Source organism: Streptomyces sp. NPDC031466 (assembly GCF_055581265.1).
This window is the reverse complement of the sequence record NZ_JBVIJT010000014.1, coordinates 1-57671: the sequence shown is the minus strand read 5'-3', so window position 1 is coordinate 57671 and position 57671 is coordinate 1. Positions and strand designations below refer to the sequence as shown.

Here is a 57671-nt window from a genome sequence, read left to right as displayed (position 1 = left end):
CTACAGGACGCATCAGGCGATGTGGCGGAAGAGACCGATCAAGTGGCGGAAGCCCACGTCCCGCCGAAGAAGCGCACCGGTCGCAAGCCCGCCGCCACCGACGACGAACTCCGCGCCATCGCCCGCACCACCCCGCTCGGACGCGATGGACGCGCGTCAAGCCGCCACATCGAGACGGCTGTCCGCGCCCGCGGCATCTCCATCGGCAGGGACCGCCGGGACGAGATCAACCGGCAGGTCCAGGCAGAACTCGACAGCGGCAGAGCGGACGCCGCGTGAGCCCCGTCCGAAGTCACGCTGCTCACCCGCGCATCCGTCGCGGGTCGAGCTGACGTTCGTACGCCCCATCCCCACAGCACCGAAGCCGTTCCAGCCCGACCAACAGGAGACACGCTCTTGCACGACGCCCCCGCAACCACGAGTCCCCACGACCACCAGCAGGCGGCCCCTACCCAAGCCCGAGACGGAGCAAGTTATCCATTTGGACACTCCACCATCGGCCAAGTGTCCAAAGGACTCACCGCCCCAGGGGGACGGAGCCTCGTCCGGCGCCGGGGGACGCCTGACGAGGAGGCCGCGACCGCGGGACGGACACAGCCGGGGGGAAGAGCAACAGTCTCCGGGCGAAGCCACGTACACCTCCGCTACCCCTCCAGAGCCCCGTATACGACGCCGTACCCACAAGCACGGCCAGCGCTCCAAAGTGTGCAGCGTCCGTGTGAACGACGACGAGCACGCGCTCGTCGCGACCGCCGCGAAGGCCGTCGGCGTCACCGTCGCCGGCTTCTTCGCCAAAGCCGCCCTCAGGGCGGCCCTCGACCCGCACACCAGCGCCGCGGCCATCGCCGGACGTCGTGAGACGGTCACCGAGCTGTTCTCTGCCCGCAGGCACCTCGGTCAGATCGGCCACAACCTGAACCAGCTGACCCGTGCCGTGCACTCCGGCGGCCAACCAACCGACACCCAAATCGACGCGTGCTCGTTGCGGTCCGCCGAGCATCCGCCCGCGTCCAGGACGCCACCGACCGACTTCTCGAAGACAGCTAGACCTGCCTCACCATGGTCCCCGAGATCCACCGTCTGGCGTGTTGTCCCAATGGGCGCGGTCGGTCCGCGTCAGCGCTCCAGGACGACGCCGAGGTGTTCTTGCACCGGCTCGAACAGGGGGTACGGGACGTACTCGGAGATGTCGGCGCGGGCCACCCGGGCAAGTTCAGCCAGCTCGTCGGTGTCCGCAACGTGCGCGTGGCCGCCAGCCACCTCGCAGGCGGTGTACGACATCAAGCGGCCGGTGTCAGGGTGAACCCGTTCCCCCAGCAGCTTCAGCGCCTTCACGGCGAGGCCGGTCTCCTCCAGCGTCTCGCGTACGGCGGCCTCCTCCCGGGCTTCGCCCGGCTCGACCGCACCGGCGGGGAACTGCCAGGAGAGCCGCCCCTCGCTGATCCGGGGCCGCACCATCAGAACGCGGCCCTCATGCACCACGACGGCCGCTGCGATGGCCGGGTCGCCCCTCAGCGTTCTGCTGCTCCACGTTGCTCCTCCAGATCGGGTGGGCTGGCTGCCCCGAAGGGCGATGCCGACACGTTCACTGCGACTCCGCCCTGGCATGGAGGAACGGGGCCAGCAGATAGACCGCTTCCTCCCACGGGAAGCGGTCGGCCCCGCCACCGGACTTCGGACGGTGGGGCTCATAGCTGCCGGTCAGCACGCCCATATCCCGGAGCTCGTCGATGCTGCGCCGGTAGGCCCGGTGGGCGGCGAGCGCGGTGTTCACGTAGGGCAGCAGGACCGTGGGGACGCCCATGCCGGGGGCTTCGCAGAGGATGCCGAGGGCCAGGTTGTCGGCGAAGCCCGCGGCCCACTTGTTGACCGTGTTGAATGTGGCCGGCGCGACCGCGATGGCGTCCGCCCGCGGGTACGTCCGTGCCTCGCCGGGCGAGCGCCAGGCGGACCGGACCGGGTACCCGGTCTGCTCTTCGATCGCCCGGGCATCGAGGAACTCGAGGCCCTGCGGAGTGGCGATGACCCCCGCCTCCCAGCCCCGTTCCTGCGCTGCGGTAATGAGTCTGCCGACGTCGCCAGCGATACCGGCGGCGCACACGATGACGTACAGGAAGGGCTTGGGCTGCGGCTCGGTCACGCGGGTACTCCCAGTCGGCGGCTGAAGTGGTGGAGCTCCGGCAGCGTACGTCGGCGGTCCCGTGCGGCCATGTCGGCGACCAGCTCCCGGACTGCGGGACGGCGTACGTCCTGGGCGGCGCAGGTCTCGGCGATCCGCAGGGCCTGGTAGCCGTCGGCCAGGCGACCCTGCTGGGCGTAGGCGCGGGCTGCCTCGATCCAGAGTGCGGCACGGCGCTCGGGGACCGGGATGTCGCGGTGCATGAGCGGGCGGGCCGCGTCGAGGGCAATGCCCGCGTCGCCGAAGGAAACCGCCGCGCTGATCCGGTGAAGGGTGACGTTCGTCGGGCTGAAGATGGCCCAGGCGTCCGGCCGGTCCAGGGCGACGTACCGGGCCACCTCCTCCGCTTCGGCGAGGAACTCCCCGGTGGCTGCACGGTCGTCTGCGCGGCTCGCGGCCGTGGCTCCGCGCAGCAGGAGCAGCCCGAGGACAGCGAGGTGGTGCGGGGAGCGGCGGTCGTACGAGCCAGTGAGCTGCGAAGCGGTGTGCCGGATCAGTGTGACGGCCTGAACCGCGTGCTTCTCGCGGACGAGGACGTGCGCATGGAGCCGGACACTGGCGGCGAGGACGAGGGGATCGCCGAAGCGTTCGGCCTCCGCCACGGCGCGGCCGACGGCCAGCCAGGCCGTTCCTGCATCCCCCTGCTTGAGGAAGAGACTGGCCGAGGTCTGGTAGGCCGTGGCGAGGAAGCGGGACACTTCCTCGGGCCTCGACGAGCTGCCGAGAGCATGGCGAAGGTCCGTGATCAGCCCAGGAAGCGTGCGCTCCAGCTCCGCGTAGTCGCACGTGGTCAGCAGCCTGCGGATGGCGGTGGCACGTAGGCGAAGCTGCTCCGTGGAGGCCGACTCTGTCGTCGGGGCGGCGAGCACGCCGGGCAGAAGGGCCTGGACCAGCGCAGGGTGCGCGGCGGGCACGGGTGCGGCCAGCGCGGTGACGCCGGCGGCGAGAAAGGTACGGCGGCGCATGTCGTCTGTCTCCGGATCGGGGGACTCGGCTTCCCGGGCGGCCTCAGCGAACCCGAGGTGGGCCGGCGGGATCCGCAGTACCCGGGCGACTTCGCGGAGGACCCGCATGTCGTCGGTTCCGCGTCCACCCTCCAGGCGGCTGATCTTCGACTGGTGATAACCCAGTTCGGCGGCCACGTCCGCTTGTGAGCGGCTCTGTAAGACCCTTGCCCGGCGGATCAGCACACCGATGCGGTGTGCCTCGCCCTGTGTGTCGGCCATCTGCGCCACGGCCCCTTCTGCCGAGACCGATCCTGCCTGCTCAACCGAGCCTATCGGTAGGGAAGTTGCCCGCCATGCAGGAGCTGCATGAACGATGCGCGACCTGCGTGCTCCGTCGCGGGCCGCCCCCTCGGCCCGCTTGCCTGGTGGAACCGCACCTATCCAGGAGGCCGCCCATGGAAGTGCACGAGGTCACCCTGCCGGTGACGGGTACACCGGAAGGCGCCGCCCGCGCGCGGCGCAGGCTGATGGACGAGGTCAATGGCTGGCGCCGGAGCGCGGTCACCGACGACCTACACGGAGCGGAGACGGTGGCGGGCGAGCTCCTGGCCAACGCCGTCCGGCACGGAGGCGTCGGGACCGCATCCATCACTGCTCGCCTGCGCGGCGACCGGCTGCGCTTCGAGGTCCGCGACCAGAGCTCGGCCGTCCCTCGGAAGCGCGCCGTCCGCCCGGACGCCGAGCACGGCAGAGGTCTGTTGATCATTGCCACCCTCGCCGACGAGCACGGCGTCGAACAGGGCTCCTCAGGCAAGTCCTGCTGGGCCGAGTTCGATCTCGCCGCCCGCCCGAACCACCCCACGGCCTCCGCCCTCCCCAATCCTCCCGACCAAAGGAGTTGATCGTGGCACTCAACCGCGCTTCGGCCTCGAACGCCGAAGTGATCGCCGTACGCCCTGGCAACGCGCTCACCGGCTCCGTCACCGTCGACGGCTCCAAAAATGCCGCCCTTCCCCTGCTGGCGACCGCGGCGGCCGTACGTCGGAACGTCCAGCTGGAGAACGTTCCGGCCAGCGCCGACGTCCAGGCGATGACGACCCTCCTCCAGGGGACCGGCTGGCACGTGGTGCAGGCGGTCGGGCGGCCGGGCACCCTGCTCGTCATGGCACCCGAGCGCCCGCCTGCCGTTCCCGACCTGAGCCGCGCCTCGACCATTCGGGCCTCGTACTACCTGGTGCCAGCCCTCCTCACCTTACGGGGCAGCGCCCGGCTTCCCTGGCCCGGCGGCTGCCGGGTCGGGCAGCGCGGGATGGAACTGCACTTCGAGGTGTACGAGGCGTTCGGGGACCACGTCACCGTCCAAGACGCCGGGTACGCGGTCGAGGCCAGCGGGCAGGGCAGCGACGGCACGGTCTCGCACGCGCTGCCCTTCCGGTCGCGCGGCGCGACGATCGGCGCCGTGCTGCGGGCGGTCGTCGCCGACCGGGCGTTGCGCCTGGGACGCCCGAACCTCTCGCCGGAGGTCCTGGCCGTGCTCGACGCGTTGCGCTCGGTGGGTTGGCAGGCCAAGGTGAATGACCGGGTCCTCGCCCTCGATCCGGCATCCACGCCCACCGACGAAATTCCGGCCTGGCTCGTGCCGGGCGACAAGATCGAGGCGGGAACGCTCGCCTGTGCCGTCGCCGCCACCGGCGGCAAGGCCCGGATCGACGGCATCCACGGCCGGGACCTCGTGCCGTTCCAGGCGACGCTCCAGCGGCTGGGCGTCCCCACCTCGGTCCGGGGCGAAACGCTCCTCGTCGACGGCAGCAACACCAGCCCGACGGGCCGGACGCTGCGGGCCATCGCCACCCTCGCTCCCGGGGGCCTGGACGCGGACTTCGAGCCGCCGCTGATAGCTCTGGCCCTGGGCCGGCCCGGCACCCACCTGTTCGCCGACTCGATCAACCCCGGCCGCCACGGCAACCTCCTGCCCCAGCTGGCGAGGCTCGGAGCCGACATCGAGGAGATCTCACCCACCGAGTGCCGCCTGACCGGTCCCCAGCGCCTCACCGGAGCCGGTGTCGAAGCGACGGACATCCGCACCGGCTCCGCCCTCATGGTGGCGGCCCTGACCGCCCGCGGGATCACGACCCTCGGCGGAGTCGCCCAGCTGCGCCGGGGCCACGCCGACCTGCCCGGCAAGCTCCTCCAGCTCGGCGCCGACATCTGCGAGGTCGCCCCATGACCGCGAGCCGAACGGTCCAACGGATCCTGGCCACCACGGACGTCCACTCCGCCCTCGGCGCCGGCGCTTCCTTCCTCGGCCACCTCCACGAGGCACGGTTGAACAGCCTGCTCGTGGACTGCGGCGACTTCTTCGAAGGCACCGGCTACTACCGACTCGGCCAGGGAGAGCTCGAACGGGACGTCCTGCTCGGCCTGTACGACGTCATCGTCCCCGGAAACCACGGCTGGGCGCACTACTTCGAGCCCGCCCTCCACAAGCGGACCGTCTGCGCGAACGCAGTCGACGACTCGACCGGCAACCCTCTGTTCCGGCGGCTGCACGTCGTGGAGATCGGAGGCCGACGTACAGCCGTCACCGGGGTGATCGGGCTCCAGGCGTTCGACTCGATCCCGGTCGCCCAACGGCTGGGACAGCGGGCCGTCGAGCCGGTGAAGGCCCTGCGCGAGCTGATGCTGGCGCACCACCACGAGGTCGGATCCTGGGTGCTCCTCAGCCACTCGGGCTTCGAGGAGGACCTCGGGCTCGCCGAGGCCTGTCCCTTCCTGGACGTGATCTTCTCGGGCCACTGCCACAGCGACCACACGGGCCCCACCCACATCGGCAGCACCCTCATCCTCAAGGGCCGCGAGCTCGGCATCGGCTACGCCGTTGCGACGTACACCCCCGGCCGCTGGGTCGGCCGGACCGCCCTCTTCTCCGACAGGGCGAACACCACCGCATCTGTCCTGCCGCCCGAGCTGGCCTCCGTACGGGACCGGATTACGGCACTCGACGCCCAGCTGACCGAGCCGCTGGGACGGATCGCGGAACCGTACCGGAACGAACAGCTCGATCGCCGGGCCCTGGCCCAAGAACTGGCCGACCGGCTCCGGAGCGGCCTCGGCAGGGACGCTGTCGTCCTGAACGAGACCGCCCTCCGGACCACGGTCCTGGGCGAAATCCTGACCACTGGCGATCTGCTGGCCATCGAGCCGTTCGCTAACTCCCTGGTCGAGGCCCGCATCCCACCGGCCCACCGCTACGACACCGAAGCCCTCCTCAGCCACCTCACTGAGCGGGGCGGAACGCTCGTCACCTCTCCCGACCCGCTTCCGGCTGGGCTGACGAACATGCTGACCACCGACTACCTGGCCGACAGCTGCCTGGGCGGCCGGACCCGCCCCGTCGGCCTGAGCCTGGGCTCGGCGATCCGGAGGACCCTCACGAACGGAGACAACCAATGATCCTGACCGGTCCCGAGATCATCTCCGCCTCGCGCGACGGGCGGCTGCGCATCGCCCCCTTCTCCTCGTCCCAGGTCAACCCGAACAGCTACAACGTCCGCCTCGGGCCCACCCTGCTGACCTACACGGACGACGTCCTCGACCCCCAGCACCCCAACCCAACCCACCGCGTCCAAGTCGGCGAGGACGGCCACACCCTGCAGCCGGGCGAGCTATACCTCGGACACACCATGGAGGAAGTGGGCTCGGACCGCTTCGTCCCGCTGCTCTTCGGTCGCTCCTCCGTGGGCCGGCTCGGACTCTTCGTCGAGATCACCGCGCCCATCGGTGACATCGGCTTCCACGGGCAGTGGACGCTGATGCTCACCCCCACCCGCCCCGTCCGCGTCTACGCCGGAATGAAGATCGGGCAGATCATGTTCTTCGTCTCCGAGGGCGCCATCGACCTGTACTCGGGCAAGTACCAGGCCTCCGCGGGGCCGCAGCCCTCCGCCTACTGGCGCGACCTCGACCCCTCGGCGGTGACGTCGTGATCCTGACCGGACCGGCCATCGCGGCCGCCCGCGACGCGGGCCACATCACCATCGACCCGTACGACCCTGACCGCCTCTCCCCCAACGCCTACGACTGGCGCCTCGGTAGCACCCTCCGCGTCTGCCAGGGCGTTTTGGACGCTGCCACCCCCACCGCCTTCCGCGAAGTCACCCTCCCCGCCGACGGTTTCGTCCTCGAACCCGCCAACCTCTACCTGGGCCACACCCTGGAGCGGACCGGATCCGAGACCTACGCCCAGCTACTCAACGGCGACCGGACCACCGGCTGCCTCGGCATCTGGGTCCACGTCTCCGCGCCCCTCGGCCACCAGGGCCACGCCATCCGCTGGACCCTGGAGATCAGGGCCACCCGCCCCGTGCGCGTCTGGCCCGGCATGACGTTCGGCAAGCTCGTCTTCCTCCGCACCCACGGCACGCCGGCCAGCTACCAGCGGCACGGCCTCAAGTACCGCACCAGCGAAGGCATCGAGACCTCGCGCCTCTATGAGGAGAACCCCGGAGGCCACGGGTGAACCGTCTCGTCGCCACCGCGCTCGACCTCACCTACCCGAGCCCCGGCGGGAGCGTCGAGCTCTTCCTCGACCTCTACACCGGCGAGCGGCCCGCCGTCCCCGCCCGCGCCTTCATGCTCGCCCCCGACGGGCCCCGCCCCCGGACGCCCGTCGGCCTCGACCTCCTCCACGCCACCGGGAAGTGCATCGGCGGCGACCGCTTCAACCGGTACGTCACCCACCTCCGTCACGCCCTCACGGCCGCCGTCGACCCGCAACAGATCAGCGTGCTGCACCTCCACCACCTGGCCTTCGGCGCCACCCCGGCTCTTTTGCGCGCCTTCCCCCGCCACCCCCGCATCGCGTTCGTCCACGGCACCGACCTCCTGTACGCCGAGAACCACAGCACCCAGCTCCGCGTCCTGCGCGAGGCGGCGAACGCAGCCGACGCGATCGTCGTCCCCACCAACGCCATGGCCGACCGGCTGCTCAAGCTCGCCCCCAAGACCGACAGGCACAAGATCGAGAAGATCCCGTGGGGCGTCCCCGACAAGCTCTTGACCGCTCCCCCGCCCCGACCCGCACGACGCCGCACCAGTCACCTGCGCGTCCTCTTCGCAGGCCGCGTCAGCTCCGAGAAGGGCCTCGAACCCCTCCTCCAAGCCGTCGCCGCTAGGCCCTCCATCGAACTGAGCGTCGCCGCACCCCGGTCCCAGTTCCAGGACCTCGTACCGGTCATCCGCCAGCACGGTGTTCACGTCCGCTACCTCGGCTGGTTCCGCCGGCAGCAGCTGTGGAAGGTCTTCGCCGACCACGATGTCCTGGCCGTACCCTCCACCACCCTGGAGGCCATGGGCCTCGTCGCCCTCGAAGCCCAGGCCTGCGGCCTCCCCGTCCTCTACCAACCCGTCCCCGGCCTCACCGAGGCGCTCGCCGGCACCGGCATGGCCACCGACTTCACCACCCCGGCCACTGCGGCCCACGACCTCAACCGCCTCCGCACCACACCGGGCCTGCTCGAACTGCTCCGCGCGGCCGGCCGCACCAACGCCGCCCGCTTCCCCCTCAGCGCCACCGCTTCGGCCATCACCGAACTCGGCCGACGGCTCACCTGACACCACCCGTGGCGCAGTCGGGCCGGCCCCGGACACGTCACTAGGCTGGCCAGCGGACCACCCGCGGCCGTACGACGATCGGGAGACCATGACCACGCCCTCCACCGCCCGTATCGAAGACCTCCTCCAGACCGGCGTGCGCGAGGAGGTCTACCCCGGCGCGGTGTGGGCGGTCGGGGACGCCGACGGCATCCGCGCGAGTGGAGCCGTCGGCCTCCTCGACCCCGACCGGTCCGACGAGCCCATGCGGCTGGACACCGTCTTCGACGTAGCCAGCCTCACCAAGATCCTCGCCGTCTGGTCCACGATCGGCACGCTCGCCGAAGAGGGCAAACTCGACCTCCACACCCCTCTGGGCACCTTCTGGGACGAGGTCGCCGGCCACCCCCTGGCCCGGGCCACGGCCCACCATCTCCTGACCCACACCGCGGGCCTGCCCTTGCGCGCCAACCTTAAGAACCTCTACGGCACCGACCCCCAGGACATCCGCGACGGCGTCCTCCATGAAGCCCTCCACTGCCCACCGGGCGAGGCCGTCGAGTACACAGACCGGGCTGCCCTGATCCTCGGCTACCTCGCCGAACACCTCTCGGGCCAGCCCCTGGACCGGCTCGCCACCGACCGCGTCTGGCACCCCCTGGGCATGACGCACACCCGCTTCGGCCCTCTCGCCGCCGCCGAGGGGGCCCGCTGCGCCCCCACCGAGTACGACGAGACCACCGGCACCCACCTCAAGGGCACCGTCCACGACTTCTCCGCCCGCCTCCTCGGCGGCGTCTGTGGCATCGCCGGCACCTTCTCCGTCCTCGACGACCTCGCCGTCTTCCTCCGCCACATGCTCGCCCCCGCCCAGGCCGCCTTCGGCCCAACCTGGATCAAGGACTCCCTCTGCCTCCAGACAGGCGCCCTCACCCCCGCCCGCGGCCTCTTCTGGCATCCCGCCCCCGGCACCGACCCGGCCGAGGACGTCTGGGTCCACTACGGCTTCACCGGCACGGGCATGTGGCTCAGCCCCACCCAGGGCCGCTGGGCCGTCCTCCTCACCAACAAGCTGCGCTACAACCGCGACGGCGAACCCCTGACGCAGATCCGCAACGCCTTCCGTCTCGCCGCATTCACGATGGCTGTTCCGAGGCTCCGAGCCTGACTGCAACGGCGTGCGCATGGACGGCAGGTCGAGCAGTCCCGCCATAAGGCCGCAAGCTCCACGGCTCTCACCTGAGCGGCCATTGGGACGCAAAGCGGCTCGAGCGCGTTACCGCATCCGACCGGCCAGCAGTTGTGCGCAGCTTCCTTCTCCTGGGCGACCCACGCTGCAGTCAGCTATCGGGGAAACACCGGCTCGGAGGCCATAGGAAGGTCCTGCTGCGGCACCAGGTAGCCGATCGCCATCCACGTGGTGTCGCCGCTGAGTGTGCAGGGCCTACGCAGGCGTCAGCTCGCCGAGGGCCTCTTGTAGGGATTCGCTCCTGAGAGTGGTGGCCGCAACCAGCTTCTGCAGGTCCTCGCCGGTCAAGTACCTGTAGCTCTGAGGCGGATGGAACGGGCCGGAGGCCTTGAGAGCCGCAAGAGGAACCGGCACCTCGAAGGTAACCGGCTCCTCCAGTGAGAGCCCACTGGCCCGGTTCGCTCCGCTCATGTAGTCGTCGTACTCGCGACGGCTGATGCCGGTGCTCCTGCGACTGGCGGTCCAGACCTCACGCGGGCTGGCCACCTGCACCGAGGCGATCTTCGCCATGCCGACGATGGCCATGGTCGGCGCGGTCGCGTAGAGGAGTACGGGCGTCCCGGGAGGAGCAGCGACGCGTTGACGGCGTACCTCCACCGTCTTGGTGCCGGCCAGGATCGCCGACGCGAACCTCGGGTGGACGGACAACAGCATCGCGCGCTCCGGACCGCTCACGTCTTTCGGTGCCCCTCTTCGTAGACGGCCTGGAACAGGGCGTTGTCGATCTTCGACAGCGACATCAGCGACAACCCTAGCCCCAGCCCGTTCGCCAGCGCGGCCAATCGCGAATGCGTCACCTGTACGGGAAACAGCTCCGTGTCCGAGAACCTCAGGGCCATGACCCGGCCCGACGCATCGGCTGCCGCACGCACTTCGGAGCGACCATATACGCCCAGGTGTTCGAATCGCGAGAAGAGGGCATCGGGGTCGCCGATGACCACCTCATCGAGCCGCGAGCAACCGATCACCATCTTGCCCTGCTGGCCCGCGGACCCCTCGCTGACGTACCAAAGGATCCGAGCCGGGACGCTCTCCCCCCGATGGCCGGCTGACCGGTAGTACACGTGCTCGCGACTGATGCCGAGTACGTCGTCGCGCGGTACGAGCATGGCCGGAACGTCGAACAGCTCTGTGGACCAGCGCGGCTTGACGGGTGCGATGAAGGACGGCAGGGCCGAGTCGACCAGCTTCGCCGGCCACCACACCCTCTCGGCGATGCTCGCGATCTCCGCTGGCGCATGGGCGTCCAGGACAGGCGTCATGGCGCCGACCCGCCCCGCGATCTGCCTGGCGGCCCTGGAGACCGCCTCCGTCGACCCGCACACGTCTACGAGGAACGCGGTGAAGCCGTTCTCGTCCTCGATGAAGCCGTCGGGGCCGGCAGCGGCCACAGCCGCCCTCGAGGTGCCGGCGTCGGTGATCCGCACGACCTGGGCGCCCCGGTCCCGCCCGAGCCTCTTCAGAATGAAGAGCAACTGGCGGGCGAGCGTCTCTTCCAACGCGTGCAATGCGGTCCTCAGGAGCGGAACGTTCAGGGTCCGGCCGTCGAGCGCCCACGCGTAGAGGGCGACCGGGCGCCCTTCCCCGTCCCGGAGGAGTTCCCTGCACCACAACACGCCGTCCTGGGCAAGGCTGGTCAACCGCTCAGCCAAGCCGACTCCACCGTCACCACCGGCCTGGTCGAAGAAGGCGACGAGGCCTTCTTCGCTTCCGGGCTCGACCTCGGCGACGGAGAAGGCCGTTCCCATGAGGTCGGCGGGGCGGTACATCTGAGCCTGGCGGAGTTCGTCCACATGGAGCGTCACGGCCTCGGGCGACACCACCCTGACGCGCGCCACCTCCCAGGCGATGTCGGCCAGCGCCGCCAGGTCGGAATCTCGGGTCACCAGTACCTGCAGACCGGCGCAAGACGTCTCGGCCACGTAGCGCAGCCGCGCGCGCAGACCAGCATCGATCACGACACCGGTCCCTTCCTTGCCCACCGCTGCGGTCAACTCCTGTTGGCGGCTGGCCACCGCACTGGTGTCGGGCGCCAGGGAGCGGAGCCTGGACAGGCCGGCACGTTGGTGGTTCCGCTCCTCCCGGTCCTCCACCGCTTGGACATGAAGGAGGAGCTGTGGCGTGTAGGCGAGCTCGACCAGGTCTGCGAGCCATCCGGCCTCGAGGGCCCTCGACTCCTCGACCGCGCGATCTGCCCCCGTGCCTCGAAGCCCGGAGAAGACCGTGTGGTCTACGGTCACGACCAACAAGGCGTCGCTCTGCGCTTCGGTGAACAAGTCGTCGTGACCGTGGTCGAGCCACCAGGTGTCGAGGGTCTCCTTGTCACTACCCCGCCCGAGGCCCTCGCCCTTCGGTACGAAGCCCAGGCCGCTCCAGGTGTCGCTGAGCCCGTAGTCACGGCGGCACCTGGCCCTGATCCCGAGCCGGTGGCTTTGGCTGCGTCGCAGTTCTGCGATCAGGAGCCTCGCGATCCCCTTGCCCCGGTGCTCCTCCGGCACGCAAAGGTGCACGAGGCGAACGTGCTGGCTACGCTTGGGCAGTCCGAAGAGCGCGTAACCGACCAGCTCACCGTGGTCCAATGCAACGAGCAAACCACCGTCGTCGGCGTACTTCCGATAGGCGGGCGGCGTGAGCAGACCGAGCCGCTTCGTGTAGCGGTTGCCCAGGGCGATGGCCGCGCCGAGCATCTCCGACTGCTCTCCGGTCACCGGCAGCACTTCGATCACCGTGTTCCCCCTTCACTTCCGTGAGTACCGGATCGATCACTCCCAGCGCATAGTGTCGAACCATGAGGAAGCGGGCCACCGTTTGGTCAAATTCAGCTGCATTGGCTCGAAATGACAGACCGAGAGCAGCGGTGCTGCGGTCGCCACCCCGACCATGCACGGGAGCGCAGCCTGCAGGGTTACCGAATGAATGCTGAGCAGTTGTCCGGAGGTGGAGACCGAGGAACGTCGTAGGGATGTGCCGACGCCGCGGGACGCCAACGTCCGGAAGGTGATGGTTGCCCAACGCAAGCGGGACACGGTGCCGGAGCTCGCGCTGCGGCGTGCCCTTCATGCGTTGGGCTTCCGCTACCGCGTGGACCTACCGATCCCGGGAAAGCCACGTCGGCGTGCTGACGTCACCTTCACACGCTGGCGCACCGCGGTGTTCGTCCAGGGCTGCTTCTGGCACGCTTGCCCGACGCACCAGCACACTCCGAAGCACAACTCGGAATGGTGGCGCCGGAAGTTCGAAACCAACGTCCGCCGGGACGAGGAGACCGACGCGCACCTCGCGCTGCTGGGGTGGCTGTCGCTCCGCATCTGGGAGCACGAGAGCGTGGACGGCGCCGTTCGACGCGTGACGGCAGCCCTCGCCACTCGGGGCCATCCCCTCGCCCTGCGGCTGGACGCCCAGCACCTCGACACGTGACTCCGGGTTGGAACGCACCGCCACGGTCGACGGTGGCGTTACCCCTGTCAGGACGGCGGAACTCCCATTGAGGACCCCGGTGCGTCTGCCGCTGACGGGTGCACGTACCTGCCCTCGCTGAACGGGGTGAACCAGGTCCGAACGACATGGGCACCACCCCGAGGGTGGAGCCGACCGCACTCTCATCGGTGCCGTCCATCGAATCGTCGTACAGCCGCTCGTGGTCCATGTCCTCATAATCGTTGTCGGCGAAGGCCGCGGGGGTAGCCATAACGCCTTTGCCAAAGAGTCCGAACAACTCCAGGCGCGTGCTTGCTTGACGCGGCAGCAGTCTCAGGGCCAGCTCTTCGGGGATGCAACTCAGTTGCCCGGGGTTCCCGGCTGTGAAGCGGATGGTCATGACGATCACTGTGGCCAAGAAACGGCAGGCGAATCGGCTGTCGTACTGGAGAACGTACCGTTCGGGGGTCCTCCAGGTGCCACTGCGGGGCCGTCTCACTCCCGACGGCGCTCTCCTCCCCTTCCACGGTGGGCACGTCATCGAGCACTCGTCGATTAGGACGTCGGTGGCATCGATCTGCCGGCCTTCGACAACGGCATCGCGCAGATCGTCCGGCGGTCGGAGATAGAGTCGACGCCCCGGGTGAAACAGATCGAGGAGCGGCATGTGAACGAGAACTCGTCAGCACGCTCGGACGCGGGTGGTAGCGCCGGAGCTGGCGGATTTGACTTCCAGGACCGCGTCGCTGCATGGTTCGCCGTCGCCATCCTCGCCAGCGAGGCCGCAGCACCGGTGCAGGGCCTGTGGACCGGCGCGGTCGAGCAGGTCGCGTGCGAGACAGGCGAACCTGTCGACGACTGCAGGGTACACACCACGGATGGCGTCACCCTGGCGCTCCAAGCTAAACGATCAATCACCTTGGGCACTGCGGAATCCAGTGAACTAGCCAAGACCGTAAAACAGTTCGTCGCTCAGCACCTGCTACCTGAGCACGATGATGACCGGCTTGTCCTCGTGACGACCTCAGAGGCTTCCGGGGCAGTCAGGAATGACCTTGAACAGGTTCTGCAGCGACTGAGGAACAGCCCGGTCGGATCCGACATCGCCGCGCTCCAGCTCAACGCAAAACAGGTGACCGCGTACAAGACGTTCACTGCTCATGCGGCAAGCGAGTGGGATCAGCAGCGCGACACAGCGCCTTCTGCTTCTGAGCTTGAAGGCTTCCTGAGGCAGTGCTACGTGGACCTGCGAGTACAACTCCTTCTGGCCGACTCCATCGCCCTCCAGATCTACGTGGCCACCAAGCCAGGTGACTCCGGTGATGGCCAGCACGCAGAGGAGCAGGTCAAACTCGTCGACGAAGCCACGCCACTGATGCACCTGCTCATGGCGGTCCCCGTCGCAAAGGTCACCCACCACCTCGTCCAAATCTACGAGCACGTCCTGGACCAACGCCCTCAGCAGGGCCTCATCGGCGTACGGGACATCCTCACCACCACAGCAACCCAAAGTGGCTACACGGCAGATGCCCTCGCCGTCAGCACCTGCGTCAAGTTCGCGGAACGCATCCTCGCCGACCACCGGGCCATCCTGAGGATCCCTGAAAACCTGACTGCCCTCCGCGAAATCTGCGACGTTTTCATCGAGGCCGGATGGCCCCAAGCCCACCAACTGGTCTTCGGCATTGAACAAGCATTCCGCTGAATCAACCGCCATGGCTGCACTCACCGCCATACCAAGACAGCTGCTACTCGGGCTTGGTCCGGTTGCCATCGGGGGTGCGGGTCGCGATCTACCACCGAGCGAAGAGACGACATGCCCTGCCCTCTGCCACTGCCTTGCATTGCCTGTGACGGCAGGCGGCTCGAGCAGCGGCGGTCCTCCTTCAAACGCAGGCTCCGTTTGGGAGAATCTGGGGAGAACCGACCGCATCAATCAGGGAGCCCTGATCACGATCTCGACGCGGGCGAGGGATCGGGGCCCTTCCTCAGTCGTGTCCGCCTTGGGAGGCCGCTGGAGCATATGGGCCCACCAGCCGGTGGGGTGATCTTCGGGGCATCGTGCTCCTTGCCGCATGACGGTTCAGGACGTGCGGGTGCGGTCGTTCCACTGTCGGTGACGGCGGCCGTGCGGGCCGCTTGGATAGGTGCCGTGGTGACGCTGCCCAGGAGGGGGGCCCTGCCCCGCGGCGACGTGGTCTCCGTCTCGACGGCGCGCGGTTCCGGAACCGGACGCGTTTTAATGGACGTCCATGCGACCGATGATCTGGTTACAGATAGGGCTTCGGTGGGGGCAAGATGCATGATCTGATCTACTTGTCGGAACAGAAACTCAACGCGTGCCTCCTGGGAGGCACCGACCCCCGCTTCCCGCTCCTCAACGGTTCGCTCCAGGCGCCGATAGGACCCTTGACAGCCCAAATCAGCCTCGGAATTTCAGCGTCCAGTACGCAAGTCACCGAAACCGGCCTGGAGCGTGCTGTTGACCGCCTCGTCAAGCACCACGCTCCAAGCAGCCTGGACCTACCAAACCTGCGTCCGAACCAGTGGGTTCATCTCGATCTCGATCTGGCGCTCAGAACAGTGCACGAGGACAGCGGGACGGTTCCGGACGACGTGGTGCTGTTCGTGGGATCCTTCCCCTCGGCAGGTCCCGCAGCTGCCGACAATGGCGTGCTGCTGTGTGGATCGGTTCAGCATTTGCGCGTTCAGGCCGAATCTGCCGGGCGAATGGGTTCGGACACCTCGTGGCTGCACGAGATGATCGGTGAGATCGCGCGACGCGACGCACAGGGCATCGGCGTGATTCCCGAGTTCCTGACCGAGATTGTGCCCAACCGGCGGCCGGTCGACAGCATCGAGGCAGCCGCCTACGGCGTATACGCGTGGATGAGTCGCGAGTATCCGCCGCCCCGCCGGAACCGGATGCGTGGATACGCGAAGATCCTTATGGATGCAGGCCCGCCGCAGTTCGCCCACCGCCTGCTGGTCGCGACGCCCTTGTTCGTTGAGAACACCCCTCAGCGCCCCCCACGTCGGGGTTGGTGGCGGCGACAGGCCGCCGGGAGTCGAACCTTGTCGCCGTAGGACCCCTATAGGACTCCTAGGTCGCGACGAGCCTGGTCTCGAACCTCGCCCAAGATGCCGTGCATGTCGTTGACCGACTCCCACAGCCTTACTCGGACATCCTGCAGTTCCTCGCAGTCGCCACTGTGTGTCAGGGCACCTGTCGCTCGGTTAGTGAATCGCGCTGATGCGCCGGCGAACTTCCGAGTCAACGCCCGCACCTCACTACTCCAGTAGAGCTGCGCGCCGCTCGCGTACTCGGGCACGCCCAGCGCCTCCCAAGGCCACCGCCGTACGATCAACTCAGCTTTCGTGCGGATTGCTGTATCTGTCGCGTGGGCTCCTGCCCATACTTCGTCGATGGTCCGGTCCAGGTCATGCAACCAGCGACCCAGCGCTTCGTAGGCTCCTTCCACCCGCTCTTGGACGTAGCGCTCGCGTTCCACCTCCCTCTGCGCTTGGAGCTGCTGATCCGCGAAGCGCAAGTGAGCATCAACCTGATTGCGCATCACTTCAAGATCGCGATAGCGCCGCCGGATCGTATCGGCCGCCCCCAGTCGGTAGCCCAAATACACCAGGAAGGCCGCTGTAAGCAGCCCGATCAGCGCTTGGTTCGTCATAGGCGACATGGTCAAGAACCCACCCGTCTCTCCGCAAGACGCAACGGTTGCCGACGGCAACGGGAAGCCCAAGGGCACAGCGTGGACGTGGCCGCCTGAGGCGGCAGCCGTGCCTGGCCTTGCCGAACCATCGCCCCCCTCCGAAGGAGGAGTGCCGACTGATCACACGTGCACGATTGGAACGGAAACACTGGCGAAATTCCTGATGCCTGCATCCCCCGAATCACCTGTCATCGTGGTGATCGACGACGCGGGACGTCCCTACCAAGTGCGATGCGAGGCGTCTTCTGGAGAGCGTGGTACAGCACGGCTTCCAGGAAGGTACGGCCCTGGTCGTGGCCCTCCGTGAAGACGAGCTCCCGGTCGGCCTCGGCTGGCTTGGAGAAACCATGAACGTACATCGTGGCCTTCTGCTGTCCCCACAGGAGCGGAGCGCAGGCAATGTGATCGGCGTCAGAATCGGAGACTCCGTCATTGGCCGGCCCATCGCCCCCGGGCCGGGGCTGGCTGCACCTCGGGGACGGCGAGCTAACGGCTGTGGCCGTGCCAGGGTGACGCTGCGCCTTGGCCCACTCGGATGCACGTTCTCGGTAACCGAGCAGCCGCACCCAACCTCGAACACCCTCCATGCAAACAGCGGCCACCTGCTCTGCCCAGCTACCCCCACGTCGCCTAGCCTGTCATGGCGGGCAGATCGCGGTCCCGACCAGCGGCGATCCTCCCTCAGACACAGCCTCCGCTGGGGAGAATCTGGGGATAATGAAGCCCCATTGGGGAGCGGCTGGGGAGGGTCGGTCGTACAAACGGGCAGTACCGCGAAAGGGCCGGAAAGGCCGATCGTCGCAGGTCGGGGCACCGGCGCAGACGGTTTCCGCAGGTCAGCCCCGTGAGGGTGACGACTTCAAGAAGATCTCCTCGTGGGCGGCCATCCTCTTCGCCCCGACACTGGTCGGCACCATCTACGGCATGAACTTCGACCACATGCCGGAGCTTCACTGGGCGGCCGGCTACCCGTTCGCGGTGCTGCTGATGGCGGTGGTGTGCACGAGCCTGTACGTGATCTTCAAGCGGCGCGACTGGCTGTAACGAGCACACCTCCAGACACTGATCAACTTCGCCGCGCCAGGAACGGCTCACGCGCGCGAGGCCCCGTCGCGATGGCACAGAGGCTCAGGAGCCGCTGCCTGTCCCCGGGAAGTGCAGGTACAACGCCTCGAGGCCGATGTTCGCGCGCACCAGCCTGGCCCGGTGTTCGGTGCCCTCGGCGATCGCGTACTCCGGGATCCGGCAGTGCCACTCCTCGAAGAGGATCTGCATCTCCAGCCGCGCCAGATGCGCGCCCAGACAGCGGTGCACGCCGACGCCGAACGCGGTGTGCACGTTCTCCGGGCGGTGGAAGTCGAGGTCGTGGGGGTTCGGCCAGGTTGCCTCGTCCCGGTTGGCCGTCGTCAGGTGGGCGTTGACCAGGGTCCCGGCCGGCACCGGGCAGCCCGCCACCTCGACGTCCTCGGTGGTGACGCGGGGCAGGAACGGCGCGGGCGGGTCCAGGCGCAGCAGTTCCTCCACCGCCGCCGGCACGAGGGAGGGGTCGGCGACCAGTTCCTTGCGCCGCTCGGGAGCGGTGGCCAGGCGCTCCATGGCCATGCTCAGCGCGTCGGTGACGGTCTCCAGACCGGCCATGATGAGCATCACGCACAGACCCATGGCCTCCGCGTCGGACAGCCGGTCGTCGCCGTCAATGGCCAGGATCTCGCTGAGGATGTCGTCACCGGGCCGCGCGCGGCGGGTCTGGATCAGCTCCATCAGGTAACCGGCCGTGGCCACGGTCCGCTCCGTCGCCGTCACCCGCTCCTCGTCGGTGAGGGGGACCTCCCCCGCGGCGTCGGCGGTGAGCGCGAGGGCCGCCGTTTTGCAGGCGATGAACTGCTCGCGCTCCTCCAGGGGCAGACCCAGCAGGGTCAGCAGCGCCTGTGCCGGGAAGGGGTCGGCGACGTCCGCGACGAACTCGCAGCCACCGCGGGCCTTGACGCCCTCGATGAGGTCGACGGCCTGGGCCCGCAGCGACTCCTCCAGCGGCCGGATGCGGCGCGGGCTGAAGAACGGCTGCAGGATGCGGCGGTAGCGGGTCTGCTCGGGCGGGTCATAGCCCAGCGGGACGAGCGGGAAGCCGCTCTCCACACCGTCGAACACCATCTTGGCCGAGAACCGGTTCGGCTCCCTGAGCATCTCCTTGACGCCGGCGAGGCCGGTCACCGCGAGGCCGTCCGCCATGGGCGCGACCTCTCCCTTCTCGGCGAGGATCCGCCAGGCGTCGTCACGCCGCTCGGCCACCGGGAGGTCCTTCACCCGGCATACGGTGCCGGGGTCGACGCTGGTCATGGTCACTGATTCCTTTCGGTACGCACCTGTGGTCTGCTCGCTCACACACTGATCGGCATCCGGGCCGCCCCGCGCAGGCTGAGCAGGCCGTTCCACTCGACCTCGCCGTTCAGGGCCAGGCCGGGGAAGCGCTCCACCAGGCCGCCGATCGCCACCCGGCCCTCGATGCGGGCCAGCGCAGCGCCGAGGCAGTGGTGGATGCCGGCGCCGAGGGAGAGCTGTTTGCGGGCGTTCTCGCGGTCCAGGCGCAGCTCCTCCGCGTCAGCTCCGAAGAACTCCTCGTCGCGGTTGGCGCCGGCCAGGTTGGCGAGGATGAACGAGCCCGGCGGGATCTCGAACCCGCCGACGTGGTACGGCTCCAGGTTGATCCGGCGGCTGTTGTGCACCGGGGCGTCGTACCGCAGCATCTCCTCGACGGCGTTCTCGATCAGCTCCGGCTTGGCGCGCAGCAGTTCGAGCTGATCGGGGTTGCGCAGCAGGGCCAGCGTGCCGCCGGAGATGAGGTTCACGGTGGTCTCGTGGCCCGCGACGTAGAGCATGGTGACCTGGGCGACGAGTTCGTCGTGGCTGAGCACGTCACCGTCGTCCTCGACCGCGATGAGCTGGCTGAGCAGGTCGTCGCCGGGGTTGTCGCGCTTCCAGGCGACGGCCTCGCCGACCAGGTCGAACAGCTCGGCGTCGGCCGACTCGACGGCCCTCATGATCTCGGGGTCCGTGGTCGGTTCGACGGAGCGCATCAGTACGTTGGTGAGGTACCGCATGCGCTTCGTGTCGGTGGGCGGCATCCCGAGCATCCGGGATATCACGGTGAACGGCAGCGGGAACGCGAGCGCTTCGACCAGGTCACCGCCGCCGGCCGCGGCGATGCCGTCGAGCGCCTCGTCGACCAGGGCCTTGATCTGCGGCTCCATGGCGTAGATGGCGCGCGGCGTGAACGCCTTGGAGACCAGCTTGCGCAGCCGGGTGTGGTCCGGCGCGTCCCGGTCGAGCAGAGCGAGGCCCTTCAGGCGCGGCTCGTCCGTGACGCCCGCGTTCGTGTACGCGTCGCGGAACGGGCCGGGGGCGACGTGGCGCTGCTCGACGGAGAGACCGGAGCGCAGCAGCGCGTCCACGTCCGCGTAGCGCGACAGCATCCAGAAGCCGCCGGGGTGTTCGTGCACCGGGACCTCTCGGCGCAGCTCCGCGTAGTGCGGGTAGGGGTCGGCCATGAATTCCGGCGTGAACGGGTTGAAGATCAGGGGCTCGCTGTGCGGCACCGTGCTCATGGTGAACTCCTCTGCCGAGCGCGCAGGCGTCAGCATGTGTGTAGCGGTGAAAAAAGGGTTGTGCTGGTCGAGAGGTCCAGCGCGCGGGGGGAGGCGGTCCCGTTCGGCGCGGTGACACCGGTGGTGCCCTCCGGGACGGTTGCTGATCGTAGCTTTCCTTCCTCCGTCTCTCTAGATCTTTTGTGCCGGTCGCAGGGCCCGCAGCCGGGCCGTGACGTGGGCGGCGGCGCCGTCCATGAGGTGGTCGGCGACGGCCTCGACGGTGCGGGCCCGCCACGGTTGCAGGCTGGTCCCCGCGACCGCCTGGTTGAAGGCGCCCATCGCCGGTCCGCAGTGCACCAGGTAGTCCACGGTGGCCTGCCGGTCGCCCGTCACCGCGAGGCGGAGGCCGCGCCGGAAGTAGGCGCGGAACACTTCGGCCAGTTCCGCCTTGGGGTCGGGGCCCGCCGCCGTCGCCCCCGGGTCCTCGCCGCCCAGGTAGCGGTCGAAGACCTGCTTCCTTGTAGGGGCGTCGAGTTCGGCGAGGGAGGCGTGGCGGCGCCACAGGTCGTGCAGCCTGGACGCCCTGGCCGGGAAGAACTGGCCGCGCTTCAAGTAGCGCGCCTGGACGCCGTGTTCAAACAGCTCGCTCCAGGGCGCGGTGTCCACGTCGTACTCCTGGGCCTCCTGCAGCAGGTCCTTGACGGCGGCGCTGGTGGCCGCCTCCACCGAGCACTGGTTGACGGAGCCGGTCAGCACGAAGTCGGAGCCCATCAGGAAGGCCGCGGCGGCCGCCTCCGGGGTGCCGATGCCGCCCGCGCATCCCACGTGCACCCGGTGGCCCGGCAGGACCGCCTCGTCCCGGAGCCTCAGAACCGCCGGGAGCAGGGAGAGCGGGTTCGCCGTGCCGGCGAGCCAGCCGCCGTCCGCCTCGACGCACAGGTCGTCCGCCATGGGGCGCCGGGCCGCAGCGGCGGCCTCCTGCTGCGTCACCGATCCCTTGGCGAGCAGCGTCGCGACGTGCTGGTGCGGCGGCGGCGCGAGGAAGGCCGCGGCGAGGTCGGTCCTGGACACCTTCGCGAGGATCCGGCCGCCCTTGAGCCGGTAGCGGACCAGCTCCTCGGTGACGAAGGGGTAGCCGGACGCCTCGACCAGGCCGACACCGTGCCGCAGCAGCGCGTCGACGAGCGGGGCCTCCCGCTCCGGTGCCCGGTGGGGGTAGAGCAGGTTCACGCCGTGGCCGTGCGGGCCGAGGTCCTCGGCCAGTCCGTGCAACTGCCGCTCCACCTCGTCGTCCTGGAGCCCGCCGATGCCGAGAAAGCCGAGCAGGCCCGCCTTCGACGCCGCGCGCACCAGCTCCCGCCCGGACACCCCGCCGTACATCGACCCCACGACGTAGGAGCGCCGCAGCCCGTACCGCTCGCGGAAGCCGTGGGCGCCGAGCGATCCGGCGTCGATCCCCGCCGACTCGCCCTCGTCGGCGGGCGTCCCGGTCGCGGCCGGCGCCTGTGCCGTCGGCCGGTCGTCCTGCGGGGTCAGCGGTTCCGCGGCGTCCCTGATGCGCGTCACCAGCTTCGTCAGGACCCTGCCCGGCCCCAGCTCCGTGAACTCGAAGTCCCCGTACGCCATCAAGGTGCGCACCGTGTCGGTCCACCGGACCGACGAGGCGATCTGCGACACCAGGCGCTCCCTGACCGTGTCGGCCGTGTACGGCCGGGCATCGACGTTGGCGAGGACGGGGATCTTCGGCGGGTGCAGGGTGACCCCGTCGAGGAACCGGCCGAACTCCTCCGCCGCCGGGCGCATGTACCGCGAGTGCAGCGGGGCGCTGACGTGCAGCCGGACCGTGCGGGCACCGACGGCCTCGAAGGCGGGGCAGGCCGTGTCGATCAGCTCGCCGGGCCCAGAGACGACGAACTGGTCCATGGCGTTGTAGTTGGCCAGGTCGAGGCCACCGAGGTCCGATTCCGCGAGGACGCGCGTGACGGTCGCCTCGTCGACGCCGACGACCGCGGCCATCGCCCCGCCTCCCGCGGCGGCCATGAGCTCACCGCGCCGCCGCACCAGGCGAAGTCCGGTCGCGAAGTCGAAGACCCCCGCGGCGAACAGCGCCACGTATTCGCCGAGGCTGTGCCCGATCACGTGGTCCGGCGGTACCGGGTCGTCGGCGAGCCGCTCCAGATAGGACAGCGCGCCGACTACATAGAGGGCGGGCTGGGTGAACTCGGTGCGGCCGAGCCGTCGGTGCGGGTCACTGACGCACAGTTCCTCGATCGAGTAGCCGAGCACGTCGTCGGCGATCGCTGTCTGTTCGGGGAACCGAGCGAACAACTCCTTGCCCATGCCGCGGCGTTGAGATCCCTGGCCCGGGAATCCGTAGACCTTCATTCCCTGCACTTTCCGTGGTGTCGTCGGGGCGGCGTGCGTGCGGACCTCGGCCAGCAGGTCGGTGTCCTTGGCGAACTGGCTGAGCAGCGGCAGGGATCGGGCGCCCGTACCCGCCGGGAGCAGGGCGCGGACGAAGTTGTGGAGGCTGCCCGACGGACCGAGGTCCAGATAGAGGAAGTCCCCGCGGCTCCGCAGGCCGGCCATGGCGCGCTCGAAGTCGATCGTGCGCCGCGCGGCGTGCCAGAAGTGCTCCGGGGTGACGTCCTGCACAAGTCCCCCGGTCGCGCAGGAGACCCAGGGGACGCGCGGCCGTGCGAGCACCACGCCCTCGAAGCTGTCGCGGCACGCCCCGACGACCGGGTCGAGGAGCCGGGAGTGGAAGGCGTACTCGACGGGCAGCCGCAGGTGCAGCACGTCGGCCGCTCGCAAGGCCGCCTCGGCGGCAGCCAGTTCTGCCTCCCCGCCCGCGACCACGAAGTTGCCCGGGTAGTTGCGGGCCGCGACCTCGCAGGCGCCCAGCTCGGGCACCGTCTCCACGACCTCGGGCCCGGCCAGCACGGCGAGCATGCCGCCGCGGGGGCTGCCGACCATGATGCCGGCCTGCCGGACGAGCACGCGCAGGCAGTCGTCCGCGGACAGGCTGCCCGCGACGACGGCCGCCGCGTACTCGCCGAGGCTGGAGCCGAGCACGTAGTCGGGCTCGATGCCCTCGGCGCGCAGGGTCTCCGTGAGGGCCAGCTCGATCATGACGATGGCGGGGTGGGTGATCCGGGTGTCGTCGAGCGGGTGGTTCCTGGGCTTGGCGGGGTCGAAGACGCGGTCGACGACCGACTCACCCAGGTGCCCACGGACCACGGCGTCCAGGCGCAGCAGCGTGGTGCGGAAGACCTCGTTGGCGTCGAAGAGCTCCTTGCCCATGCCGTAGTACTGGGAGCCCTGGCCGGAGAACATGAACACCACGGGAAGCCGTGGCTCCGCGCTCTTGGGCGGCTCGCTCGCCAGTGGCTCGGTCGTCAGTCGCTCGGTCGTCAGTCGCTCGTTCATCGGTAGCTCTCCCAGAACAGGCCGCCGGCCGGGGCCGCGGGCTCGGCGGTGCCTCTGATGACGGTCCTCCGGTTCAGTTCGGGTTCGGGCAGCGGTCGCCTGGTCGGAAGCGGGGCCCCGGGCGCGGGGGCGAGCAGCAGGTGCGCGTTGGTCCCGCCGTCGGCGAAGCAGTTGAGCGCGGCGACGCCCGCGTCTTGGGGCCAGGGGCGGGACGCCCGGGGGAAGTACAGCGGAGAGGCGGCCACGTCGAAGTGGTCGAGCGGCTCCTGCCCGGAGCGGAACGGCACCTGCTCCCGGTGGTGCAGCATCAGCACCACCTTGATGAACGCCGCGATCCCCTCGGCCGTCAGCGGGTGGCCGATGTTCGGCTTGACCGAGCCGAGTGCCACGGGGCGCGTGGAACCGGCCCGGTAGACCGCCTGCACCGCCTTGAGTTCGAGCAGATCGGTGACGGTCGTGCCGGAGCCGTTGGCCTCCACCCAGCCGACGTCCTCGGTCCCCACGCCGCTCTGCGCGAGCGCCGTGGCCATGACCTCCTTCTGCGCCTGGAGGTTGGGGGTGGCCGGGCCCGCGGTCCTGCCGTCGTTGTTGATCGCGATGCCCTTGAGGACCGCGAGCACCCGGTCCCCGTCGGCCTGCGCCCGTGCCAGCGGCTTGAGCACGACGACGCCGACGCCCTCACCGAGGATCAGCCCGGCCGCCCTGCGGTCGAACAGGTGGAACTCCTTGCCCGGGTTGAGCAGTCCGCGTCGGCCGAACAGGTCGTACGGCTTGTCGTCGGCGAGCAGGCTGACGCCCGCGACAACGGCCGACTCGATGTCGCCCGCGCGCAGCGCCCGCGCGGCCATGTCCATCGCCACCAGGGCCGATGAGCAGGCGGTGTCGACGACCAGGCTCGGGCCGCGGAAGTCGAAGAACTGCGAGATGTTCGCGGCCAGGTAGTTCTGGCCGGTGATCACCACGGGGTTCTGCGCCCGCGCCAGTCGCGCCTCGTCCGGCATGTGCGCCGCACGCCCTCCGACGTAGACGCCGACCCGGCGGCCCTTCAGCTCCGCCGGGCGGTAACCGGCGTGGTGCACCGCGCTGTTCACCTCTTCGAGGAGCAGCAGCGCCTGCGGATCCATCGCGGCGACGTCGCCCTCCGACAGCAGGAAGGCCTCCGGGTCGAAGCGGAGTACGTCGGGCAGCAGTCCCGCGTGGTGGTCCACCGGCTTGCCGAAGCGCTCCCGCGGTACGGGACGCAGCGCCGAGCGGCCCTGGCGCAGCAGCTCCCAGTAGGCGTCGCCGGACGGGGCGTCGGGGAACCTGCAGGACAGGCCGACCACCGCTATGTCTGCCCCGGTGGACGCCGGTCGCGCGACGGCCGGGGCGGCCGCTTCGAGGACGACGGCTCGGGCGGCCGGTGCCTCGGGGGCCTGCGGTGCCGCGGGCGCCGGGGCGTCGGACGGGGCGGGGCCGAAGGCGGCGAGCAGGTCGTCCGGGTGCTCGTCGGCGAGGTAGGCGGCGAACTCGTCCGCGGTCGGGTGCTCGAACAGCGCGGACGGGTCGAGGGACACGTCGAGCTGCTTGCCGAGGGTCTGGACGAGCTGGGTGACCAGGATGGAGTCGATGCCGTAGTCGTGCACCGGCACGTTCCCGGCGAGCCGCGCCCGGTCGAAGCGCAGCTCCAGCGCGAGCCGGTCCAGGAGCCAGGAGGCCGCCGCGCCGGCCGCCTCCTTGAGCGCGCCGGGGGCCCCGGAGGGCGAGGCGTCGTACGCCACCGCGGCGTGCCCGGAGGCTGCGGCCGCAGCGGTGACGGGCTCCGGAGTGACAGGTTCCGGAGTCAGGCGGCGGTCGGTCAACCGCTCCGGGCGCCAGTCCGCGTCCGGCCGCACCACGGCGGGCACGACCACCCGCGCGCCGCTCGCCAACGCCCGGTCGAGCAGGCGCAGTCCCTGCTCGTCCGCGAGCGTCGCGAGACCGGACGACTGGTACGCGGCGCTGCGCGCCGGGCCCATGCCGGTGTCCTGCCAGCTCGGCCACGCCACGCTGACCAGCGGAAGCCCGTACGGGCGGGCTTCGGCGACCGTGTCCAGGTAGGCGTTGGCCATGGCGTAGTCGCTCTGCCCGACGGCGAGGGCGGGTACGGCCGCGGCGACGGAGGAGTACACGACGAACAGGCTCAGCGGTTCGCCGCGGAAGCACTCCACGAGCGTGTCGAGGCCGAAGACCTTGGGGCCGATCACGCGTTCGACGCCGCTCCATGGCTTGCGCACGAAGGCGGGGTTGTCGGTGTCCACCGCTCCGGCGCTGTGGATCACTCCGCCGATCGGGCCGAGCCGGCGCCGGACGTCCGCCACCGCCGCGGCAGTGGCCTCCTTGTCATCCAGCGGCACGGCGAGGACCTCGATCTCCACGCCCCGGTCGGCCAGTTCGGCCAGCGGGCGCAGCTTGCGGCCCAGCGCGTCGTCCGCCGCGATGTGCGCGACCCAGCGGTCTGGGGACGGCAGCGCCTCGCGGCCCGTGAGGACCAGCTTGCGGACGCCGTACCGCTCGACGAAGTGCCGCGCGGTCAGCAGGCCGAGCCCGCGCGTGCCCCCGGTCACCCACAGCACATGCCCGTCGGGGAAGCGCGCCGCGTGCTCCGGTGCGCCGGGCAGCTCGCGCAGCACCGCGCGGTGCCGCACGCCGTCGCGGTAGGCGATCTCGCCGGGCTCCGCCTCGCCGCCGATCTCGTCGGCAACTCTGCGGCACAGCGCGTCGTCCGTGCACACGCCCACGGCGACGTGACGCGAGGTCACGTGGCGGTACTCGCTCTGCAGCATGCGGTAGAGCCCGGTGCGGGCTGCGCCGCCGTGGACCGCCGCCCCCGTGTCGCGGGAGACCAGCAGGGCGACCAGTCCACCCCTGCTCCGGTCGACCGTGTGCTGCAGCCAGGCCAGCCAGGTGCGCAGCGCGGAACGGTCCATGGCCACACCGGATCCGCCGGACCCGTCGGGCTCTGTGCAGCCCGCCAGATCGATCACCCCGTCGAATCGGTCCCAGCGGGTGCCGGGGTCGGCGAGGTCGGCGGCGAGGCGCTCGGGGGTGAGCACCTCCGCCGCGGGCAGGGTGGCGGCCAGGCGGCCGGCGAGCGCCTCGGTGCCCGGCGCGGCGAGGACGGCGGTCGGCCCGACCCGGCCGGCGCGTGCCGGCAGTTGGGCAGGCACCCAGTGGGTGGCCAGCAGCACCCCTTCCTCGGCAGAGGCGGGGAAGGCGGCGGAGGCAAGGGAGGCATCGGTGGGCAAGGCAGCAAAGGCACCGGAGGTCATGGGTTCGGAAGCCAAGTGCTTCTCCAGCTCCGCCAGTTCGGCGTCCGCCGCGGCCAGCCAGACCCGCTCGCCCCCAAAGGGGTAACCGGGCAGCGGCACCCGCCGGGGCGGCACTCCCCCGTGCAGGACCTTCCAGTCGACCGGCCGGCCCGACGTCCAGGCGACCGCGCAGACGGCAGGATCGGTCGACGGGGCGCCGGCCGGAGCGGGCCTGCGCGGGTCGACCACTCCGGTCCAGCTGCCGACGGGCACCTCGCCCACGGCGAACTCGTCAAGGCGCGCGGCCAGTTCGACCAGGGTGTCGAAGCGGACGGCAAGGCGGTGTGCCATGGCCTCGCGGCCCGACTGGAGCGTCCACGCGACGTCCTGCGGGGTCGCTCCGGCACCCTCGGCGCGCAGATGCGCGGCGAGCCTGCGCGCCTGCTCCACGAGCCGGTCGCCCTCGCGGGCGGAGAGCACGGCGAGTTGGGTGTCTGCCGGGGTGGTCGACGTCCGCTGTGCCTCGGGGAACTCCTGCAGGATGACGTGCGCGTTGGTCCCGCCCGCCCCGAAGGAGCTCACGCCCGCGGTCCTCGGCCGCTCGGTCCCGTCGGCCAGCACGCGGCGCGGCCACGGCGCCAGTTCGCGCTGGACCTCGAACGGGGTCGCCGCGAAGTCGACGTTCGGGTTGAGGTCGTCCGCGTGCAGCGAGGGGGCCAGCTCACCGTGGCGCATCTGCAGCAGCACCTTGGTGACGGCCGCGATGCCGGCCGCCGACTCGGCGTGTCCGATGCCGGACTTGACCGAGCCGATCGGCAGCCGCTCCGGCATGTCGTCCTGGAAGGCCCGGAGCATGCCGTTGATCTCCACCGGGTCACCGAGCGCGGTGCCGGTGCCGTGCGCCTCCACGTAGTCCAGGTCCGCGGGGCGCATCCCCGCCCGGTCGAGCGCGGCCCGCACCAGGTCGCCCTGTGCCTTGGGGTTGGGGACGTTGAAGCCGCGACCCGTTCCGCCGTGGTTGACGGCGGACGCCTTGACCACCGCGAGGATGCGGTCGCCGTCGGCCACCGCGGCGTCGAGGCGCTTGAGGAGCACCGCGCCCGAGCCCTCGGCGGGGACGTATCCCGTGCCGCCGGTGCCGAAACTGCGGCAGCGGCCATCCTCGGCGAGGAAGCCACGCCAGGCCAGCTGCAGATACTTCGCCGGGTGGCTGGAGATGTTGACGCCGCCCGCGACCGCGACCTCGCAGTCACCGGAGCGGATGGCCTGGCAGGCCTGGTGGATGGTGACCAGGGCGGAGGAGCACATCGTGTCCACGGCGACGCTGGGCCCCGAGAAGTCGAAGAAGTACGACACCCGGTTGGCGACCGAGGCGAACGACGAGTGCGGGGGCAGCCCTTCGCCGCGCAGCGCGTCCTGGACCCCGTACAGCTGGTACTGGCCGTACATCATGCCGACGAACACACCGGTGCGGGAGGCCCGCAGCTGGTCGCGGGTGTAGCCGGCGTCCTCCATGAGGTGCCACACCGTCTCCAGGAACACCCGCTCCTGGGGGTCGGTGAGTTCGGCCTCGACCTGCGACATGCGGAAGAACAGCGGATCGAAGCGGTCGGCGCCCCGGACGAAGCCGCCCCACTTGCCGTACGTCTTGCCGGGGACCGACTTGTCCGGGTCGTAGAACCGGTCGTGGTTCCAGCGGTCGGCCGGTATCTCCTCGATGCTGTCGCGTCCCGCGCGCAGGTTGCGCCAGAACTCGTCCACGTCGTCGGCCTGCGGGTAGCGCCCCGCGACACCGATGATCGCGATGTCGTCGCCCGAGTCGGCGGCCGGGACGGTTTCCGGGGCCGCCGCCGTGTCGCTCACGGTGGCGGGGGCGAGGTCCTGGAGCCGCGCGGGCCCGGAGGTCTGGGCGGCGGGCGCGGTGAACGCCTCGGGGTGCGAGGTGGCCAGATGGTCCGCCAGTTCACCGACGGTCACGTACTCGAAGAGCAGGGTCTTCGAGAGCGGGCCGCAGTGCTCTTCCAGGCGCCGGGTCACGCTCAGCGTGATCAGGGAGTCCACACCGTAGTGGTCGAGGGGCTCCGTGACGGCGATCTCCGCCTCCGGGAGCTTCAGTTCCTCCGCCATGATCTGGAGCACCAGGCGCTCGGCGCGGGCGTACGTGTCCTCGCCCACCTGCTGCGACGCGGCGGTGTGGACCGCGGGTGCGGCCTGCGCCGGGGCCTGGCCCGGTGTGCCGTTCAGCTCGGCCAGCACCCGCGCCGGGTCGCCGGGCGCCAGCAGCAGACGCGGCGCCGTGCCCGCCAGGGCGCGGTCGAGCGCGTCGAGGGCCGGTCCTGTGCGCAGCGGGCGCATGCCCAGCTCCCTGGCCATGTACTCCGTGCCGGCCGCGTCGGCCCGCATGCCGCCGTCGGCCCAGACAGGCCAGGCGGCGGCGAGGGTGCGGCCGCGCCGCGCGCCCTCATGACGCTGCCGCTCGCGCTGCTCGGCGAAGTGGTCGAGGAAGGCGTTGGCGTAGGCGTAGTCGGTCTGACCGACATTCCCGAACGCGGCCGCCCCGGAGGAGAACGCCACGAAGTAGTCGAGGGGCTCGTGCCGCGTCGCCTCGTCGAGGAGCACCGTGCCGTGCACCTTGGCGGCGAGGACGGCCTCCGTGTCCGCCCGGTCCCTGCCGAGCAGCAGGCCGTCCCTGAGGACCCCGGCCGCGTGCAGCACGCCGCTCACCGAGCCGTGCAGGCGGCGGGCCTCGTCGATCAGGCTCCGCACCCCCGCGGCGTCGGCGACGTCGGCCCGCACCACGTGCGCGCCGACGGCCGCGATCCTCGCCAGGGCCTCGGAGCCGGGAGCGGTCCGGGAGGCGAGGACGATCCCGCCCGCGGTCTGCCCGGCGGCGCGGCGCGCGGCGGCGATGTGTTCGGCCACGAGCAGCCCGAGCGCGCCGGTGCCGCCGGTGATCACATGCGCTCCCGGCCCGGTGAACAGCGGGGAGCCGGCGGCCCCCAGGCCGACCTGGCGCCAGGCGCGCCGGTGCCGACCCGCCGCGTCGACGCGCACCTCTGCTTCGCCCGCGGCGCCGAGCTCGGCGCGCACCGCGTCGGCGAGGGAGCGGCCGTCCGCGACGGCCAGTACGCCGAAGTCGACCGCGGGCAGCTCCCTGCGCACCGAGCGCGCGAAGGCGGCCATCGCCGGGTGCGCCGGTGAGACGGCCGGGTCGCGGTGGACGTACAGGTAGCGCAGCGCGCCGCGGCGCTCCCGCTGCCATGCCTGGAGGAACGCCGTCGCCGCGTGGAAGCCGTGCTCCACCGCGCTGTCGGGCCCGGCGTCGGGCCCGGCCAGGTGCACCACGTGGACGGGGCCCGCGACCCGGGCGGCGGCGAGCGCCTCGTCGACGCCGAAGCCGGTGCCCAGGGCGACGCGCAGGGCGTCGGCGCCCGCGTCCGTCAGGGCGGTGAGCAGCGCGTGTCCCTCGGTGCCCGCGTCCAGCAGCAGTACGGTGGCGTCCGTCTCGCGCGGGATCCGCGGACCGGGCTCCCAGGCCGGTTCGTACGCGGAAACCGTGTCGGTCACCGACGCCGCGGCCGGGGCCGTGGTCCGCGCCATGCCCTGCGCGGGGACCTCCCGCAGGGTGAACGTGTCGATCGTGGCGAGGACTTCGCCGCTCCCGTCCACAAGCGCGATGTCGAAGGCGAGCGTTCCGGGTGCGGCGGGGTGGGCCGAGGGGGTGGCGTAGGCGTGGACCCGCTCCGGCAGTGCGGCGTACAGCCGGACGGCGCCCAGCGAGAACGGCAGGTAAGGGAGCGGTCGTGCGGGGTCGTCCGCGCCGGGCGCGAGCCTGCTCGCCGTCTGCAGGGCGGCGTCGAACAGCGACGGGTGGAAGACGTAGTTGTCCGCGTCCGCGCGGCGCGGTTCGGGAAGCCGCAGCGACGCCAGCGCCTCGCGCTCGCCCAGGGCGATGTGCTCGATCACCTGGAAGCTCGGGCCGTAGTCGAAGCCGAACCGGGAGTACAGCGCGTAGCACTCGGCGCCGTCGAGGACGCGCGGGGAGCGCGAGCGCGCCGCCGCCAGGTCGACGGGGGCGGGGCGCTCGCCCGCGGTGCTGAGCAGCAGGGTGCCCTGGGCGTGCGCGGGGGATCCGTCGCCCGCGGTGCGTATCTCGAAGGACGGTCCTGTGCGGTCGCCGGTGACCTCGACCGTGAGGCGGTGCTCACCGCCGTCGACGGGGAGGCGGACCGGGCTCGCCCAGACGAGGCCGTCGACCCCGCGGACGGGTGCCCCGAACGCCGACTCCCCCGCCAGGCGGGCCATTTCGAGGTAGGCGACACCCGCGAGGACGAGGTCACCGCCGACGACGTGGTCGCGCAGAAAGAACTCCCGGCCCGTGAGCGTCTTCGCGTACGCCGTGCCTCCGGACGCGGAGCCCGTGGCGTCGCGCGCGTCGAGCAGGGTCGGGTGCAGCCGGGCGGCGCGCTGCGGCTGTGCCGCCGCGGGGGCGGTTTCCGGGGTGGTGAACCAGTGCCTGGTGCGGGCGAACGGATACGTCGGCAGATGGACGCGGCGTCGTCGCGTTCCCTGGTGCAGGGCCGCCCAGTCGACCTCGGCTCCGGCGAGCCACGCGTCGGCGAGGGCGGTCAGGTCGCCGGTCGCGGTGGCCGGGGCCGGCCGCCGCTCGGCCTGTCCGCCGCGCACCGCGGACGGCCGCCCCGCGAGGTGCGCGGCCAGTTCGGCGCGGAGCGCGGCCGTTCCTCGCGCCACCACGGCGAGCCGGTGCGTCATCGCGTCGCGGCCCGTCTGCAGGGTGTACGCGAGGTCGCCCGCGGGCACGTCCTGGTCCGCCAGGTGGTCGGCGAGTCGCTCGGCGGTGTGCCGCAATGCCTCGGGGGTGCGGGCGGAGAGCACGTACAACTGCTCAACGGCCGCGGTGTCCTTGGCGCCGGTCTCCGGCATGTGGGGTTCCTCCAGGACGATGTGCGCGTTGGCCCCGCCGAAGCCGAAGGAGCTGACTCCGGCGCGGCGCGGCAGGCCGTTCCCCGCGCTGTCGCGGGGCTTGGGCCAGGGCCGTGCCGTGGTGGCGATCTCGAACGGGCCCCCGTCGAGTTCCAGATAGGGGTTCTGCTCCCGCAGGTGCAGTCCGGCGGGGACGGTGCCGTGCCGCAGCGCGAGGACGGCCTTGAACAGGCCCGCGATGCCGGCGGCGGCCTCCAGGTGACCGATGTTGGTCTTCACGGAGCCGATCACGCAGCCGGGCGCCGCGGTCGTGCCTCGCTCCGCGCGCAGCCTGCGGAAGGCGGTGCTCAGGCCCTGGGTCTCGATCGGGTCGCCGAGGGCGGTGCCGGTGCCGTGTGTCTCGATGTAGCCGACGGTCTCCGGCGCCACGTCGGCGGCGCGGTAGGCCTCGACGAGCAGATCGGCCTGGGCGTCCGGATTGGGGGCGGTGAGCGAGGTGGTGCGGCCGCCGTGGTTGGCGGCGACCGCCTTGATCACCGCGTGGACGGCGTCGCCGTCCAGGTCCGCGCGGTCGTCCGGCTTGAGCAGTACCACGCCGACGCCCTCGCCGCGCACGTAACCGTCGGCCCGGCTGTCGAAGGTCTTGCAGCGGCCGTCGGAGCTCAGCATCTCGCCCTGGTCGAGCACGTCGTACACCCGCGGTGAGAGGATCAGGTTGACCCCGCCCGCGATGGCCAGGTCGCAGGTGCCGGCACGGAGTGCGGCGACGGCCTGGTGGACGGCGGTCAGCGAGCCGGAGCAGGCCGTGTCCACGGCCATGCTGGGACCGCGCAGGTCGAGGAGGTACGACACCCGGTTCGGGATGACCGACAGGGCGCCGCCGGTCGCGGTGTGGGCCTGCGGGGCGACCCCGACATCGCGCTGCGCCTGGAGGTAGTCGGCGCCCGCGACGCCGATGAACACGCCGACCCGCTTGCCCGCGAGGTCGGAGGGACGGTAGCCGGCGTCCTCGACGGCCGACCACACCGCTTCGAGCAGCAGCCGCTGCTGGGGGTCCATCAGCTCCGCCTCGCGCGGGGAGATCCCGAAGAAGGCGGCGTCGAAGCGGTCCACGTCCGGCAGGAAGCCGCCCCAGCGCTTGCGGGCACCCGCCTCGCGCGGGCCCCAGCGGTCCTCGGGCACCTCGGTCACCAGGTCGTCCCCGGCGCTCAAGTGGTGCCAGAATTCCTTGAGGTCGGCCGATCCCGGCAGCCGCCCCGCCATGCCGATGACCGCGACGTCACCGCCGCGCGGGCGCTCGGCCGATGCCTCGGCCCCGGCCTCGGCCGGCCGCGCCTCGACGGCGGGAGCGACCGCGGCCACGGCGGACGCGAACCGTTGGGCCAGCTCGCCGGGATACTCCTGCCACAGGTGCTCGGCGAGCGCGGCCAGCGTGCCCCGGCGGTAGAACAGCGTCGGCTGGACCTCGATACCGTACGTCCTGCGCAGTTCGGCGCTGAGCGCGGTGAAGCTCACCGAGTTCATGCCCACCTCGCCGAGCGGGGTGTGCGGGCCGATCTCCTCAGGGCGCACCCCGGCCAGCCGGCCGACCGCCTCGGCCAGTTCGGCCGTCAGGGCCTGGACGCGCCCTTCCGCGCCGCCGCCGGCCGCGGCGGGCTCCGGACGCCCGGCGCCGCGGACGCCGAAGCGGGACCGCAGCTCGGCCAGGGGAAGGGCGGCCAGCGTGGTCCGGTCGACCTTTTCGTTGAGCGTGTGCGGGAAGCCGGTCACGCGGACCAGCACGTCCGGGACCATGTGGGCCGGCAGCCAGGCCGCCAGCTGCTCCCTGGTCGGCTCGGCGGTCCCGTCGGAAAGGACGTAGCAGGCGAGCAGCGAGCGGTCGCCGCCGCCCTGGCCGCGGGCCACCACGACCGCCTCGCGTACGCCGTCGACGCGCCGCAGGGTCGACTCGATCTCCTCCAGCTCCACCCGGAAGCCGCGCACCTTCACCTGGGAGTCGATCCGGCCCAGGTAGTCGATGCGCCCGTCGGCCCGCCGACGCACGAGGTCGCCCGTGCGGTACATCCGCGCCTCGGTCCCGGCCGCGAACGGATCGGGCAGGAAGCGCTCGGCGGTCAGTTCGGGGCGGCCCAGGTAGCCGTCGGCCACGCCGTCGCCGCCGATGTAGAGCTCGCCGGGCACGCCGGTCGGGACCGGCCTGCGGGAGCCGTCCAGGACGTACAGCGAGGTGTTGTCGATCGGGGCGCCGATGGTGACGCGCTCGCCGCTGCGGAGCCGGCTCACCGCCGACCAGATGGTGGTCTCGGTGGGGCCGTAGAGGTTCCACACCGCCCTGTTGCCTGCCAGCAGCGCCTCGGCGGTGTCGCCGGGCAGGGCCTCACCGCCGCACAGCACGGTGAGTCCGGGGTCGCCCTGCCAGCCGGCGGCCAACAGCATGCTCCAGGTCGCCGGGGTGGCCTGCATGAGCGTGGCCGAGCCGCGCTCGACGGCCTCGCGCAGCCGCAGTCCGTCCTGGGCGACCTCGGTGGGCAGGACGTCCACCGTGCCGCCGGTGATCAGCGGCAGATAGAGCTCCAGGCCGGAGATGTCGAAGCACACGGTGGTCAGGGCCAACAGCGTGTCCCCCGGGCCGAATCCGGGCTCGCGCGCCATCGACCAGAGGAAGTTGGTCAGCGCGCGGTGCGGGACGCGGACACCCTTGGGGCGGCCGGTCGATCCCGAGGTGTAGATGACGTACGCGGCGTCCGAGGGTCCGGCCGGTCCCGGCGAGGGCAGCGCGGGCGGCTCCTGGCCCCCGTCGATCAGGAGCCGGGGCGCCGAACCGCCCCAGGCCGCCCCGACCGAGGAATGTGTGAGCATCAGGTGGAGTCCCGCGTCCCCCGCCATGTAGGCGAGGCGCTCCTGCGGGTACGCCGGGTCGAACGGCACGTACGTACCGCCCGTGGCCTGCACGGCGAGCAGCGCCACCGGCAGGTCGGCGTCGCGCGGGAGCAGCACGCCTACGGTGCGGCCGCGGCCGACGCCCGCGGCGGTGAGGCGGGCGGCCAGGGCCGTCACGCGCTCCCCGAGAGCGCGGTAGGTCAGCTCCGTTCCGCCGTGGCGAACGGCGACCGCCTCCGGCCTCGCCTGGATCTGACGGCGTACCAGCTCCCAGACGAGGATGTCGGACGGGTAGTCGACGGCGGCGGGCGGCGCGAGGTGCGCGCGCTCGTCGGCGGTCAGCAGGTCGAGGTCGCCGACCGCGCGGTCGGGCGCGGCGACCGCGGCCGACAGGAGGGTGACGAAGTGGTCACCGAGCCGCTTCACCGTGGCGGCGTCGAACAGGTCCGGGTTGTACTTGAGTGTGTAGCGGCAGCCTTCGGGGTGGTCGACCAGGTCGAGGGTGAGGTCGAACTCGCCCTCCTGGTGCACCCCTTCGACCCTGCCGCGCACCACGCCGTCCTCCGGCATGTCGCGCGCCCAGTTGTGGAAGTAGAAGGCCGCGTTGAACAGCGCGTCGGCGGCGGCGCCGGGGTTCTCTCCGCGCACCTCGTCGGCGAGCGTGATGAGCGGGTATGCGCTGTGTTCGAGTGCGCCGAGGACCATCTGGTGGATCCGGCGGACCAGATCGCGGAAGGCCTCCGTGCCGTCGACCTTCTCGGCCAGGACCACCATGTTCATGAAGTAGCCGAGCACGTCGTCATAGCCGTTGGCCGGGCGGCCGGCCGTCGGCGTGCCGACGGCGATGTCCTCCTGGTCGCTGTAGCGGTGGAGCAGTGCGAAGTAGGTCGCGAGCATGACACTGGACAGCGAGGTGCGGGCCGCCGCGGCGAGCGCGCGGGCCTGCTCGGTGACGTCGGCGGGGACGTGGCCGCCGACGCTCGCGCCACGGAAGGTGGGCACGGGCGGGCGCGGCCGGTCCAGCGGCAGGGGCACGGCGGTGCGGCGGTCCCGCAGCCGGTCGAGCCAGTAGGAGCGCAGGCGCTCCGCCCGTGGGCCCGCGAGGAGTTCGCGCTGCTGGGCGCAGAAGTCGGCGAAGGTGCGCGCGGGCCGCTCGGTGGGCAGGGGGCGTCCTTCGCGCAGCGCGCGATAGCCGCGCTCGACCTCCGTGAGCAGCAGCGGGATGGACAGTCCGTCGAGCACCAGGTGGTGCACGGTGAGCAGCAGCGCCTGGCGGCCGTCGCCAAGGGTGTAGAGGGTGGCGCGCAGAAGCGGTCCTTCGGCAAGGTCGAACGGCTCCCGCATCTCGGCGTGGATCCGGTCGCGTAGGTCGCTGTCCGCGACGGAGGTCAGGAAGACCTGCCGGAAGGGTAGTTCCGGCTCGGCGGCGATCCGGGCGAACGGCCCGCCCTCGCCCTCGCGCACGCTCGCGCGCAGTTCCTCGTGCCGGTCGAGCAGGTCCTGCAGGACGACCCGCAGCGTCAGCACGTCGACGTGGTCGTCGAGCCAGAAGGCAAGTGGCAGGTTGTAGGCGCAGTTGCCGGGCGCGATCTGCTCGATCACCCACAGCGCTCGCTGGCCCTCCGACAGCGGATGGTCGGCGAGGTGGGTGTCGCGCCGGGGGCGCAGGACGGCTCGGGCCGCAGCGCGCACGGCGGGCGTCACGTCGACGGCACGCACCGGCTGGGCCGCGGGCGCCTGCTCGGACGTGCGGACCACCTCGGATGCCTGGACCGGCTCGGACGTGTGCGCCGCCTCCGGCGTGCGGACCGTCACGGATACGGGCGCGGCGGGCTCAACCGTGTACGTCGTGACGGGCTCGCTCACGCGTTCGGCCGCGGCCTGCGACGCCGCCTCGGCCGCCGCCTCCGAAACCGCTTCGGCCAGCCAGTGAGACCGCAGGTGCTCCGAGAGCTCGACCAGCGTCGGCCGCGCGAAGAACTCCTCGAGGGGCACGTTGACACCGAAGGCGTCCTCCACCACAGCCACGATCTTCATGCCGCTGAGCGAGTCGAAGCCGTAGTCGACCAGAGGCCGCTCCGGGTCGATGCGTTCGTCCAACTTCAATACGCTCTTCAGCAGCTCACCGAGGCGGGCGGTGACCGTGTCCCCGGCGTCCCGCACGTCCGGCCGCGCGAGGGCCGTCACGGCCGCCGGCGCGGTGGCCGCCGGTGCCGCGTCCTCGCGTACAGCCAGGTTCTGGGCGACCAGCACGTGCTGGCCCAGTTCGACGCCCTCGGCGCCCAGGGCCCTGACGTCCGTGTAGCCCTCCTCCTCGAGCAGCGTGATCCAGCTGTCCGGCGCGGCGAGGGGCGAGTTGGGGATACGGAGCTCACCGTCCTGGAAGGCCCACCAGCCCTCCATGACGCCGCCGCCCAGGGTCAGGTACGGGCGGATGGAGGTCAGTTCGTTGAGCACCAGGAGCCCGCCGGGCCTGAGCAGGTCCTTCATCATGCGCAGGGTGGTCCGCAGGTTCCTTGTGGCGTGGACCACGTTGGTGGCGAGGACCGCGTCGACCGAACCCGGCAGGAAGCCCTGTTCGGCGAGACCGCGTTCCAGGTTGAGCAGCTGGAAGCGTACGAACGGGTACTGCGCGGCGAACCGCTCGCGGCCGTAGTCCAGGAAACGGGGGGAGATGTCCGTGAAGGTGTAGCCCACGCGGTCCGGGTGGCCGGCCAGCGCCGGGATCACCCGCTCGCTGGTGGCACCCGTTCCCGCGCCCAGCTCCACCACCTGGAAGGAGCCGCGGTCCGTCAACTGCGGCCGCCGGGAGTCCAGATGGGAGCGGACCGTGTCGGCGACGAGCACGTTGAAGAAGTCGGTGAGCGGGTTGCCCTTGTACAGGTCCTGCACCAGCTCCATCGAGGAGTCGGGGAACATGACCTCGGTCCCGACCACCTCGCCGCGCAGCAGCTTCGGGTAGGACCGCAGGAACTGCCGGTTGAGCCGTGCCGTCGGCGCGATGTCCGGGTAGCGGGTGGCGACGTCCTCGAAGTCGGCCTCCCAGCGGTCCGCGGCCGTGGCCCCGTCCGCCCCGTCGACCGCGCCGGTGGCGGTGAACCACTCGCCCTCGCGGGTCAGGAACCCCTTGGCGGCGAGGAGGTCGAGGATCGCCTCGTGCAGCCTGCGGAACTTGTCCCGGATGCCGAGGTCGGTGCGCAGGTCCTCGCTCCGGTGCCGGTCACCGGGGCGCAGGAAAGCACCCATGCGCTGGTAGACGCCGAGCAGTCCAAAGACCGAGGCCGAGTCCAACCGGTCGTATCCCGTGCGGACTTGGGCGATGGCGGGGTCGATGTCGGCATTCCCTTCGGGCACGGGCAACGCGGGGGCGGTGGCCTGTGGTACGGAATTGGCGGCGTTCGGCACGGAAGTGATGACCTGCGACGCGTGGACGGCGGTGGCCGGTGGGACAGGTGCGGGGGCCTGCCGGACGGATGCGGTGTTCTGCGGGACGGACCCGCCGGCCTGCGGCACGGATACGCCGACCTGCGGCTGGGGGATCCACAGGCGCTTGCGGGCGAACGGGTAACCGGGCAGCTCGATCCTGCGGGCGGCCGGAGGCGTGATCTGCGACCAGTCGACGACCGCACCCGCCACCCAGCGCTCGGCAACGGCCGTCAGATCGCGGCGCGTTACGGCCTGTTGCAGCGCGACGGCCTCGTCGTCGGAGAGCCGCGTCGCCGAACGGGGGGCCCGTCCGGTGGTGACGGTGTCCGCGGCGCCCTCGCCCGCCGCGTACGCGGTGAGCAGCCCGGCCGCTTCGGCGACCGATGTCGCGGGCAGCGCGAGTCGGAACTCGTGCGCGGTGCGGCCCGTTTGGAGGGTGTGGGCGACATCGGCGAGCCGGAGGTCCGCCGCAACGGCATCCGCCGCCACGGTGTCCGCGGCGACCACCGCGCTCGGCACGAGATCGGTGACCGCGTCGGCGACCGCCCCGATCGTGTCCGCCGTCAGGGCAGCGTCGGGCAGCGGGTCGACGCCCAGCTCCTGCGCTAGCAGCGCGTGGTAGCGGGCGCGTTCGGTCACGCCGAAGCCGCAGTCCACGAGGTCGGTCGCAAGGTCGAACGTGTCCTCGGCCACCCCGGCGACCTCGGCGGCGAGGCGCAGGCCGATGCGGCCGGCGGCCGCCACCGCCTCCCGCGGCGCCAGCGCCCCGTCCGTCCTTACCGGCACGCGCGGGGGCCCGCCGGTCAGGAAGGCGGCGAGGTCCGCCGCGTACGTCCGCAGCCGCTCCTCGTCCTTCGCGGAGAGGACGAGCAGTTGTTCCTGTCCGTCGTCCGCCACGGGCTCCGGCGTGTCGGGCGCGCCGGCCGGCAGGTGCTCCTCCACGACCACGCAGGCGTTGGAGCCGCCCGCGCCGAAGGAGCTGATGACGGCGCGCAGCGGCAGCTCGCGGGGTGTCCCGTCCGCTCCGGGCCGCGCCTGCCGCTCCCAGGGCTCGCGGGTCTGCTGCACCTGGAACGGCGTGGTGTCGAAGTCGATCTCCGGGTTGCGCTCCGCGGAGTGCAGCGACGGCACCAGGGTGCGGTGGCGCAGCTGGAGCAGGACCTTCGTCAGCCCCGCGATGCCGGCCGCCGCCTCCAGGTGGCCGATGTTGGTCTTCACCGAACCGACCGCGACCGCGGCCCTGTCCGTGCCGTGCGCCGGGTCCCTCCGGCCGCCGAAGACGTCGACCAGCCCGGCGATCTCGATCGGGTCGCCGAGCAGCGTGCCGGTGCCGTGGGCCTCGACGTAGCCGACGGTGTCGGCGTCCACTCCCGCCCGGTCGAGCGCACCGCGGACCACGGCGGCCTGGGCGGTGGCGCTCGGCACGGTGTAACCGCCCGCGTCGCCGACCGCGTTGACGGCGGAGCCGCGGATCACGCCGAGGACGCGGTCCCCGTCGGCGACCGCCGCGGCCAGCGGCTTGAGCAGGACGGCTCCCACGCCCTCGCCGTCGACGAAGCCGTCGGCGCCCGCCCCGAACGCCTTGAGCCGGTCGTCGTGGGAGAGCATCCCCGCCTGGGCGAGGCCGCGCAGGTGCTTGGGGTGCAGGATCAGGTTGACGCCGCCCGCGATGGCGGCGGAGCACTCCCCCGTGGCGATGGACCGGCAGGCCAGGTGGAGCGCGGTCAGGGACGACGAGCACGCGGTGTCCACGGCCATGCTCGGGCCGGTGAAGTTGAAGGAGTGAGAGACCCGGTTGGCGATCGACCAGTGCCGGGAGTACGCCTCGGTCGGCACGCCGAGCGCGTTGGCCGCGCCGCTCATCCACTCGTAGTCGCTGCCCATCACGCCGACGAACACGCCGACGGGGCCCCGTGCGGCGAGCGTGGCGGCCGGGCATCCGGCGTCGTCCAGGGTCGCGGCCGCGGTCTGCAGGAACAGGCGTTCCTGAGGGTCCATCGCCTCGGCGTCGGCGGGCGAGATCTGGAAGAACAGCGGGTCGAACGCGTCGACGTCGTCGATGAATCCGGCCCACTTGCTGTACGCGGCCGTCGCCCCCGTGGGATCGAAGTGGGCGCCCGCGTCCCAGCGTTCGGCGGGTACCTCGCGGATGCAGTGGCGGGCCGCGGCGAGGTTGTCCCACAGCTCGCCGACCGTCTCGGCCAGCGGGTAGCGCCCCGCGACGCCGACGACGGCGATGCGGTCGTCCGCGCGCTCCTCGGGCCCGGGCTCATCGGTGGTGACGGCGGGCGCGGCCTGGCCGTCGGACAGCTTGCCGGTGAGGAACCTGGCGAGGGCGCGGGTCGTGCGGTGCTCGAAGACCATGGTCGCGGGCAGCCGCAGCTTGGTGCGGGCGCTGAGCTTGTTCCGCAGCTCCAGGGCGGTCAGCGAGGTGAAGCCCAGGCGCAGCAACTCGGCGTCGGGGTCGATCTCCTCGGCCGATCCGTACTTGAGCGCGGCGGCGACCTCGCGCCGCACCAGTTCGGCGACGACGTCCTCGCGCTCGGCCGCGGGGACCGCCCGCAGCCCGTCGCCCTCACCCGCGGCGGCGGTGTCGGCCGGTGCGCCGGCGGCGGGCCTGAGGCGGCGCGGCGCCGGGGCGCGCAGCAGCGGCGGCAGCGTGCCCTCGGCGGAGCGCGCCGCCGTGCGGTCGAGGCGGACGGGGACGAGGTGGGCCCGGTCGGCGCCGAGCGCAGCGTCGAGCAGGGCGAGGCCCTCGTCGGTGGCCAGCGGCAGGACGCCGGCGTCCCCGAGCCGCGCCAGGTCGTCCTCGTCGAGGCGGCCGGTGAGGGCGCTGCGCTCCGCCCACAGGCCCCATCCGAGCGAGAGCGCGGGCAGGCCCTGGGCACGGCGGTGCTGCGCCAGCGCGTCCAGGAAGGCGTTGGCGGCGGCGTAGTTGCCCTGTCCCGCGGTGCCCAGGGTGGCGGCGACCGAGGAGAACAGCACGAAGGAGGTGAGCTCCAGGTCGCGGGTCAGCTCGTGCAGGTGCCAGGCGCCGTCGGCCTTCGCTGCGAGGACGGAGTCCAGGCGCTCGGGTGACAGCGAGCCGATCACTCCGTCGTCGAGTGTGCCGGCGGCGTGCACGACGGCCCGCAGCGGGCGCTCGCGCGGGATGGCCGCGAGGAGTTCGGCGAGCGCGTCGCGGTCGCGGATGTCGCATGCCGCCGACGTCGCCCTCGCGCCGAGCGCGGTCAGTTCTCCGGCGAGCTCGGGGGCGCCCTGACGGCTGACGAGCAGCAGGTCGCGTGAGCCGTGTTCGGCGACCAGGTGACGCGCCACGAGGCCGCCCAGGGTGCCCGACGCGCCGGTGATCAGTACGGTGCCTTCGGCGGGGAGCGCCAAAACCGCGGTCCCGGCGCCCTGCTTCGCGCGCACCAGCCTTGGGGCGCGCATCTCGCTGCCGCGCAGGGCGAGTTGGGGCTCGTCCGTGGCCAGCAGGGCCGGCAGGAGTCCGGAGAGGCCGTCGGTACCCGCCGCGCCGCCCGCACCGTCGATGTCGAGGGCGAGGTCGGAGTCGAGGGCGAGGTCGGAGTCGAGGGCGAGGTCGGAGTCGAGGGCGAGGTCGGAGTCGATGTCGACCAGCACGATCCGGTCCGGGTTCTCGGTCTGCGCCGAGCGCACCAGGCCCCACACAGCGGCAGCGGCGGGGTCCGCCTCCTCGGCGGTTCCGGTACCGGTCACCACGGCGGAGCGGGTCACCACGACCAGGCGCCCCTCGTCGCCGTCCTCGTCGGCGAGCCGGGCCTGCAACTCGGCGAGGACCACGGAGGTCATCTCTCGTACTCTGTCCGGCTGTTCGCCGTCGACGGCGGGGCAGAGCAGCACGGTGGCCCGAGCGGCGTCGCCGGCGCGGGAGACGTCCGGGCGCACGGGCACCCAGTCGACGCCGAACAGCGAGCCCCGGCCCGCGTCGAGGCTCATGCCGTCGAGCGGACGCAGCGTCAGGGAGTCCGCCGTCAGGACGCCGCGACCCGTCCCGTCGGAGATCCGCAGGGCGACGGCGTCCCCCTCCAGGGGCGTGAGCCGTGCCCGCAGGGCGGACAGGTCGGCCGCCGCTTCCGTGTCGAGCCAGCGGACTCCGGTGAAGGAGAACGGCATGGCGGGGGTGGTCCTGAGGTCCAGGGAGTGCAGGGCGGCGTCCAGCAGGGCGGGCCGCACCGGCTCGGGCAGGGACACCTCGGCGTACAGCTCTTCGCCGTGCCGCCACAGGGACCGCAGGCCCCGGAATCCGGGCCCGTACTCAAGACCCTGCTCGGCCAGGTCCGCGTACCAGGTGGAGAGGTCCACGCGCTCGGCGCCGACGGGCGGCCACGGCACCGGGTCCTCCGCGGCGCCGTCCTGCGACTCGGCGTCGAGCAGCGCACCGGTGGCGTGCAACTGCCAGTCGGAATCGGCGGTGCGGGCGTGCAGGCGCAGCGGGCGGATGCCGTCCCCGTCAGCCGGGCCCGCGACGACCTGGACCTCGACCTCACCCAGCTCGGGAATCAACAGGGGCGCCTGGAACGTCAGTTCGTCCACCGCTCCGCCGGCGTGCAGCGCCATCTCAAGGAGCGCGGTGCCGGGTACGACCATCTGGCCCCGCACGCGGTGGTCGGCCAGCCACGGGTGGGTGCGCAGGGAGAGGCGACCGGTCAGAACCGTCTGGCCGCCCTCCGCCAGCTCGACGGGGGCGTCGAGGAGCGGCCGCGGCGGCTGCAGCCAGTAGGACGTGGACTCGAAGGCGTAGGTGGGCAGGTCCACGACGCGCGCGCCGGTGCCCTCGAAGGAGGGCCGCCAGTCCACGGGGACGCCGTGGGCGTGCAGACGGGCCATGGACAGGTGCATCTGCCGGGTGGAGTCCTCGTCGCGGCGCAGCGATCCGACCACCAGGGCCTGGCAGTCGGCGTCCTGCGCCGTCTCCTCGACACCGAGCGCCAGGACCGGGTGCGGGCTGCACTCGACGAACGTGCGGTGCCCGTCGGTGAGGAGGGCATCGACGACGGGGGCGAAGCGGACGGTGGTGCGCAGGTTCTCGTACCAGTACGCGGCGTCGAGCCCCGAGGTGTCCAGGACCTCCCCGGTGACGGTGGAGTGGAAGGGGATGTCGCCCCGGTGCGGGCTGAGACCCGCCAGGTCGTCGAGGATCCGCTCGCGGAGCCGCTCGACGTGCGCGGAGTGCGAGGCGTAGTCGACCGGGACACGACGGGCCCGTATCTCCTCGGTCCCGCAGTGCGCGAGCAGCTCGTCCAGGGCTGCGGCGTCGCCCGAAACCACTGTGGAGCGCGCTCCGTTGACGGCGGCGACGAAGACCCGGCCGTCCCAGGGCTCCAGCAGGGCGCGGGTGGCGTCCAGCGACAGGGCGAGGGACACCATGCCGCCCTCGTCCGTGATCTCCAGGAGGGCGCGGGAGCGCAGGGCGACCACGCGGGCGCCGTCTTCCAGCGAGAGGGCCCTGACCGCGCAGGCGGCGGCGATCTCGCCCTGGGAGTGACCCACGACGGCGGACGGCACGAGTCCCGCCGCGCGCCACACCTCGGCCAGCGAGACCATGACGGCCCACAGAGCGGGCTGCACCACGTCGACGCGCTCCAGCGCCGCGGCGTCGTCCAGGACGTCCCGCAGCGACCAGTCGACCAGGCCGCTCAGGGCCTGCTCACACGCGTCCATCCGCGCGGCGAAGACCGGGGACGACTCGCGCAGGCCGCGGGCCATCCCGGCCCACTGGGACCCCTGGCCGGGGAAGACCCACACCACGCCGGACTCGGGGGCAAGGGTGCCTTCCACGACTGCGGGCGCCGAATCGCCCGCGGCCAGGGCGCCGAGCCCGTCCAGGAGTTCGGCGCGGTCGGCGGCGACGACGACCCCGCGGTGGTCCAGCGCGGCACGGGTCGTCACGGTGGAGAACCCGACGTCGGCGGGGCTCAGCTCCGGGCGGGCCTGGAGCCACTCCCGCAGCCGGTCCGCCTGGCGGCGCAGCGCGGCTTCGGAGCTGCCCGACACGACCACCGGGACCACGGCCGGGATACGGGTCCCGGGCGCGGCGCCGGCCGCACCACTGCGCGCCGCCGTCTCTTCGGCGGGCGCCTGCTCGATGATCACGTGCGCGTTGGTGCCGCTGGCCCCGAACGCCGAGACACCGGCCCGGCGGGGGCGGCCGGTCTCCGGCCACGGCCGCTGCTCGGTCAGCAGCTCCACCGCGCCCGAGCGCCAGTCCACGTGCCGCGAGGGACGCTCCACATGCAGCGTGCGCGGCAGCACGCCGTGCCGCAGCGCGAGCACCGTCTTGATCACGCCCGCCACGCCCGCGGCGGCCTGCGTGTGGCCGATGTTCGACTTCAACGAGGCGAGCCACAAGGGCTGGTCGGCGTCGCGGCCCTGCCCGTACGTGGCCAGGAGCGCCTGCGCCTCGATGGGGTCACCGAGCGTGGTGCCCGTGCCGTGCGCCTCCACCGCGTCCACGTCGGAGGGGGTGAGCCGGGCGTCGGCCAGCGCCTGCCGGATGACCCGCTCCTGGGAGGGGCCGTTGGGCGCCGTGAGTCCGCTGGAGGCGCCGTCCTGGTTGACCGCCGAGCCGCGCAGCACGGCGAGGACCTGGTGGCCGTTGCGCCGCACGTCCGACAACCGCTCCAGAACGAGCACACCGACGCCCTCGGACCAGCCCGTGCCGTCGGCCGCGTCCGAGAACGCCTTGCACCGGCCGTCCGCCGAGAGGCCGCGCTGGCGCGAGAACTCCACGAAGGTGGTCGGGGTGGACATCACCGCGACACCGCCGGCCAGGGCCAGGGAGCTCTCGCCCGACCGCAGCGAGGCCGCCGCCAGGTGCAGCGACACCAGCGACGACGAGCACGCCGTGTCCACCGTCACCGCAGGCCCCTCGAAGCCGAACGTGTACGAGACGCGCCCGGACGCCACGCTCGGCAGGCTGCCGGTGAGCAACTGCCCCTCGAAGCCGCCCGTGCCCTGCCCGAGCCGCGAGGCGTAGTCGCTGTACATGACGCCCGCGAAGACACCGGTACGGCTGCCGCGCAGCGAGGACGGGGCGATGCCCGCGCGCTCCAGCGCCTCCCAGGACGCCTGGAGCAGCAGCCGCTGCTGCGGGTCTGCCGCCATGGCCTCCCGGGGGGACATCCCGAAGAAACCGGCGTCGAACTCCGCGGCATCGTAGAGGAATCCGCCCTGGCGCGTGTAGCTGGTGCCGGTCCGCTCCGGATCCGGGTCGTACAGGCCCTGCAGGTCCCAGCCGCGGTTCGCGGGGAACTCCGACACGGCGTCCACGCCGTCGACGGCCAGCCGGAACAGCTCGTCGGGGGACGTGGCGCCGCCGGGGAACCGGCACGCCATGCCCACGATCGCGACCGGCTCGTGGCTCGAAGGGCCCGACTCCGCCTCGGCCAGCCTCCGGCGAGTGTCACGCAGCTCGGCGGTGACCCGCTTGAGGTAGTCGAGCAGCTTCCCGTCGGTCATGTTTCAGGGCCTTCCCAGCTCATCGTCGATCAGAGAAAAGAGTTCGGCAGCGTCGGCCGCGGCGATCTGCTCGTCATGCGGCACCTCCATCGGGCCGTCGGTATCCGGACCGACGGCCACCACCCCGAGCAGCTCGATGAGGCGCTCGGTGACGGCCGCCCGCAGTCCGTCGTCACCGACGCCGCTCACGCTGTACGCGAGCCGGTCCAGGTCGGCGAGGACCGCAGGCCCGTCAGGGGGTGACGCCGGTGCGGGCGGGCTCGCCGGCCGCTCCGGGGCCGCCTGCGGTGCGGCGGCGGCCGGTTTCGGGGTGAGCCGTTCCAGCAGGTGCCTGGCGAGCGCCGCCGGGCTCGGGTGGTCGAAGGTCACCGTGGCGCTGAGGGTGACGCCGGTGAGGGTGGAAAGGCGGTTGCGCAGTTCCAGGGCCGTCAGCGAGTCGAAGCCGAGGGTGGTGAAGCCGCGGTCGGCGGGCACCTCCTCCGCCCCGGCCCTGCCGAGGACGGCGACGATCTCCGCCTGCACGAGCCGTCGCACCGTCAGCTCCCGGTCGCGCTCGGGCAGGGTGAGCAGCCGCTCCCGCAATGGCTCGGCGCCGCCCCGCGCCTTGCTGTCCCGCGCGGCCCTGGCCGGGGCGAGCCCCCGTAGCAGCGCCGGCGGCTCGGTGTCGCGGAGCGCGGCGGCGTCGAGCCAGGCGGGCACCAGGTGTGCCCGGTCCGACGCGGCGAGGACGAGGTCGAGCAGCGCAAGGCCGTCGTCCGTCGGCAGCGGCCGCATGCCCATCCGGAGCATCCGCTGCCTGTCGGCGTCGTCGAGCCGGTCGGTCATGCCGGTGCGCTGCTCCCACAGGCCCCAGCCGAGGGAGAGGGCGGGCAGGCCCGCGCTGTGCCGGTGGTGGGCCAGCGCGTCCAGGAAGGCGTTGCCCGCGGCGTAATTGGCCTGGCCCGCGAGCCCCAGCGTGGCGGTCACGGAGGAGAAGAGGACGAACGCCGTCAGGTCGAGGCCCGCGGTGAGGTCGTGCAGATGCCAGGCGGCGTCGGCCTTCGGCGCCAGTACCGCGTGCAGCCGCTCGGGCTCCAGGGACAGCGTCGCGGCGTCGTCCATCCGCCCGGCCGCGTGCACCACGGCACGCAGCGGCGCCGACGCGGGTACGTCCGCCAGGAGTTCGGCGAGCGCGGCCCGGTCAGTGACGTCGCAGGCGGCGACGGAGACGGCCGCGCCCTGCGCGGCCAGTTCGGCCACCAGCTCGTCCACGCCGTCGGCGGCCCGGCCGCTCCTGCTGACGAGCAGCAGGTGGCGTACGCCGTGCCCGGCCACGAGGCGGCGTGCCACGAGGGCGCCGAGCCCGCCAGTGCCGCCCGTGATGAGCACGGTGCCCTCGGGGTCGATGACCGGACGGTCCTGGGCGGGCGCCGGGACGGAACCGCGGGTGAGCCGGGGAACGTACGACGTGCCGTCCCGCAGCGCCACTTGGGGCTCGCCGAGCGCCAACGCGCGCGCCAGCACTTCAGTGGCCGGTTCGGCGGATTCGACGTCGGCGGTGTCGGTATCCACGAGCACGATCCGGCCGGGGTGTTCGGTCTGGGTGGGACGCAGCAGCCCCCACACGGTCGCCGCCGCGAGGTCGACGTCGTCGCCGAGCTCCACGGCCACCGCGCGCCGGGTGACGACGACCAGGCGCGAGGCGCCCTCGCCGTTCTCCTCGAGCCACTTGCGTACGTGGCCCAGCACGCGCTCGGCGGTCTCGTGAACGGCCGTGGGCACGTCCGTGTCGGCCGGCGTGACGGGCAGCACCGCCGTCGCGGGATCCCAGGGCTTCGCGACGGCGGGCGCGGCGGTCTCGCGCCACTGCACCTGGAAGAGCTTGGGGTCGCTGCGCCGGGCGTCCAGGGGCCGCAGGGTGAGCGAGTCGACGAAGAGCACCTCGACGCCGCTGCCGTCGGCGACATCCAGGGATGCCCTGCCCTCGCCCAGCGGCGAGATCCGCACCCGCAGCCGGGACGCGCCCCTGCGCGCGAGGCGGACACCGGCCCAGGTGAACGGCACCATCGTGCCGGGCTGTTCCAGGACCAGCGGGTGCAGCACCGCGTCGAGGAGCGCCGGGTGCACGCCGAACGGCCCCGGCTCCTCGCCCAGCGCCACCTCGGCGAGCAGGTCGTCGCCGTGCCGCCAGACGCGCTCCAGGTTGCGGAACGCGGGGCCGTACTCCAGACCGCGCCCGGCGAGTTCGTCGTACCAGGCCTCGCGGTCCTCTGGCGCAGCCCCCGGCGGTGGCCACTCCTCCGTCGCGACGGCGGCGTCCGCGGGCTCAGCGGCTCGGACCACACCGGTGGCGTGGAGCTGCCAGGCCTCGTCGGCGGCGCCGAGGACACGGCCGTGGACGCGGACCGACCGCCGGCCCGCGTCGTCCGGCGCGGCCGCCGTCAGCTGCACCTGGACCGCGTCGCGCTCGGGCACCACCAGTGGTGTGTGCAACGTCAGTTCGTCGACGGTGTGGCCGACGCGCAGCGCCATGTCGAGCAGGGCGGTGCCGGGCACCACGGCCCTGCCCAGCACGCGGTGGTCGGTCAGCCAGGGCCGCGACCGCAGCGAGATGCGCTCCGTCAAGACGGTGCCCCCGCCGTCGGCGAGCTCCACGGCGTTCCCGAGGAGCGGCTGGTCGGCGGTGGCGTCGAGCCAGTGGCGCGTGCGCTGGAAGGCGTATGTGGGCAGGTCGGCCCGGGGCGCGTCGGCGAACAGCCGCTCCCAGTCGATGTCGAGGCCGCGCGTCCACACCTCGGCGACCGAGGCCAGGAATCGGGTGGGGCCGCCCTCGTCGCGGCGCAGCGACCCGCAGACCACCGCGGTATGCGCGGCCCCGACGTCCTCCAGGATCTCCTGGATGCTCATGGTGAGCACCGGGTGGGAGCTGACCTCGATGAACGTGTCGTGGCCCTGCTCGGCGAGCGCGGCCACCGCGGAGTGGAAGTGCACGGTCCGGCGCAGGTTGCGGTACCAGTAGCCGGCGTCCGCGAGGTCCTCGCCCAGCCAGTCGCTCCGCACGGTCGAGTAGAAGGGCACCTCGGCGGGCACGGGGCTCAACTCGGCAAGCTCCGTGGCCAGTTCCCTCTCGATGCGCTCGACGTGGGAGGTGTGCGAGGCGTAGTCCACCGGGACCTTGCGCGCCCGTACGCCCTCCTCCTGGCAGACGGCGTGCAGTTCGTCGAGCGCCTCGGCGTCACCGGCCACCACGGTGGCGTTCGGGCCGTTCAGGGCGGCCACCGCGAGGCGGCCCTGCCAGCGCTCCAGGCGGGCCTCGGCCTCCGCGGCGGGCAGCGCGATGGACATCATTCCGCCGTGTCCCGCCAGGTCCCGCGCGATGGCCCGGGAGCGGAGCGCGACCACGCGGGCCGCGTCGCGCAGCGACAGGGCGCCGGCCACGCAGGCGGCCGCGATTTCGCCCTGGGAGTGGCCCACGACGGCTGAGGGTTCGACGCCGTACGCGCGCCAGAGCGCCGCGAGCGACACCATCACCGCCCAGGACGCGGGCTGGACCACGTCGACCCGCTCCAGGGTCGGGGCGTGCGCGGCCTGCCGCAGCACGTCCTCCAGGTCCCAGTCGACGAACTCCGCGAGCGCCGCGGCGCAGGAGCGCAACCGCTCGGCGAACACCGGCTCCGCAACGAGGAGTTCCACGGCCATGCCCGCCCACTGCGAGCCCTGGCCGGGGAAGACGAAGACCACGCGCCCGCCGACGGCCCGCGCCGTTCCCGTGACCGAGCGCGGTGCCTTCGCGGCGCCTTGGACCAACGCGTCGAGACCGGCGAGCAGGTCGTCACGGTCGGCGGCCAGGACGGCGGCCCGGTGCTCGAATGGCGTGCGCGCCGTGGCCAGCGAACGGCCGACGTCGAGCGGGCGCAGCTCTGCGTGGGACGCGAGGTGCTCCCGCAGCCGCGCGGCCTGGTCGGCCAGCGCGGCCTCGGTCTTGGCGGACACGAGAACCGGCACGGGAAGTGAGTCCAGGGCCAACACCTTGGTTGGCAGGGCGGGTTCGGTTACGGCGGGCGCCTGCTCGATGATCACGTGCGCGTTGGTGCCGCTGATCCCGAACGACGACACCGCGGCCCGGCGGGGGCGGCCGGTCTCCGGCCACGGTCGCTGCTCCGTCAGCAGCTCCACCGCGCCCGAGCACCAGTCCACGTGCCGCGAGGGACGCTCCACATGCAGCGTCCGCGGCAGCACGCCGTGCCGCAGCGCGAGCACCGTCTTGATCACACCCGCCACACCGGCAGCCGCCTGCGTATGACCGATGTTCGACTTCAACGAGCCGAGCCACAGCGGCCGTTCGGGGTCCCTACCCTGCCCGTACGTGGCCAGGAGCGCCCGCGCTTCGATGGGGTCGCCCAGTGTCGTGCCGGTGCCGTGCGCCTCCACCGCGTCCACGTCCGTCGCCGACAGGCCGGCCTGTGCCAGCGCGTCGCGGATCACCCGCTCCTGCGAGGGGCCGTTCGGCGCGGAGAGTCCGTTGGACGCGCCGTCCTGGTTGGTGGCGGAGCCGCGCAGCACGGCGAGGACCTGGTGGCCGTTGCGCCGCGCGTCCGACAACCGCTCCAAGACGAGCACACCGACGCCCTCGGACCAGCCCGTGCCGTCGGCCGCGTCTGAGAACGCCTTGCACCGGCCGTCCGCCGAGAGGCCCTTCTGCCGGGAGAACTCCACGAACATGCCGGGCGTGCACATCACTTCGGCCCCGCCGGCCAGGGCCAAGGAGCTCTCGCCCGACCGCAGCGAGGCCGCCGCCAGATGCAGCGACACCAGCGACGACGAGCACGCCGTGTCCACCGTCACCGCAGGCCCCTCGAAGCCGAACGTGTAGGCGATGCGGCCGGACGCCACGCTCGGCAGACCGCCGGTCAGGGCGTAGCCGCCGAAGCTGTCGGACGTCTCGTGCAGCGGAGGGACGTACGACTGGTCGGAGACGCCCATGAAGACGGCCGTGCGGCTGTGACGCAGGGACTCGGGGTCGATCCCGGAGCGCTCCAGGGCCTCCCACGAGGTTTCGAGGAGCAGCCGCTGCTGCGGGTCCATCGCGCGGGCCTCGCGCGGGCTGATCCGGAAGAAGTCGGCGTCGAAGTCCGGCGCGTCGTACAGGAATCCGCCGCTGCGGACCTGCCCTGTCGCCTCCGGTGCCACGTCCCAGCCGCGGTTCTCGGGGAACGCCGAGATGGCGTCCACCCCGTCGCGGACCAGGCGCCACAGGTCCTCGGGAGAGCTCACGCCGCCGGGCAGCCGACAGCCCATGCCCACGATCGCGACCAGGTCGTCGTCCGGTGCGAGGCCTTGTACGGGCCCCGCGGCGCCCGGGGCGTCTCCCGCGAGCTCCTCGGTGAGGTGGCGCAGGAGCGCGAGGGGGGTGGGGTGGTCGTAGACGAGCGTGGTGGCGAGCCGCAGTCCGGTGGCCTGGCTCAGGCGAGTGCTGAGCTCCACCGCGGTGACCGAGTCGAAGCCGGCCTCCTTGAACGTGCGGTCCGCGGCGACCGTCTCCGGGTCGGTGTGCCCGAGGACGGCCGCCGCCTGGGAGTGGATCAGCGCGCGCAGGTCCTGCTTCCCCGTTGCGGGTGCCCCGGCGTCGGACGCGTCCTGGGGCGATGCGGGCGCCGGTGCCGCCGTCGGCCGCACGGCACCTCCGGTTCCTTCGGCGGCGATCCAGTGGGTGCTGCGCTGGAAGGCGTAGGTGGGCAGCTCCACGGCGCGGGCGCCGGTGTCGTCGAAGACCGGCCGCCAGTCCACGTCGGCGCCCCGCACGTGCAGCGCGGCCAGGGAGAGGAGGAGGCGCCGCACGCCGTCCTCGGCGCGCCGCAGCGTGCCCTGCACCACCGTGTCGGCGGCGCCCTCCACGGTGTCGACGGTGGACTGGACGGCCATCGTCAGGACGGGGTGCGGGCTGGCCTCCACGAACACGCGGTGCCCGTCGGCGGCGAGAGCCCGTACGGCGTCCTCCAGGCGCACCGGTTCGCGCAGGTTCCGGTACCAGTACGCGGCGTCCAGGTCGGACGGGTCGAGGGGGCCGCCGGTGACGGTGGAGTAGAAGGCGACCTCGCGCTCCCGGGTCGTGACGTGCGCGGCCGCCCGCAGGACCTCCTCGCGGATCTCCTCGACGTGCCGCGAGTGCGAGGCGTAGTCGATGGGGACGCGCCGGGCGCGCACGTCTCGGGCGCGGCAGTCGGCCACCACCGCGTCCACGGCGTCGACCGGACCGGAGACGACGACCGCCCGCGGGCCGTTCACGGCGCCGATCGAGACCCGCTCCCACACGGCGTCCTCGATGGCCGCCTCGACGTCCGCCGCCGGCATCTCGACGAGCGCCATGCCGCCGCGGCCGGAGAGTCGGTCGGTGATGACCCGGCTGCGCTCGACCATGAGCCGCATGCCGTCCGCCACGGGCATGATCCCCGCCGCGCAGGCGGCCGTGATCTCGCCCTGGGAGTGGCCGACCACGGCGTCGGGGGTGATCCCGGCCGCGCGCCACACCTCGGCCAGGGACACCTGCACCGCGAAGAGCGCGGGCTGCATGACGTCCATGCGCAGCAGCGCGTCCTCGTCGGCGAGCGCCTCCCGCAGCCGCCAGTCCACCTGGTCGTCGAGCAGCCGCGCGCACGCGTCCATCCGGGCGGCGAAGACCGGCAGGGAGTCCCACAGGTCCAGGGCCATGCCGGGCCACTGCGGGCCCTGCCCGGGGAACGCCCAGACGACGCCGGACGCGGATCCCGCGGTGCCCTCCACCACGTGGGGCGACGGCTCGCCCGCGGCCAGGGCGGCCAAGCCGTCCAGGAGTTCGGCGCGGTCCGCGGCGACGACGACGCCGCGGTGCGCGAACACCGACCGGGTGGTGGCCGCCGCGTATCCGACGTCCACGGGGCGCAGCTCGGGGTCGGCCGCCACGCGCGCGTGCAGCTGTTTTGCCTGGGCCCGCAGCGCGGCCCCGCTGCGGGCCGACACCACGACGGGCACCGCGGCCGGCTCGGCCCGCGCGGGCTCGTCCGTGGGCGCGGCGGGGGCCTGGCCCACCACCACGTGGCAGTTGGTGCCGCCCACGCCGAACGAGCTGACGCCCGCGAGCCGCGGCCCCTCGGGCCAGGGCCCGGTCGTGTCGTTGACCCGCAGCCGCAGCCGTTCCATGGGGATCGCCGGGTTGGGCTCGGCGTAGTTGAGGCTGGACGGCAGGATTCCGTTCCGTACCGAGAGGGCGACCTTGATCAGGCCGATCACGCCGGCGGCGCCGTCGAGGTGCCCGATGTTGGTCTTGACCGAGCCGACGAGGAGCGGCTCCGCGTCCGGCCTGTCCTGGCCGAGCACGGCTCCCAGCGCCGCCGCCTCGATGGGGTCGCCCGCGCGCGTGCCGGTGCCGTGCAGTTCGACGTACCGCACCCTGGCCGCGTCCGTGGCCGCCTGGGCGTAGGCGCTGTGCAGGAGTTCCTGCTGGGCCTCGCCGTCGGGGACGGTGAGGCCCTCGCCGCCGCCGTCGTTGTTGACGGCGCTGCCGAGCAGGACGCAGTGGACGGTGTCGCCGTCGGCGACGGCGTCCGACAGGCGCTTGAGGACGACCATCCCACCGCCCTCGCCGCGCACCGTGCCGTTGGCGCGCGCGTCGAAGGCGTAGCAGCGCCCGTCCGGGGACAGGGCGCCCGCCCGCGCGAAGGCGAGCGTGCCCTCCGGCGCCAGGTTCAGGTGAACGCCGCCTGCCAGAGCCAGCGTGGCGGCGCCCGACAGCAGGCTCTCGCAGGCGAGGTGGACGGCGACCAGGGACGAGGACTGCGCCGCGTCCACGGTGAGGCTGGGGCCGCGCAGGCCGAGCTGGTAGGAGACGCGGTTGGCGATCACTCCACGGCTCAGGCCCGCCATGGAGTGGTGGGACACGGCGTCCCCGCCGTGCCGGTGGACGAGCGCGGCGTAGTCGTCGCCGGTGGCGCCGAGGAACACGGCCGCCTTGGCGCCACGCAGGGTCTCCGGCACGACGGCGGCGTGTTCGAGCGCCGTCCAGCTCAGCTCAAGGGCCAGGCGCTGGCGCGGGTCCATCGCCTCGGCCTCGCGCGGCGAGATGCCGAAGAAGCCGCTGTCGAAGTCGGCGACGCGGTCCAGGAACCCGCCGCGGCGCACCCCTTCGAAGCCGTGCGCCCCGTCCGGGATCCCGTCGAGGTCCCACCGACCGGCCGGCACGTCGGTGATGGCGTCCACGCCGTCGCGCAGCAACTCCCAGAACGCGTCGAGGTCTTCGGCGCCCGGGACCCTGCAGGACATGCCGACGACGGCGACCGCCCGCTCGGCCGGATCACTCGTGGACATGCCTGCCTCCTCTTCCGGTCGTTCCTGTTCGAGGTGGTGGGAAGGGTGCGTCGTCATGCGGTCGTGTCCGCCTCGGTGGCGGTCCGCGCCCGCGACCGCAGCCGGGCCAGGTCCGCCGCGGGGTCCGCGACGATCTCCCGCAGCAGCCGCTCGTACGTCCGCGCCAGGTGGTCGGCGGTGTCCCGCGTGAACAGGTCGAGGCTGTACTCCAGCTGGCCCCGCAGGCCGGTGTCCGTCTCCAGGGCGGTCAGGTTGAGGTCGTACTTCGCCGGTCCGGGGTCGGTGGCGACGGGGCTCACGGTCAGGTCCGCCGCTCCGGCCGCGTCGCCCGCCTCGGCCGCCGGGTTCGGCACCAGGTTGAACATCACCTGAAACAGCGGGGAGTACGAGGGATCGGCCTCCGGCGCCAGCTCCCCGGCCAGTTCGGCGAAGGGCAGGTCCTTGTGCTCGTGGGCTTCCGCCGTGACCTGCCGGACCTGGGCCAGCAGGTCCGTGAAGACGCGGTCCGGGGCGATACCGAGGCGGATCACCACGGTGTTCACGAAGTACCCGACGAGCTGCTCCAGTTCGGCCTGCGGCCGGTTGGTGACGGGCGAGCCGACAGCCAGCTCGCGGTCGTCCACGCGATCGCCCAGGAGCACGGCGAACGCCGACAGGAGAGTCATGTACAGCGTGCCGTCGTGCTCCTGGCCCAGCTGCCTGAGCCGCGCGAGCACGGACTGCGGGACGTCGAACGTGACCTTGGCGCCCCGGTAGGACTTCACCGGGCGGCGCGGGTGGTCGGTGCGCAGCGAAAGACAGGCGGGCAGGCCGTCCAACTGCCGTTTCCAGTAGTCGCGTTGCCTGTCGAGCACCGCGCCATCCAGCACGTCGCGCTGCCAGCGGGCGAAGTCGACGTACTGGAGCGGCAGTTCCTGCAGATCCGGCTCCTCGCCGCGGCTCGACGCGCCGTACAGGACCATGAGTTCGGTCAGCACGATGGTCAGCGACCAGCCGTCGAAGACACCCCAGGGGCGGGTGAGCACGACGACGTGCTCGTTGTCCGCGACCGGCACCAGGTGGATCCGCACCGCGTACGGGCCCTCCGGCGCGAAGGGGCGGGTGCGTTCGTCCCTGAGCCAGGCGGCGAGGGCGTCGTCCCCGGCGATCGGTTCGGTGACGGTCACCTCGAAGCCGGCGGCGTCGTGGACGCGCTGGACGACGTTTCCGTCGCGGCGCGCATAGCCGGTGCGCAGTACCGCGTGCCGTGCGACGAGTGCCTGGACGGCGCGCGCGAAGGCCTCGCGGTCGAGGTGCCCCGTCAGCCGGTGGGCCAGCTGCGCGTTGTCGTACGAGGGGTCCAGGTGCTTCGGGTGGCCGAGGAACCACAGGTCACCCTGCTGGAGCGAGAGCGGCACCTCCTCGCCCTCCGCGACGGGCACGGCAGGCACGAGCGGCACGGCCTCGACGGCAGGCGGCTCGTCGTCCATCGCCGCGGCCATCTCGGTCACGGTGGCGCCCGTGAGGATCAGCTGAAGCGGCAGTTCGCGGCCCGTCTCCCGGCGCACGCGCAGGTTGAGCCGGACGGCGAGCAGGGAGTGCCCGCCGAGCGCGAAGAAGCTGTCCTCGATGCCGACACGGCTGACCCCGAGCACCTCTTCGAGGACGCGGCAGAGGGTCCGCTGGGTCCTGGTGCGCGGCGCGACGTAGGCCTCCTTGGCCACGGCGCCCTCGTCCGGGGCGGGCAACGCCCGCTTGTCGACCTTTCCGTTGGGGGTGATGGGCAGCTCCTCGAGGAGCATGAACACGCTGGGCAGCATGTACTCCGGCAGCCGCGCGGACAGGTGCTCCTTGAGCGTACGGGCCACCGAGGGACCCAGGTCGCCGATCCGCGGGAAGTTCGCCAGGTGCGCCTCGCGGTAGGGCGCGCGGGCCCGGACCGGCGGCAGAGCGTCCCGGCCGAAGACCAGGTCGAGGCCGTCGGGACGGTCCTGCGACCAGGTGGCCGCCACCTTGTAGCCGAGCTCCTCGGCACGCAGCAGTACGGCCTCCAACTCGTCCACGGCGGCCTGCTCCGTGATCCGGACCCCACCGGGAAGCGGGCTCACCTCGTGGGAGGGCGACCAGCGGGTCAGTCCCTCACCGACGCGCACGTCGTCGGCGACCCGGGGGTTGCGCAGGCCGCTGACACCGAAGCGGTCGGGGGCACCGTCCTCCAGGAGGGCGCGCAGCCGCTCGGTGGTGTCGGCGTCCAGCCACGTCAGGGGTTCGGCCGGGGTGTCCATGCCCTTGGTCAGGACGACGTCGTAGCGGTAGGCGGACATCTCGTTGTCCTCCACGCCGCGCTTGACCATGAGGTCGTACCCACCGATTTCGGGGAAGCGCTCGGCGATGCGGGCGAAGTAGGTGGGACTCAGGAGCAGTTCGCTCTCCTGCCTGCGGCGGCGCCGCACCTGTTCGGCGAGCGCGCCCACCGTGGTACGGCCTCCGGCGCGGCTGCGTTCGACCGCGCTCAGGTGGGCCTGGAGCAGGTCGAGGTTGCGTACGTCGCCGATGAAGATGCGGCCGCCGTCCTCCAGAAGAGGCAGCATCCGGGCGATCGTCTCCTCCAGGTAGACCCGGTTCGGGAAGTACTGGGCCACGGAGTTGAGCACGATCGTGTCGTAGGTCTGCCCGGTGAGGCGGGCCATCGACAGGGCGTCCCCCTGCTCCAGGGTGACATGGCTCCAGCCTCGGCTCTCCACTCCCCGGCGGACGTCGGCGAGCGCCGACGCCGACAGGTCGAAGGCGTGCACCGCCTCGCAGGCTTCCGCGTAGCGGAACAGGAGCAGTCCGGTGCCGCAGCCGATCTCCAGCAGGCGCCGCGGCCGCAGCTCGGCGATGCGCCGGACGGTGCCGTCGATCCACTCGCGCATGCCGGTCTCGGGCACGGGCAGGCCGGTGTAACTGCTGTCCCAGCCCACCAGGTTGAGGTCGTCGGCGGCTTCGTCGCCGGTCCCCGCGTACTGGTCCTCGAAGACCCGCTGCCACTGGTCGAGGAGCGTGGCGTTCTGCTCGCGGGCGGCGTCGTCGAGCCACTGCGGCGTCGGGCTCACATAGGCGACGAGCGCACGGTTGTCGTCGGAGCCGCGCGGGACGACGACGCCGTGGGAGACCGCTTCGTGTCCGGCGAGGGCGGCTTCGATCTCCCCGAGCTCGATGCGGAAACCACGGATCTTGACCTGGTCGTCGTTGCGGCCCAGGTACT

22 protein-coding genes and 3 pseudogenes are annotated in these 57671 nt (G+C 72.2%); 13 read left to right on the top strand and 12 right to left on the bottom strand.

All coding sequences use genetic code 11. The features are described 5' to 3' along the window. Nucleotides 1–42 precede the first annotated feature (42 nt). Nucleotides 43–279, top strand: a complete 237-nt coding sequence (locus ACZ5GP_RS30455; RefSeq protein WP_468754037.1) for a hypothetical protein — start codon at nucleotides 43–45, stop codon at nucleotides 277–279. A 424-nt stretch (nucleotides 280–703) separates the two neighbouring features. After that, a pseudogene (locus tag ACZ5GP_RS30450) lies at nucleotides 704–874 on the top strand (type II toxin -antitoxin system TacA 1-like antitoxin); the annotation flags it as partial. 242 nt (nucleotides 875–1116) lie between these two features. Here the strand turns inward: ACZ5GP_RS30450 and ACZ5GP_RS30445 are convergent. From ACZ5GP_RS30445 to ACZ5GP_RS30435, 3 genes are all read right to left on the bottom strand, one after another. Next, on the bottom strand, nucleotides 1117–1458 hold the full coding sequence (locus tag ACZ5GP_RS30445) for an NUDIX hydrolase (RefSeq protein WP_468753914.1): 342 nt from the start codon (nucleotides 1456–1458) through the stop codon (nucleotides 1117–1119). A 127-nt stretch (nucleotides 1459–1585) separates the two neighbouring features. Beyond that, the gene (locus tag ACZ5GP_RS30440; protein WP_468753913.1) at nucleotides 1586–2140 is read right to left on the bottom strand and encodes a flavoprotein; all 555 of its coding nucleotides are present in this window, start codon (nucleotides 2138–2140) and stop codon (nucleotides 1586–1588) included. After that, on the bottom strand, nucleotides 2137–3405 hold the full coding sequence (locus ACZ5GP_RS30435) for a helix-turn-helix domain-containing protein (RefSeq protein WP_468753912.1): 1269 nt from the start codon (nucleotides 3403–3405) through the stop codon (nucleotides 2137–2139). The genes ACZ5GP_RS30440 and ACZ5GP_RS30435 overlap by 4 nt, the downstream gene beginning before the upstream one ends. A 176-nt stretch (nucleotides 3406–3581) precedes the next feature. On the opposite strand from ACZ5GP_RS30435, the gene ACZ5GP_RS30430 reads away from it, so the two are divergent. The 7 genes from ACZ5GP_RS30430 to ACZ5GP_RS30400 all read left to right on the top strand — a co-directional run bounded on the left by ACZ5GP_RS30430 (nucleotide 3582) and on the right by ACZ5GP_RS30400 (nucleotide 9886). Beyond that, the gene (locus ACZ5GP_RS30430) at nucleotides 3582–4028 is read left to right on the top strand and encodes an ATP-binding protein (RefSeq protein WP_468753911.1); all 447 of its coding nucleotides are present in this window, start codon (nucleotides 3582–3584) and stop codon (nucleotides 4026–4028) included. A gap of 38 nt (nucleotides 4029–4066) precedes the next feature. Next, entirely contained in the window at nucleotides 4067–5353 is a 1287-nt protein-coding gene (locus ACZ5GP_RS30425) for a UDP-N-acetylglucosamine 1-carboxyvinyltransferase (protein WP_468754028.1), read from the top strand. Continuing rightward, nucleotides 5350–6579 (top strand): metallophosphoesterase, encoded by a 1230-nt coding sequence (locus tag ACZ5GP_RS30420; RefSeq protein ID WP_468753910.1) that lies wholly within the window; start codon nucleotides 5350–5352, stop codon nucleotides 6577–6579. Before ACZ5GP_RS30425 ends, ACZ5GP_RS30420 begins: the two co-directional genes overlap by 4 nt. After that, nucleotides 6576–7112 (top strand): dCTP deaminase, encoded by a 537-nt coding sequence (gene dcd / locus ACZ5GP_RS30415; protein ID WP_468753909.1) that lies wholly within the window; start codon nucleotides 6576–6578, stop codon nucleotides 7110–7112. Before ACZ5GP_RS30420 ends, dcd begins: the two co-directional genes overlap by 4 nt. Further along, a complete protein-coding gene (locus tag ACZ5GP_RS30410) occupies nucleotides 7109–7645 on the top strand; it encodes a dCTP deaminase (protein ID WP_468753908.1) in 537 nt (178 codons plus the stop codon). The genes dcd and ACZ5GP_RS30410 overlap by 4 nt, the downstream gene beginning before the upstream one ends. Next, nucleotides 7642–8739: a glycosyltransferase family 4 protein gene (locus ACZ5GP_RS30405; protein WP_468753907.1), complete on the top strand. Its 1098-nt coding sequence runs from the start codon at nucleotides 7642–7644 to the stop codon at nucleotides 8737–8739. The genes ACZ5GP_RS30410 and ACZ5GP_RS30405 overlap by 4 nt, the downstream gene beginning before the upstream one ends. Before the next feature lie 88 nt (nucleotides 8740–8827). Continuing rightward, nucleotides 8828–9886: a serine hydrolase domain-containing protein gene (locus ACZ5GP_RS30400; RefSeq protein ID WP_468753906.1), complete on the top strand. Its 1059-nt coding sequence runs from the start codon at nucleotides 8828–8830 to the stop codon at nucleotides 9884–9886. Between the two features lie 276 nt (nucleotides 9887–10162). Here the strand turns inward: ACZ5GP_RS30400 and ACZ5GP_RS30395 are convergent, their stop codons facing one another. Next, nucleotides 10163–10642, bottom strand: a complete 480-nt coding sequence (locus tag ACZ5GP_RS30395) for an ASCH domain-containing protein (RefSeq protein WP_468753905.1) — start codon at nucleotides 10640–10642, stop codon at nucleotides 10163–10165. After that, entirely contained in the window at nucleotides 10639–12693 is a 2055-nt protein-coding gene (locus ACZ5GP_RS30390; RefSeq protein ID WP_468753904.1) for a GNAT family N-acetyltransferase, read from the bottom strand. The genes ACZ5GP_RS30395 and ACZ5GP_RS30390 overlap by 4 nt, the downstream gene beginning before the upstream one ends. Before the next feature lie 211 nt (nucleotides 12694–12904). Between ACZ5GP_RS30390 and ACZ5GP_RS30385 the strand changes: the two genes are divergently transcribed. From ACZ5GP_RS30385 to ACZ5GP_RS30375, 3 genes are all read left to right on the top strand, one after another. Further along, nucleotides 12905–13384: a very short patch repair endonuclease gene (locus ACZ5GP_RS30385; protein ID WP_468753903.1), complete on the top strand. Its 480-nt coding sequence runs from the start codon at nucleotides 12905–12907 to the stop codon at nucleotides 13382–13384. A 667-nt stretch (nucleotides 13385–14051) separates the two neighbouring features. Beyond that, nucleotides 14052–15089 (top strand): hypothetical protein, encoded by a 1038-nt coding sequence (locus ACZ5GP_RS30380; RefSeq protein ID WP_468753902.1) that lies wholly within the window; start codon nucleotides 14052–14054, stop codon nucleotides 15087–15089. A 593-nt stretch (nucleotides 15090–15682) separates the two neighbouring features. After that, a complete protein-coding gene (locus tag ACZ5GP_RS30375) occupies nucleotides 15683–16471 on the top strand; it encodes an SAVMC3_10250 family protein (RefSeq protein WP_468753901.1) in 789 nt (262 codons plus the stop codon). Between the two features lie 5 nt (nucleotides 16472–16476). Here ACZ5GP_RS30375 and ACZ5GP_RS30370 read toward each other — a convergent pair whose 3' ends face one another. Next, entirely contained in the window at nucleotides 16477–17070 is a 594-nt protein-coding gene (locus ACZ5GP_RS30370) for a hypothetical protein (protein WP_468753900.1), read from the bottom strand. Between the two features lie 900 nt (nucleotides 17071–17970). Between ACZ5GP_RS30370 and ACZ5GP_RS30365 the strand changes: the two are divergent. After that, nucleotides 17971–18156: pseudogene (locus ACZ5GP_RS30365) on the top strand (CorA family divalent cation transporter); the annotation flags it as partial. 84 nt (nucleotides 18157–18240) lie between these two features. Here ACZ5GP_RS30365 and ACZ5GP_RS30360 read toward each other — a convergent pair. The 6 genes and pseudogenes from ACZ5GP_RS30360 to ACZ5GP_RS30335 form a co-directional block, all read right to left on the bottom strand. Further along, the gene (locus tag ACZ5GP_RS30360) at nucleotides 18241–19449 is read right to left on the bottom strand and encodes a cytochrome P450 (RefSeq protein WP_468753899.1); all 1209 of its coding nucleotides are present in this window, start codon (nucleotides 19447–19449) and stop codon (nucleotides 18241–18243) included. A gap of 41 nt (nucleotides 19450–19490) precedes the next feature. Next, entirely contained in the window at nucleotides 19491–20714 is a 1224-nt protein-coding gene (locus ACZ5GP_RS30355) for a cytochrome P450 (protein ID WP_361087068.1), read from the bottom strand. Nucleotides 20715–20885: 171 nt separating this feature from the next. Continuing rightward, the gene (gene fabD / locus ACZ5GP_RS30350) at nucleotides 20886–24125 is read right to left on the bottom strand and encodes an ACP S-malonyltransferase (RefSeq protein ID WP_468753898.1); all 3240 of its coding nucleotides are present in this window, start codon (nucleotides 24123–24125) and stop codon (nucleotides 20886–20888) included. Continuing rightward, nucleotides 24122–46090: pseudogene (locus ACZ5GP_RS30345) on the bottom strand (amino acid adenylation domain-containing protein); the annotation flags it as partial. The pseudogene ACZ5GP_RS30345 and the gene fabD, both read right to left, overlap by 4 nt. Nucleotides 46091–46129: 39 nt before the next feature. Further along, the gene (locus ACZ5GP_RS30340) at nucleotides 46130–54445 is read right to left on the bottom strand and encodes a type I polyketide synthase (RefSeq protein WP_468753897.1); all 8316 of its coding nucleotides are present in this window, start codon (nucleotides 54443–54445) and stop codon (nucleotides 46130–46132) included. Between the two features lie 53 nt (nucleotides 54446–54498). Continuing rightward, a partial coding sequence (locus ACZ5GP_RS30335) for a condensation domain-containing protein (RefSeq protein ID WP_468753896.1) occupies nucleotides 54499–57671 on the bottom strand: 3173 nt, incomplete at its 5' end.

What these genes read in the sequence shown, in the direction of transcription:
- ACZ5GP_RS30400 (WP_468753906.1), top strand. Translation starts at nt 8,828, where the DNA reads ATGACCACGCCCTCCACCGCCCGTATCGAAGACCTCCTCCAGACCGGC.
- ACZ5GP_RS30355 (WP_361087068.1), bottom strand. Translation starts at nt 20,714, where the DNA reads ATGAGCACGGTGCCGCACAGCGAGCCCCTGATCTTCAACCCGTTCACG.
- ACZ5GP_RS30435 (WP_468753912.1), bottom strand. Translation starts at nt 3,405, where the DNA reads ATGGCCGACACACAGGGCGAGGCACACCGCATCGGTGTGCTGATCCGC.
- ACZ5GP_RS30420 (WP_468753910.1), top strand. Translation starts at nt 5,350, where the DNA reads ATGACCGCGAGCCGAACGGTCCAACGGATCCTGGCCACCACGGACGTC.
- ACZ5GP_RS30340 (WP_468753897.1), bottom strand. Translation starts at nt 54,445, where the DNA reads ATGTCCACGAGTGATCCGGCCGAGCGGGCGGTCGCCGTCGTCGGCATG.
- ACZ5GP_RS30360 (WP_468753899.1), bottom strand. Translation starts at nt 19,449, where the DNA reads ATGACCAGCGTCGACCCCGGCACCGTATGCCGGGTGAAGGACCTCCCG.
- ACZ5GP_RS30430 (WP_468753911.1), top strand. Translation starts at nt 3,582, where the DNA reads ATGGAAGTGCACGAGGTCACCCTGCCGGTGACGGGTACACCGGAAGGC.
- ACZ5GP_RS30375 (WP_468753901.1), top strand. Translation starts at nt 15,683, where the DNA reads ATGCATGATCTGATCTACTTGTCGGAACAGAAACTCAACGCGTGCCTC.
- ACZ5GP_RS30445 (WP_468753914.1), bottom strand. Translation starts at nt 1,458, where the DNA reads ATGGTGCGGCCCCGGATCAGCGAGGGGCGGCTCTCCTGGCAGTTCCCC.
- fabD (WP_468753898.1), bottom strand. Translation starts at nt 24,125, where the DNA reads ATGAACGAGCGACTGACGACCGAGCGACTGACGACCGAGCCACTGGCG.
- dcd (WP_468753909.1), top strand. Translation starts at nt 6,576, where the DNA reads ATGATCCTGACCGGTCCCGAGATCATCTCCGCCTCGCGCGACGGGCGG.
- ACZ5GP_RS30370 (WP_468753900.1), bottom strand. Translation starts at nt 17,070, where the DNA reads ATGACGAACCAAGCGCTGATCGGGCTGCTTACAGCGGCCTTCCTGGTG.